Here is a 53,927-nt window from a genome sequence, read left to right on the forward strand (position 1 = left end):
GCGCCATGATCATGAACTTTTCGGCGAACCTCCTGGGACTGGGCAACGCGGCCACGCCTTTCGGCATCCGCGCCATGCAGGAACTCGACCGACTCAATCCCCATCCCGGAACGGCCACCAATGCCATGGTGCGCTTCCTCGCGATCAACACCTCGGGCCTGGCACTGCTGCCCACGGGGGTGATCGCCCTGCGCGCGGCCGCCGGCAGCAGCGATCCGGCCGCCATTCTGCCTACCACGCTCTTCGCCACCACCTGCGCCACCCTGGTAGCGGTGTTCCTCACGCCGCTGCTGGCGCGTTTCTTCCCTGCGCCGCGCATCGCCCCGGCAGCAATGCCTGAGCCTACCCAAGCAGACGAAGAGGCCGCACTCCCCCCCTTGCCGCGTTGGGCCGGATGGACGGCGGCGATTGCCTTCCTCGCCCTCATCGTCGCCAGCGTCCGCCATGGCCAGATCGTCTCGGCCTGGATCGTGCCCACCCTCATCGTCGGCTTTCTCGTCTATGGACTCGCGCGTGGCGTGGCGGTCTATGAAAGTTTCGTCGACGGCGCCAAAGACGGCTTCCAGGTGGCGCTGCGCATCATTCCCTATCTGGTCGCCATCCTCGCGGCCACGGCGCTCTTGCGCGCGAGCGGCGCCCTTCCTTTCTTCGTCTCGCTGCTCGCGCCGATCACCGGGCCGTTGGGGCTGCCCGCCGAAGTACTGCCCATGGCCCTCCTGCGGCCGCTATCGGGCTCCGGCGCCTTTGCGCTGCTCGCCGATCTGCTCAAAGACCCAAACGTCGGTCCCGACAGCTATGCCGGTTGGCTCGCCTCCACGCTGCAGGGCTCGACCGAGACCACCTTCTACGTGCTGGCGGTCTATTTCGGCGCCGTCGGCATCAAGAAAATGCGCCACGCCATCGCCGCGGGGCTAGCGGCAGATCTGGCCGGCGTGGCCGCGGCGGTCTTCATCTGCTCCTGGCTCTACCCGGGCGCTGCGTGAGCGTACGCGCCACGCTACAATAGCGGCATCTTCCGTCGCGGATCGTCACCATGCTCCACGTCCTCGTCATTCCCGTCACGCCGTTCGAACAAAACTGCTCGCTGCTGTGGTGCGACCGCACCGGTGAGGCCGCCGTCATCGATCCGGGCGGGGACCTCGAGCGTATCGAGGAGGCGATCCGCACCCGCAACTTGAACGTGCGTCAGATCCTGCTCACGCACGGCCACATCGACCACGCTGCCGGCGCCCCGGAGCTCGCCCGGCGCCTAGGCGGAATCCCCATCATCGGTCCTCAGGAAGAAGAACGCTTCTGGCTGCAGGCCCTGCCGGAGCAGGCCCGCACCTTCGGCTTTGGCAAAGCCGAGGCGTTCCTGCCCGATCAATGGCTCGAAGAAGGTGACACGGTATCCGTAGGAGAACACGCCTTGGAAGTCCTCCACGTCCCTGGCCACACGCCGGGGCACGTCGTCTACTTCGCACCCGACGAGCGGCTCGCCTTCGTCGGCGACGTGCTCTTCGCCGGCTCGATCGGGCGTACCGATTTTCCCCGCGGCAATCACCGTCAGCTCATCACCGGCATCCTCACCAAGCTGCTGCCCTTGGGCGACGACGTCCGCTTCGTGCCGGGGCATGGGCCGATGTCGACCTTCGGCGAAGAGCGCGCGCATAATCCCTTCCTCGTCTAGCGTTTCCTTGGCATCGCTCATTCGGCCCGGTAGCGACCCGGCGCCCGTGCCCATTCTTCGGTGAGTCCCCACGCGTCGGGATCCGGAGCGGCCGTCTCCAGACGATCTTGCTCCTGCGCCGGCAAATCCGGGAAAAAGTCGATGCCCGTAGCCTCTTCGATCGCTCGCACCGTGGTGAGATACGAGCGCAGATCGGCCTGCGGCGGCGTCTCCTGCGGCATGAGAAAAGCAAGCACCCGCTGCCTGCCCTCCTCGTCCTCGCCCCAGAAGATGCGAAAGAACGCCTTGGGCACCGCGATCCATTCCGGCGAGAACCGCGGCGGATGCTCGTCGAACACCGGCCCCACCACCACCCATAGCACGCGCGCGTTCGGCGCGAAACGATCCGCCTCCACCGCTTCGAGTCGCTGCCAGCTGCCGCGGTTGAGCGAGGGACGCTGGGGCGCGACGTTCGACAGCAAAAAAGTGGCGTGCTGCGCCTCGAGTCCATAGCGCGTCCCGATCAGGAAATTCGGCGCCATGTGGCCACGGTCGAACCCCGAATCACGATAGGACTCGTGGCGCACGCAGTGCCAACCCAGACGGCAACGCAAAGTGCGTGGATCCGGTTCGAATCGCGCCGGACGCCGCTGCAAGCGATGAGTCGGCGGCGGATCGGCACGATAGGCCACCCAGCGCGGCACCCCGTGCCACTCCGAATAGCCCACGACGAAGCCCGGATTGACGAGCTCGGTCGTGAGCAGCCGATCGACGGGTTCGCGCACGCGAGGCCAACCGCCGGGCGAATCCTGTGGCAGCGCACTGCGCCCGAGCCACAGCCAAAGGAAGAAAAGCAACGGCACGAGCAGCAGCACCGACGCCGGCACCCCCAGCCGGTATCCGGCCTTTCGCATTTCCCCGTCTCCTGTTTCGTTCGGACGGAGCGATTATAGAGGGCGTGGGACGATTGCCTTTCTCGCTCCCCTTTCTCTACAATGCAGCGTCTTTTTCGGGATGCCCCCCATGCTCGAACGCCTCTTCCAGCTCAAGGCCCACGGCACCGACGTGCGCACCGAAGTGCTCGCGGGGCTCACCACCTTCCTGACGATGGCCTATATCGTCTTCGTCAACCCCGAGATCCTCGGCTCGGCCGGAATGCCGCGCGAGGCCGTCTTCACCGCCACGTGCCTTGCAGCCGCCATCGGTTCGGCCATCATGGGGCTGTACGCCAACTATCCCATCGCACTCGCGCCGGGCATGGGGCTCAACGCCTACTTCGCCTTCGTCGTCGTCGGCACGCTTGGTTATTCCTGGCAGACGGCGCTCGGAGCCGTCTTCATCTCAGGTTGCCTTTTCCTTATCGTCTCCGCGCTGCGCATCCGTGAGTGGATCATCGACGCCATCCCTACGAGTCTCAAGTTTGCCATCTCGGCCGGCGTGGGGTTCTTCCTCGCCCTCATCGGCCTGAAGAATGCAGGGTTGGTCGCAGCGCACCCCGTCACCTTCGTCACCCTCAGCGACCTGCACCACCTGCCGGTGCTGCTCGCCGTGCTCGGATTCCTCACCATCCTGGCGCTGGAGGCGCGCCGCGTCACCGGCGCCGTGGTACTCGCCATCCTCGCAGTGACGCTCACTGCCGTGGCCCTGGGGCTCGTCCCCTTCAAAGGCATCGTCGCTCCCCCTCCTTCGCTCGCCCCCACCTTGCTCAAAATGGACCTCAAAGGGGCGATCGACGCGGGCATCCTCTCCATCGTGCTCACCTTCTTCCTCGTGGAACTCTTCGATGCCTCCGGCACTTTGATCGCGGTGGCCCAGCGCGCGAAACTGCTCGATGCCCGGGGCCGTCTGCCCCGACTGGGGCGAGCGCTCATGGCCGACTCCACCGCCATCGTGCTCGGCGCGGCGCTGGGGACGTCCTCGACCACCACCTACCTCGAATCGGCAGCGGGCGCGGCCGTGGGCGGTCGCACGGGGCTCACCGCCGTGGTGGTGGCGATCCTGTTCCTCGCCATGCTCGTGTTCTCACCGCTCGCGGCCATGGTACCGACCTACGCCACGGCGCCGGCGCTGCTCTACGTGGCCATCCTCATGGCGCGCGGGCTGGCGGAAGTGCAGTGGGACGACCTCACCGAAGCGGCACCGGCAGCGGTCACCGCCATCACCATCCCCTTCACCTTCTCGGTGGCCAACGGTCTGGCCTTCGGTTTCATCACCTACACCGCCCTCAAGCTCCTCACCGGGCGCGTGCGCGAGCTGCCGCTGGCCGTGGCCGTGATCGCCGGCGTGTTCCTGCTCAAGTTCACCCTGCTCTGAATCTCGCTGCCGCACGCGGCCGTGGCACGGCCGCCCGTCAGCATTACCCGGCACCCCGAATCCCCCTCCGAATCCGACCTTGACTTCCATCAAGGACGACGATGCGCTTACGCGCTATCCTGCGGGCTTTCCGAGTCGGATCCTCGCGCCCGATGATGAATCCTTCCTGCATGCGTCGCCCCGAACTCGTCTGCCCCGCCGGCAACCCGGCCATGCTCAAGGCCGCCGTCGAACAAGGAGCGGACGCCGTCTATCTCGGTTTCAAGGACGCGACGAACGCGCGCAACTTCAACGGCCTCAATTTCGACGAACGCAGCCTCGCGCAGGCGATCGAGCTGGCGCATGCACACGGCTGCCGCGTCTTCCTCGCCCTCAACACCTATCCCCAAGCCGAGGGTTGGACTCACTGGACGGCGGCGGTCGATAGGGCCGCATCGCTCGGCGTCGATGCCCTCATCCTCGCCGATCTCGGCCTCCTCGCCCATGCGCGCGAGCGCCATCCCGAGCTACGCCTGCACTTGTCGGTGCAAGGCTCGGCCACGAACTACGAGGCGCTCGCCTTCTACCACGAACGCTACGGCATCGAGCGCGCCGTGCTGCCGCGCGTGCTCTCGCTCGAACAAGTGGCGCAGGTGGTTCGGCACAGCCCCGTGGCGGTCGAAGTCTTCGGATTCGGTGGCCTGTGCGTGATGGTCGAGGGGCGCTGTGCCCTCTCGGCCTACGCCACCGGTCAGTCGCCCAACTGCCACGGCGCCTGCTCTCCGGCCAAGTTCGTGCGTTGGGACGAAACGCCGCAAGGGCTGGAGGCACGGCTCAACGGCTTTCTCATCGACCGTTACGCCCCCGATGAACCGGCCGGCTACCCCACCCTGTGCAAAGGCCGTTTTGCCGTAGGCGGACACACCTATTACGCCATCGAGGAGCCCACCAGCCTCAACACGCTCGAGCTGCTGCCGCGCCTCATCGAGATCGGCGTCGCCGCCATCAAGATCGAGGGACGCCAGCGCAGCGCCGCCTACGTGGCGCAGGTCACGCGTGTGTGGCGCGAAGCGATCGACGCCGCGTTCGCCGCTCCTCGGGATTTCTCCCCGCGCCCACAGTGGCTCACCGCGCTCGACCGCGTCAGCGAAGGCGCGAGCCACACCCTCGGTGCCTATTCCCGGCCGTGGAAATGACCCCCATGAACCCCCTTTCGTTCGAATTGGTGCTCGCGCCCATCCCTTACTTCTGGCCGCGCGAGCGCGTCCTCGCCTTCTACGAGGCGATCGCCGAGACGCCCGTGGATACCGTCGTCTTGGGTGAGACCGTCTGCGCCCGTCGCGCCGAATTGCGCCTGCCCGACTGGATCGCCCTCGGACGCGAACTCGCCGCCGCGGGCAAGCGGGTCGTTCTCGCCGGCTACGCCCTCATCGAATCCGAATCCCATCTCAAATGGGTACGCCGCCTGGTGGAGCAGGACGAATTCGCCGTCGAAGCCAACGAGATGGGCACGGTGCACCTGCTCGCAGCCGCCGGGCGGCGCGACTGGATCGCCGGTGCCTCACTCAACGTCTACAATCCGCACGCCCTCGCCCAGCTCTCCGAGGCCGGAGCGCGCCGCTGGCTGCCACCGCCGGAGCTCTCACGCGCAGCCCTCGCGCGGCTGCTCGAAGGCTTTTCCGCCCTGGAAAAAGGAACGATCGAGACCGAATTACCGGTATGGGGACCGCTTCCCCTGGCGCATTCGGCGCGCTGTTTCACCGCCCGTCACTACCAGCTGCAAAAAGACGCCTGTGAATTCCGCTGTCTGCAGCATCCGGCCGGACTGCCGCTCGCCACCCGCGACGGAGCCGACTTCCTCGTGCTCAACGGCGTGCAAGTGCTCTCCGCCCGTCCGTGGTCCTTGATGGACCGCCTCGAAGAAGCCACTTCGCTCGCGCAGGCCCTACGCCTCGTGCCCGCCCCCGAAGGCACGCCCGAGCGGATCGCCGCCCTCGACCGTGCCCGCCGTTTCGGTGAAATGCCCGCGCCCGAGCCGGAATCGTGCAACGGCTTCTGGTACGGCGAGAGCGGCTTCGTGTATCGCGAACCCTCTTCTTCTCCCTCTGCCCTCCGCGCCCAATGAAAGAATCCCGCTTCGCCTTTCCGCCCGTGCTCTCCCGGATCGTCTCCCGTTTGCCTCAAACCCCGCCGGCGGCCGTGCTCGCCTTCGCCCTCGATCGACTGCTCTTTCCCCGGCTACCGCTCGCGGACCTCGAAGCGCTCCTAGAGCAGCCGCTGCGCATCGAGGTGAGCGACCTCGGATTGCGGCTCGCCCTCACGCTCACCCGGCAAGGCTTCCGCCCATTGCCGCTACACGTCGCGCCGCGCCTGACGCTGCGTGCCGCCGCTCGCGATTTTCTCGCCCTGCTGCGGCGGGAAGAAGACGCCGACACCCTCTTCTTCCAGCGGCGCCTGGTACTGTCCGGCGATACCGAATTGGGGCTCCTCGTGAAAAACACGCTGGATGCGATCGAGCTCGAAATCCCTCTCCTGTCTCATCTGCACTCAAGGAGTGTTTCTGTTGCCAATCGACAACGTCCCTGAAGGGCAAACTTGATCCAAAGCAAACTTTGGCGCTTTTTCCCGGTAGCAAGGAGCGCAATGGACTAAATTTGCCTTACAAATTTTTCCTTCCGCCGGAGGCTCTCATGACCCGCAAGCTCCTCTTCACCGCGATCGTCGCCGCCTTCGCCGTTTCCGCAGTCCAGGCAGCCATGACCGAAACACCCGCCGAACTGCGCGAGAAAGCCAAGGCCATCATCCAGCCGATCGAACCCGCCAAGATCGAACATCAGGCCAAAGTCGATCTCGGCCGTCAGCTCTTCTTCGAACCGCGCCTGTCGATGTCCGGCATCATCTCCTGCAACACCTGTCACAATCTGTCGTTGGGCGGAACGGATAATCTCAAAACCGCCATCGGCCACAAATGGCAACCCGGGCCGGTCAATACCCCCACCGTGTTCAACGCTTCGCTCAACATCGCCCAGTTCTGGGACGGACGTGCCGCCAACTTACAGGAACAGGCCGCCGGTCCGATTCAAAACCCCATCGAGATGAGCATGCCGCACACGCTCGCCGTGGCCGTGCTGCAATCCATTCCCGGCTACGTCGATGAATTCAAAAAAGTCTATGGAACCGAGGCCATTACCCTGCAAGAAATTACCGATGCGATGGCCGAGTTCGAAAAGACCCTGGTCACCCCGAATTCGCGTTTCGACAAATGGCTCAAGGGCGACGACAAGGCGCTCACCGCGACCGAGCTCGAAGGATTCAAGCTCTTCTACGATAGCGGCTGCATCGCCTGCCACAACGGTCCCAACCTCGGTGGCAATTCGTTCCAGAAACTGGGGGTGGTGGAACCCTACAAATCCACTTCTCCCGCCGAAGGCCGCGCGGCGGTGACCAAGAAGGACGAAGACCGCTGGTACTTCAAAGTGCCCACCTTGAGAAACGTCGAACTCACCTATCCTTACTTCCACGACGGCGAAGCCGCCACTCTGGAAGACGCCGTCACACTGATGGGGCGCCTGCAACTCGGCCGCACGTTCACCGACGACGAACTGAAGAAGATCGTCGCCTTCCTGTATACGCTCACTGGCGAGCGGCCGCAAATGCCTTTGCCGCTGCTGCCGCCTTCCGGCCCGAATACGCCGCGCCCCGATCCCTTCAAGTGACTCGTCACGCGGCACCCCAAGGGTGCCGCGACACCGCCCGAAACACTCCTTCTCGTCCGGATGGGCTATCATGGGCTCACCGGACTCGATTTTTTCTTGCTGCGATGCGCCCCTCCTGCGCCACCATCGATCTCGACGCCCTACGCGCCAATTACCTTCTCGCCAAACGCCTGGCTGGCGGCCGGGCATTGGCCGTGGTCAAAGCCGACGCCTACGGTCACGGGGCGATTGCCTGCGCCAAGGCGCTCGAGCCCCTTGCCGATGGCTTTGCCGTCGCTTTCCTCGAAGAGGCGGTCACGCTGCGTACCGCCGGCATCACCCGGCCGATCGTACTCCTCGAAGGGGTGTTCGACCCGGCCGAGCTCGAGACTGCCGCCGAACTCGATTTATGGCCGGTCGTGCACCACGAGACACAACTGCGCATGCTCGAACTCGCGCCGCGCCGACCCCGCCGCATCTGGGTCAAGATCAACACGGGCATGAACCGCGTCGGCTTCGCCCCTCACGAAGCCCCGGCCGTGTGGCGGCGTCTGCAGGCGGTCCCCAATCTTGACCCCCCCGTATGGATGACGCATTTCGCCTGTGCCGACGATCCGACCTCGAGCATGACGCTCGAACAAATTCGGCGTTTCCACGGCGGCATAGCGACCCTGCCGGGCGAGACGAGCCTTGCCAACTCCGCAGCGCTGCTCGCCTGGCCGCAGGCACGCGGCGACTGGGCCCGCCCCGGGATTCTGCTCTACGGCGGCAACCCCCTCGTCGTCGGCGCCGATCCCGACATGGCCAATGCCCTGCGGCCGGTCATGACCCTCACGAGCAAAATCTTTGCCACCCGGTGGCTCGCCCCCGGCGAAACCTTGGGTTATGGAGCCACCTTCGTGGCCGAACGGCCGACCCGCGTCGGTTTGGTCGCCATCGGCTACGCCGATGGCTATCCGCGCCATGCGCCCACCGGTACGCCCGTGGCGGTAGGCGGTCGGCGCACGCGGCTCATCGGTCGCGTTTCGATGGACATGCTCACGGTCGACCTCTCGCCGCTGCCCGAAGACCTCGGCCAGGGCGCGATCGTGGAGCTATGGGGCGAGCACATTCCGGTCGATGAAGTGGCCCGCGCCGCCGGCACCATCTCCTACGAGCTGCTGTGCCACGTCAAGCGGGTCCACCGCATCCACCGCGGCACCGAATTCACACCTTGAAGTGCTCGGCCCGTTGGCGCAGGCTCGAGGCCGCTTCCTGCAGTGCCTTGGCCTGTGCCTCGCTGTCTTTGGCCGCCGCAGCCGAAGCCTCAGCGCCCTCGGCGATACGCTCCACCCGCTGCGCGATCGAATGGACGGCCTCGGTCTGCTGCTCCAGCGCCTGATCCACTTCCTGCACGGCCCGGCTGGTTTCGGCTGCCTCCTGCCGGATTTCATCGATCGCGCGCCGTGCCTGACGGGCATTTTCCACCCCCCGTTGAACTTCGGTCACCCCGGCATTCATGCCGGACACGGCTTCGCTCGTCGCATGCTGGATCTTGTCGATCATGTCGCCGATCTCGCGGGTCGCGCTGCCGGTGCGCTCGGCGAGCTTGCGCACCTCGTCGGCCACCACGGCGAACCCACGCCCCTGTTCCCCGGCGCGCGCTGCCTCGATGGCCGCGTTGAGTGCCAACAGATTCGTCTGATCCGCGATCTCGCGGATCGTGGCCACGATACTCGAAATCTGCTGCGAGAACCCGTCCAGAGTCCGAATCCGGTCGGCCGCCTCCTCCACGATTCTGGCGATCTGGTTCATCCCTTCGATCGCCGCGGCGATCGTCTCGGCCCCTTCGTCCGATTTCTCCATGGACGCCTGAGCGCGCTGCGCCGTCTCGCGCATGTGCTGCGCGAGCTGGTTCAAGGCCACACTGAACTCCTCCATCGCGGCGGCCACCGCATGGGTGTCTCCTGCCTGAGCGGCGACACGCTGCTGCACTTCCTCCGCCTGCCGTTCGATCGTCTTGGCCCGCGTGGCCACATCGCCCGCCTCGCGCTGCAAGGCGCCGATGAGACTGGCGAGTTCCGAACGCATATGGTTGATCGCCGCGGCCAGACGCCCCAGCTCGTCATTGCGCTCGTAGTGCAAGGTCTGGCTCAGATCCCCGGACGCCATGCGCTCGGTTACCATGACGAAGGTATCGAGCGGACGCAAGGCACGGCGCACCAGCCACACCATCACCAGGGCAAGCAAAACCGCTTCCCCAATGGACGCAAGTGAATTGCGCAGGATATTGCCAAAGAGATCCTCCGCGAGCTCGTCGACGTAGGCCGAAGAGACGACCAACCAATCCCACTCGGGAAAATAGGCATAGGCGGCGACTTTCTCCCGCGGCTTGTCTTTGCCCGGATCGATCCATTGATAGCGAATGATCCCGTTTTTCTTCTCCAACATTTCGCCAATGAAGTCAAACCCATTAGCATCACGCATTTGTCGTATATTCTTCCCCTCCAACGATGGGTGAAAACGAAGATACCCATCTTTGTCGAGCACGTAGACATAGCCTGTCTCGCCTATTTTGATACTGGCAACCGAATCACGAAACTTGGACAACAGGCTGCCCATGGGATAGCCGATGAACCAGGCTCCGACCACCTTGCCATCCTCAGACTTCATCGGCTCATAGATGGTCATGTAATCTTTGCCGAAAAGGACCGCTGGCCCGATGTACTCCTCCCCTGCAAGCAAGCGTTTGTAGGCCGGGTGATTACGATCGAGAGTGGTCAAGAAGGCCCGCGAACCGTCTTCCTTACGCAGGGAGGTCGAGATGCGCAGGAAATCGTCACCCACGCGCTCGAAAATCGTCGCCACCGAGCCCGTCTGCTCCGTCAGGAGATCGGCCTCGATGAAACGCTCGTTCATCTCCATTCCGCCCAACCGAAAGATGGGGACCTTCATCTTGGCCGGCCCCATTTCCGTCGTCTGCTTGGTATCGATGTCGACTCGAGTCCCATAAGGGAACAAACTCTTTAACATCTTGAGCTGAGAGCGTACCGACACGGTGACGGCCTCGTGCAGCATCTGCAGGCGCGAGAGCACGTCGCGTGTCTGGAAACTCATGGTCTCGTCGATGCGGCGCTGCAGTTTTTCCCATTCCAGGCCGCCGATCACGGCGGTACTCAGCGCGATGAAGCATACCGTGGCGATCGCCACCCCCATGGCGATACGACGTGTGAGACTCTGTTCACTCATGGTTCTTCCCTGTTCCCTGCTGAATAATGATTTATATCGGTGTTTCTCCAGCAAACTTTAGCAAGATTCACGAGCGTACTCCAATTTCTTGCGCAGTTACCCCTCATTCGATCAGCGCTGCGCTATCATGAAACCGATGCATCCTTGATGTGATTCCAGCCGCCGCTTCGAGGAACGACTCCATGAACACCGCCTCCACGCCCCTTGCCGAACCTTCGCAACTCGACATCCCGCCTGCCCCCGATGTCCTGACCGCCATCGCCCGCGAAGCCGAAGCGGAAAACCCGAACCTCGCCAAGCTCGCCAAGATGATCCAGCAGGATCCGGCGCTCGCTGCGGCCGTGCTGCGTGCGGCCAACGGCGTCATGCGCATGCGCAAGATCGAATCGGTGGCCCAGGCGCTGCAGGTGATCGGCCTCGAGCGCACGCACCAGATCGTGCTGCACGCCCTGCTGCACTCCACCTTTGGCTTGCCCAAAAATCTGCGGCCTTCCATCTGGGACGAACTGCGGGTCGCGGCCGAAGCCGCTGCAGATTTCGCCCGCCTGATGCGTACCGTGCCGCCCCCCATGGCCCACACGGCGGCACTCTTGCACGACACGGGGTTTTTCCTGCTCGCGCGCAACCATCCCGATTATCACGAGACGCTCTCGCTCGCCCGGGTCGATCCAGAAAAACCCTTTACTGAGCACGAATTCGAGCGCTACAAGACGCATCACGCCGTGGTCGGTTTTTTCCTCGCCCGGCGCTGGGGCCTGGCCGAACCGGTGGCCCTGGCGATCAACCATCACCACGACTATGTGAGCGTCTTCGAAGAGACGACGCTGCCGCCCCAGGTACCACACCTGGTGAGCCTCATCGCCATGGGCGACGTCGTGGCGGCCGAGACGGTCGGCATCGGACGCGACAAGGAATGGCACAAGGCACGCGGTCCGGTGGCCGAATTTTTCGGACTCACCGAAGACGAGCTCGACGACATGATCGAAGCGGAAATCGCCCAGCAGCGCGCGGCTACGAACGTGCGCTGAGCATGAGCCCCGTGAGGGTTCAATTTCCTGGGGCCAGCCCCGCCTTCTGCCGCTCCGCTTCGATCGCCGCGCGCAGCGTCTGGGTGAATTCCCCCTCGGCCGGCGCCTGCGCGAGCAGTCGTTCCCAGCGCTCCACCGCTTTGGCGTGGTCCCCGGCCGCGGCGGCCGCCGCCCCGCCCATCGCGAGCGCCTTGGGTTCGTTCGGAGCGAGCGAGAGCGCCCGCTCTATCAGAGCCGAAGAGTCAGCGTCGAACCCGCCGCGAGCGACGACCAGTAATTCGGCCCACTCGACGAGTACCGTGGGTTCCTGGGGAATCTTCGCCCCCAGCCGATCCCAGCCGGCAGCCACGAGCGCCGGATCTCCCAGCACGCGATAAGAACGGGCGAGCATCAGCCAGGATTGGGCGTCGCCCTCCCCGCTTTCCAGCCGCGCTTCGAGCCGTGCCACCATGGACTTGATCTGATCGAGTGAAACACCGGCAGCTCCCGCCGCCTGCGCCGCCGCGGCTTCGCGCGTGGCCGCGAGTACCGCCTCCTCGTTCGCCCAGCGAGGAGCCCCTACCAGCAGATAAACCGCCGCGGCGAGCACCGGCAGCCCCACGCCGACGAACACGGCCGTCATGGGCGAAGTTCCCTGACGCCGAACATGCCGCGCGCGCGCCTGCGCTTCAAGCAAGGCACGCGCTTCCAGCTCGCGCCGGGCTTGCTCATAGGCCGAATCGTCCAGTTCGCCCGCCGTGCGCGCCGCCTCCAGGGAAGCAAATTCTTCGCGCAGTACCACTAGGGCTGCTTGGGCCTGGGCTGCCTCGTCGGAGGCCATCCCCTGGCGCCGCACGAGCGGCCACACGACCCAAGCCGTAGCCACCAACGCCACGAGCGCCGCCATCCCCAGGAATCCCGTCACGACCGTTCCCCTTCATTCGTGCCGCGCAGCAAGGCTTCGGCGCGCGCCGCCTCGTCGGCCGAGAGCGTCGGCGTTCCTTCCCGCGCACGGCGGCGCAGCGCCCGCCACAGGGCGAGCACACCGGCGAGTACCAAAACGAACGGCCCCACCCACAACGCCACCGTACTCGCCTTCAAGGGTGGCTGATAGAGCACGAAGTCGCCATAGCGCGCCACCAGGTAGGCACGCACCTCCTCCTCGCTCTTGCCGGCGGCAAGCTGCTCGCGCACCTGGTTCATCAGGTCATGGGCAAGCTCGGCGTTGGACTCGGCGATCGACTGATTCTGGCACACGAGGCAGCGCAGCTCGTGCCCGAGCTTCAGGGCACGCGCCTCGATCGCCGGGTCGCCCACGGGTCGTGCCTGGGGCACTTCCCCGGTCGCTTGGGCAAAGCCGAAACGGCCCACGAACAAACAGAGCAAGACGGCAAGCGCAAAGCCCTGCCAGGCGCGTGTTCCCTTGGCAAAAAACCGGTTGCCACTCATGGCTTTCCTCCCCCGAGCGCCGCCCATCGGGGCTGCAATTCCTCACGCCACGCCCGCTCGTCGATGGGACCGATGTGCTTGTAGCGGATGATGCCCCCGGCGTCGATGAGGAAAGTCTCCGGCACACCATAGACGCCATAGTCGATCGCCACGCGCCCGTCGAGATCGAGCACGGCAAACCGATACGGATCGCCTCGCTGGGTGAGCCAGGTCCGTGCCCGCAGAAGCGCCGCTTCACGCTCTTCCTGCGGGGAGAGGCGCGAGGCGTCGAGCTCGGCATCGCCGCGAATCTCCTTGTAGTCCAAACCCACGATGGGCACGCCCGCCTCACGGGCGAGCCGCACCAGCATGGCGTGTTCCTCACGACAGGCAACGCACCACGTGGCCCAGACGTTGAGCAGCCACGGCTGGCCGCGCAGATCGGCCGGGCCTGCGAGCGTCTCGGGCGAGTCCACCCGCGGCAAGGCGAAGGCCGGGGCCGGTTTGCCGATGAGCGGCGAAGGCACCTCTCGCGGATCGAGGCGGAACGCGTAGGCGAAGAGCGCGACCAGGGCGACGAAAATGACGAACGGAATCAGGTATTTCAACTTCATCGCACCGCCTCCGCAGCCGGTTCGGGCAGCGCCTCCGGCAGGGGAACCGAAGCCATGCGCCGCGCGAGCCGCCGGTAGCGCCGATCGAGCGCTGCGGCGAGCCCGCCCACGGCGATCGCGATCGCCCCGAACCAGATCCAGGAAATGAAGGGTTTATAGAAGAGCAACACCACCCAGCCGCCATCGCCGGTGGGATCGCCCAGCGACACATAGACGTCGCGGAATACGCCCCAATCGATCGCCGATTCGGTCATCGGCATGGCCGAGCGGAAGTAGGCGCGTTTCTCCGGGGCGAGCACCGTGAGCATTCGCCCCTCGCGCCACACCTCGAGCTCGCCGCGCTGCGCCGTGTAGTTGGGCCCCGGCACCTCGCTCACACCGCGCAGCACGAAGCGGTAACCGGCAAGCTCCGCCGCCTCGCCCGGCATCATCTTCACGTCGAGCCGCTGCTCCAGCGCCCCCACGAGCGTCACGCCAAGAATGAACACCCCCACGCCCAGGTGCGACAACCACATCCCCCACCAAGAGCCGGGAATGCCGCGCAGCCGCGCAGCCAGTCCCACCGCACCCCCTTGGCGCAGACGGTCGACGAGCAGCCGCAGCGAGGCCAGAACGACCCAAGCCGTGAGGGCAATCCCCAGGAAGGCGCCGAACGTGACGTGATTCATTGCCCACACGCCCAGCGCTGCGATGAGCAGCGCCCCGATCAGCTCCGGCCACACCCGGCGCAGTACCCGGGCGAGCGCATCCCGCTTCCAGCGCAGGAACGGCGCCAAGGCCATCAGCACCACGGCCGGCACCATGAGCGGCACGAAGACGGTCTCGAAATACGGCGGACCCACCGAGATCTTGCCCGCGTGCAACGCGTCGATCACCATGGGATAGATCGTGCCCAGCAACACCGCCCCGGCAGCCGAAGCCATGAGCACGTTATTGACCAGCAGCGAACCCTCGCGCGAGACCGGCGCGAAGGCCCCGCCGCCGGAGAGCCGCGGCGCGCGCCAGGCGAAGAGCAGCAGCGACACCCCCACGGTGAGCGCGAGAAGCCCCAGGATGAACACGCCGCGCTTCGGATCGGACGCAAAGGCATGCACCGAGGTGATCACGCCCGAGCGCACGAGGAACGTTCCCAGCAGCGAAAGCGAGAACGCCCCGATCGCCAGCAGCACCGTCCAACTGCGAAACGCCCCCCGCTTCTCGGTGACGATGAGCGAATGCAGCAAGGCGGTCCCCAGGAGCCAAGGCATGAGCGAAGCGTTCTCCACCGGGTCCCAGAACCACCAGCCGCCCCAGCCCAACTCATAATAGGCCCAAGCCGAACCGACGAGGATGCCCAGCGTGAGGAACACCCAGGCGACCAGGGTCCAAGGCCGGGACCAGCGCGCCCAGGCCGCGTCCATCCGCCCCGAAAGCAATGCCGCGATCGCAAACGCAAACGCCACCGCCATGCCGACGTAGCCCATGTACAGGAGCGGCGGATGGATGATCATGCCCGGATCCTGCAGCATGGGGTTGAGGTCGCGCCCCTCGGCCGGCATCGGTACCAGTCGCTCGAAGGGATTGGAAGTGAGCACGAGGAAGGCGAGGAACCCCACGCTCACCGCACCCAGCACCCCGAGCACGCGCGCGCGAAAGGACTCGGTGAGCGAGCGCGAGAAAGCCGCCACCGCCGCCTGCCACAGGGAAAGCGACAGCGCCCACAAGAGCATCGATCCCTCGTGGTTGCCCCACACGCCGGTGAGGCGATAGAACCACGGCGTGCGCGTCGAGGAATTGGCCGCCACCAAGAGCACGGAAAAATCGATGCGCAGGAAGGATGCCGTCAGGCAAGCGTAAGCGAGCACGAGCGCGGCACATTGGGCGAGCGCCGCGCGCCGGGCCGCCGCCATCGCCCCGGCCGAACCGCGCGCCGCGCCTGCAAGGCCGAGCACCGCCTGCACCAGCGCCAGCGCCCAGGCGAGCGCCAGCGCGAACTGTCCCATCTCGGGGATCATCACGCACTCCTCAGGGTTTTAGGGTGGCCGCCGCGCGCTGCGCCTGATCCACGGCGTGCTGCGCTTCCACCGGCATGTAGTTCTCGTCGTGCTTGGCGAGCACTTCGCTCGCGACGAACACCCCGTCCGGCCCAAGTTTGCCCTGAGCCACCGCCCCCTTGCCCTCGCTGAAGAGATCGGGCAGCGCGCCGCGATAGACGACGGGAATGGTCTTGGCCGTGTCGGTGACGGCAAAACGTACCGTCACGCCGTCGGGCAGCCGCTCGAGCGAACCTGGCGCCACCAGCCCGCCGATGCGGAAGGTACGCCCGAAAGGCGCCTTGCCCTCGGCCACCTCGGAGGGCGTATGAAAAAACACCAGATTCTCGCGCATCGCCGAAAGCACCAGCGCCGTGGCCCCGCCAAGCAGGGCGAGCGCCGCGAGGATCAAGGCCAAACGCTTGCCGCGTGCCGTCATGCGTCTTCTCCCGTGTCTTCGAGCCGTGCCGCCCGCCAGCGCAGCAGACGGCGGATCACGGCCTTACGAGTGCGATGGAGGAAATAAAGTTCGAGGGCGATGAGGGCGAAACTCACGCCGTAGCTCCCCCAAACGTAAAAACCCCGTCCACCCATGTCCCAAAATGCCGACCACGATTCCCAGTGCATCCGCTCACTCCTTTTCCTTGACCGCCAGGCGATCGAGCTCGGCGGCCACCCAGTCGGTGTGCCGTTCGCGCTCGAGGATGAGCGTGCGCACGCGCCACAAGGCCACGGCGATCGAGTAGAACCAGGCAGCAAACGCCATCACCAGCATGGTCACCAGCATGACGGTGGCCATGGAAGGCGCACGCGTCAGGCTCACCGACGCGCCCTGGTGCAGCGTGTTCCACCATTTCACCGAAAAGTAGATGATGGGTACGTTGATCGAACCGACGATGGCGAGCAGGGCCCCGGCGCGATCGGCGCGTCGCGGATCCTCGATGGCCCGCGTGAGCGCCAGATAACCCAAGTAGAGGAACATGAGGAGCAGCTGCGAGGTGAGCCGCGCATCCCACACCCAGTACGTCCCCCAGGTGGGGCGCCCCCATAGCGCCCCCGTCCACAGGGCGATGAAACACCAGATCGCCCCCGTGGGCGCGAGCGCATGGGCCATCATGAAGGAGAGCCGCGTGTTGAGTACCCAGCCGACGATGCCCCAGAAAGCCATCACGAGATAGAGGAACATCGACATCCACGCCGCCGGCACGTGAAGGAAAATGACGCGATAGACCTCGCCTTGCTGCGCATCGGTGGGCGCGACGAAAAACGCCAGATACAGCCCCGCCACGGCAAGCACGGCGGCGAGCGCGGCGAACCACGGCGCAAGCCGCCCGGCGAGCGGATAGAACTGCTGCGGTGCGGCAAACCGCCACAGGCTGCGCGGGGATCGCTGCCGCGCCTCGATTCCCTGCTGCCAGCGCTGCCGTCTTCCTGGTGTCGCGTCCATCCCTCGATTCTTCCCTCTCATTGCACCGCCAAACGCAGCGCCGCCACGCACGCCCAGGGAGCGAGCGCTACCGCTGCAAATCCTCCTGCCCCCAGCAGGGCCAAGTGCGCGGCGTAGGATACCCCACCCAGGGCCGCTTCCACCGCGCCGGCGCCGAAGATCAACACCGGCACCGCCAGCGGCAGCACCAGTAGCGCCAGCAGCACCGCTCCGGAACGAACCCCCAGGGTGAGCGCCGCCCCGATCGCGCCGATGAGCGTGAGCGTGGGCGTACCCAGCAAGAGCGTTCCCGCCAGCAACGGCAGGACCTCCGGCTGCAGATCATAGAGCCCGGCGAGCAGCGGCGCGAAGAGCGCCACCGGCACGCCGGTGACGAGCCAATGGACGGCCACTTTCGCCAGCACCCACACCACCGCCGGCTCGGGAGAGAGCAGCAATTGCTCCAGCGTGCCGTCCCTCAGGTCGTGCTCGAAGAGCCGCGGTAGCGCCAGGAGCGAGGCGAGCAGCGCCGTTACCCAAACCACGCCCGGGGCGATCGAGCGCAGCTGGTTCGCCTCCGGCCCGATGCCAAAAGGAAAGAGGCACACCACGACGACGAAAAAGGAGAGCGCGAGCAGCACGTCGGTACGGCCGCGCCAGGCAAGCGCCAATTCACGCCGCAGCATGGCCGCGAATACCGCCCCCATCACGCCGCCTTGCGCCGCGGCGCAAACCGCCCCGGCTCCAGGATGTCGCAAGCACAGGAAAATTCCACATCCTGGTGCGTCGTGAGCACCACGGTGGCTCCATCGCGCACCCGCGCTTCGATGCGGCGCGCGAGCGCGGCCACCGCGGCGACGTCGAGCGCCGTGAAGGGTTCGTCCAAAATCCACACGGGTCGTTCCTGCGCCAGAATGAGGCGTGCAAGCGCCACCCGCCGCCGCTGCCCCGCCGAAAGCACCCGCACGGGCAGATCGCGTTGCCGCGCAAGGCCAAGCTCCGCGAGGGCAGCGTCGATCACCGCTGCGTCGTGCGGCAGCCCCTGCACCGCGGCGAGGCTGCGCAGGTTCTCTCGCGGGCTCAAGAGCTCATGCACCGCCGGCAGATGGCCGTGGAAAAATACCGCCCGGTGCCAGGCATCCGTTTGCGCCCTCAACGGCACTCCTTGCCAGCGCACTTCCCCCTCATCAGGCTGCGCCAAGCCGCAGAGCAGGCGCAACAAGCTCGTCTTGCCCACGCCGTTGGGACCGGCCACGCGCGTGAGCACGCCGGGGCGGAAGACGTGCGTCAGGTCGCGAAAGAGAATGCGGTCGCCTTTGATGCAGGTGAGCGCCGAAGCTTCGAGCATGGCATCGAGGGATGAGGGATCGAGGCCGTAAGTCTAGCAGAGCCGGCCGCGGAGCGGACTTCAGGCACCGCGGGAGGGCGTATTTTCCTTGCTCCGGCGGGGTTGAGCACTCCATGAAGGCGGGGCGGGCCGCACACCCAGCCGCGCACAATCGGCAACGAAGGCGTCGCTCGCCAGATATTCGTATTCCCATTCGCGCGGGGTCGTGAGCGTGTCGACGGCCAAAAGCGTCGCGTCGACCCGGCCCGGATGCACGTGCACCAAGGCTCTCGGCCCCAATGACAGAAGAAAACGGCCCATCTTCTCGCGAAAAGGCAGCGTTTCCTTGAAATCGTGCAGGCCGGAGAATCCCTGGTTGTGCGCGATGCCGTGCTCGAGCAGTGCTGCCTTGAGTCCACCCCCCAAGCGACGTAGGAAGAGCGCCTTGCGCACCCCAACACCCCGTATCCGGATGCGCCGCACGGTTTCGCGGCAATCGCGCACCCACAACGTACCCGGCGCGTAGCGGCGCAGGATTTCGGCGATGAGCGCCTCACGCACCGTCGGCAGGAGATGCACGTGCTGATGCCCATCGACGAAGGCGGGCGGCGCCCCCCAGACATCCTCGAAGGCATCGAACTGCGCCCGGATCTCCTCGGCCACGGCCGCCGCCGGCAGACGCCTCGTCAATGCCCTCAAAAGCAAGGAACGCAGCGACGGCAGACGTCCATCTTGCGCCAAGCCACGCGCCGGGCTCGCCGAACGCTGCTCGGTGAGCGTCAGGTGCAAGCCCACCTGGGCACCCGTTGCGCGTGCCAAAGCCGCCAAGCCCGACGCATCGCTTTGCCAGCAAGGCATGGTTACCATCGCCCCCGTGGCCGTCACCCGCCCCGATTCGATCAAATGCTCGATGGCACGATCCACGCCCGGTGCGATACCATAATCGTCGGCGCACAAAACGAAGGTCCGCCGCACCGACGCGGTCGTTTCCAGGGAAACCTCGGCCGGGGATGACACCCCTAGGGGGGGCGGCGTCAGCGCCAAAACGCCGGATTTTTCGAAATGGACGTCCATGCGATCCTTGCCTTACATCCCGTTACGATTCGCTGACGACAGGAGCCGACAACCGTGATTCCCGCCTCCGCACCGCCGACCCCGGTCGAATTGAGCGTGATTGTACCCGTATATAACGAAGCGGCATCGTTACCGGTTTTGTACGAACGGCTCAAGGCCGTACTCGATGCGCTCGCGCTCTCCTGGGAATTGATCCTCGTCGATGACGGCAGCCGCGATGAGAGCTTCGCGGTCATCGAGCGGCTCGGCAAAGCCGATGCCCGCGTCAAGGGCGTGCGTTTTGCGCGCAACTTCGGCAAGGAAGCCGCCATGGCCGCGGGGCTGCATCGCGTCGCCGGACGGGCCGCCGTCATCATGGATGCCGACCTGCAACATCCGCCCGAACTCATTCCCCAGATGCTCGAGCACTGGCGCGCCGGGGCGGCCATCGTCACGGCCGTGCGCACCGACCGCGACACCGACTCCCCCTTGCGCCGCTGGCTCTCGCTCGCCTTCTACCGTTTCTACCGGGGCATCTCCGAAATCGCCCTCACACCGGGCGGGGGCGACTTTCGCCTCTTCGATCGGCGCGTGGTGGCAGCCCTGAATCTCCTGCCCGAACGCAAGCGTTTCCTCAAGGGGCTGGCGAACTGGGTGGGGTTCGAGCAGGTCACCATTCCCTACCGGCCCGCCGAGCGCCACGCCGGCACCTCCCGCTGGTCGCTGCGCAAGCTCTGGCGCTACGCCATCGACGGCATGGTCTCCTTTACCACGGTCCCCTTGCACGTCTGGTCCTCGATCGGCGCGCTTCTGGCGCTCGCCTCCGTCGTCTACGGTCTGTGGCTGGTGGTACGCACGCTGCTTTTCGGGCGCGACGTGCCCGGATACGCTTCGCTGATGGTCGCCACACTCTTTCTCTCGGGAGTGCAGCTCGTCAGCCTGGGCGTGCTCGGCGAATACCTCGGCCGCGTCTTCGAGGAAGTCAAGCGCCGGCCGCTCTACCTCATCGGGCGCACCGTGAACCTGCCCGACGAACTCGCCGACCCCCCTTCCCCTCTGCGCTGAACCTTTCGTCCGCGCGCCTTTCTGATTGCCGATTCCGTGCCGAGTTCCTTGCCGATGCGCCTCCTCTTCCAGCGCCTGCTCACTCCGCGCAGCCTCGCCATGCTGCTGTGGCTCGTCTTCGCCTGGTACGTGTTCGACGGCTACGACCGCCACGCCCCCAGCAACGACGAATGGGTACAGCACATCTATGGCGAACTGCTCGTGGCGTATTACACGAGCGGGCTTGCCGACAAGACCTTTCTCGATTTCAGCAACCTCTATCTCTACGGCGGCCTCTTCGACCTGCCCGCAGCCTGGATCACCATGGCTTTCGGCATCGACTGGTGGCCGCTGCGGCACCTCCTCACCGCCGCTTTCGGCGCCCTGGCCTTCTTGGGCGCGGCGCGTTTCGGGCGCTTCCTCGGCGGTGCCTGGCTCGGCACGGCGGCGCTCGCCGCCACGATGGGCAGCGGCGTCTTCTCCGGCGCCATCTTCACCCACACCAAGGACGTCCCTTTTGCCGCGGCCATGCTGTGGTCGCTCTACTACACGAGCCGCATCGCCGACGGGCTTCCTGCGCCGCGTTGGCGCCACGTCCTGTTGTGGGGGCTCGCCACCGGAGCGGCGCTGGGGCTGCGCGTAGGCGGCGTGCTCGCCTTCGGCTTCCTCGGCGCGGCCATTCTCCTCTCCTGGTGGCCCCGCCGCCGGGCCCTGCCCCCCTGGCCACGGCTCTTCACGGCGATCCTCCTGCGCCTCGCGCCGGGCATCGCCCTCGCGCTTGCCCTCATGGCCTTCTTCTGGCCGTGGTCGGTGATGGGATGGGATCACGTCTGGCAGGCGCTCACCAAATTCTCGCACTTCGCCTTCGACCTCTATACCTGGGAAGACGGCGAGCGCGTGGAAAACGCCAAAGTCTCGCGTCTCTATTTACCCAAGTACCTCCTCGTGCGACTGCCGGAATTCGTTATCCTGGGAACCGTACTCGCGCTCGCCCACTGGCGGCGCATCAAGGAATCCCCCCGCCTGTGGCCGCTGCTGTTCGCGCTCGCCTTCGTCCTCGCCTACGTCGTGATCGGCAAGCCCCCCCTCTACAACGGTCTGCGCCACTTCCTCTTTCTCGTACCGTGGTTTGCGCTGCTCGCCTGCTGGGGCTGGCAAAGCACGCTCGCGGCACTCCACCGCCCCCTGACCGAAATCTCCCTTCGCCGCCGCCATGGAGCACTGCTGCTCAGCGCTTTGCTCGTACTCTCGGCCGCCGATGACTTCATCACCCTGGCGCGGCTGCATCCCTATCAACACCTCTACTACAACCATCTCGCCCGAGGCCTTGCCGGCGCCAAGCATCACTGGGAACTGGACTACTGGAGCGACGCCACCCGGGCTCTGCTCCCCGCGCTCGCCGACTGGGTCGCCAAGCAACCCGCCGACAAGGAATGGGCACTCGCCTACTGCGCGGAAGGATTCCAGATCGAACCTTGGCTACCCCCCAACGTGTACATCACCGAGGCCTGGGACGATGCGGAACTGCTGCTTGCCACCACGCACGATGACTGCGACCAGGCGGTACCCGGCAAGGAAATCGCCCGCATCGAGCGGCTGGGCACGCCGCTTGCCGTCCTCAAGATCATCGACCACGAGGCCACCGATCCATGAGGCGTCCGCTGGCCGAACTCGTGCGCATGTCGCGCTTCGCCCTGGTGAGCGTCTCCGGCACCCTCGTGCATTACACCGTGCTGGTGGCCTTGGTCGAAACGGACACGCTCGGCCCGCTCCCCGCCTCGGCGCTGGGTTTTCTTGCCGGAGCCGTGACGAACTACCTCGGCTCGCGCCGCTGGGTCTTCGCCAGCGACGCGCGCCACATCGTCGCCTTACCCAAGTTTCTCGCCGTAGCCGCCACCGGGTTTGCCGGCAACGTCGCCGGCATGGCACTCGCACTCGATTGGCTACAGCTACCCTACCTGCTTGCCCAGATCCTCGTCACAGGGATCCTCTTCTTCTGGCACTACGGCGCGAACAGCCTGTGGACCTTCGCCCGCCGCGGCTGAGGCCGGTGCGAGGCAGCCCCACGCTTGGCATCGACACCTTGCCGCCGCGGTGTTTTCATGCTATCGTTCCATGCTTTGAAGAATTCCCAGGAGAGCCCTCATGGCCCGCGTCTGTCAAGTGACCGGCAAGCGTCCGATGACGGGAAACAACGTCTCGCACGCCAACAACAAAACCAAACGCCGCTTCCTCCCCAACCTGCACTATCGCCGTTTCTGGAGCGAGGCCGAAGAGCGTTGGGTGAAGTTGCGCATCTCCAACGCGGCGCTGCGCACCATCGACAAGAAAGGCATCGATGCCGTGATCGCCGAGCTGCGCGCCCGCGGCGAGAAAATCTGAATCCCGGATAGGAGTGCATCATGGCCAAGGCCGCCCGCGAGAAGATCAAGCTCGAGTCCACCGCCGGAACCGGGCATTTCTACACCACCTCGAAGAACAAGCGCACCACGCCGGAAAAACTCGAGCTGATGAAGTACGACCCCAAAGCGCGCAAGCACGTGCTCTACAAAGAAACCAAGCTCAAGTAAGCTGCATCGCAAGGCATCGGAACGGGCCGCCCTCTCAGGGCGGCCTTTTTCTTTTGCCGCGAAGAAAAAAGAAAAAGCGCCTCTTGCAGGCGCCGTAATTCGTCTCCTCCCATGAGGCGGGCGGTCTCGAGGCCGCCCGTCCTTCTTCTCCTCTTAGCCCTTGAGCTGCTCCAGGATCGCCGGGTTTTCCAAGGTGGACGTATCCTGCGTGATCTCTTCGCCTTTGGCGAGCTGACGTAGCAGCCGGCGCATGATCTTGCCCGAGCGGGTCTTGGGCAGGTTTTCGCCGAAGCGGATCTCCTTGGGCTTGGCGATGGGGCCTATCTCCTTGGCCACCCAATCCTGCAGCTCCTTCACGAGGCGCTTGGCTTCTTCGCCTTGGGGCCGCGAACGTTTGAGCACGACGAAAGCCACGATCGCCTCGCCCGTGATGTCGTCGGGACGGCCGACCACGGCCGCTTCCGCCACCAGCTCGTGCGCCACGAGAGCCGATTCGATCTCCATCGTGCCCAGACGGTGGCCGGAGACGTTGAGCACGTCGTCGATGCGCCCGGTGATGGTGAAGTAGCCCGTCTCGGGATCGCGGATCGCCCCGTCGCCGGCCAGATAGAGTTTCCCTTTGAAATCTTCGGGGAAATAGGATTTCTTGAACCGCTCCGGATCGCCCCAGATCGTGCGAATCATCGACGGCCAGGGTTTCTTGATGACGAGGAACCCGCCATGCCCCCAAGGAAGCTCGGTACCCGTCTCGTCGACCACCGCCGCCATGATGCCGGGGAAAGGTAGCGTGCAGGAACCAGGCACGAGCGGCGTGGCGCCGGGCAGCGGGGTGATCATGTGCGCCCCGGTTTCGGTCTGCCACCAGGTATCGACGATGGGGCAACGCTCATGCCCCACTTCGCGGTAATACCACTCCCAGGCCGCCGGGTTGATCGGCTCGCCCACCGAGCCGAGGATGCGCAGGCTGGAGAGGTCGAAATTGCGCGGATGCACTTCGGGAGTGGCGTCGCTCGCCTTGATGAGGGCGCGGATCGCCGTGGGTGCGGTATAGAAAATGGTGACCTTGTGCGCCTCGATCATGCGCCAGAAACGGCTCGCGTCGGGGTAGGTCGGCACACCCTCGAACACCACCTGCGTCGCCCCCACCGCCAACGGTCCATAGGCGACGTAGCTGTGCCCGGTGATCCAGCCGATGTCGGCCGTACACCAGAAAACGTCATTCGGCTTGATGTCGAAGGTCCACTTCATCGTCAGCGCGACCTGCGTGAGATAGCCGCCGGTCGAGTGCTGCACGCCTTTGGGTTTGCCCGTGGAACCCGAAGTATAGAGGAGGAAGAGCGGATGTTCGGCTTCGACCCACTCGGGCTCGCACACTTCGCTCTGGCCGGCGATGACCTCGCTCCACCACAGGTCGCGCTCCGGATGCCATTCGATGTCCATGCCGGTGCGCTTGTTGACGATTACGTGGCGCACCGATTCGCACCCGCCCATGGCAAACGCCTCTTCGACGATGGCCTTCAACGGCAAGACCTTGCCACCGCGGAACTGACCGTCGGACGTGACCACCACCGTGGCGCCGGTGTCCTGGATGCGGTCGCGCAGCGCCAGAGCGGAAAAGCCGCCGAAGACCACCGAGTGCGTCGCCCCGATGCGCGCGCACGCCTGCATGGCCACCACGCCTTCGATACCCATGGGCAGATAGATGAGGACCCGATCGCCCTTCTTCACGCCGAGCGACTTGAGCGCGTTGGCGAACTGGCTCACCCGTGCGAGCAGCTCGCGATAAGTGACTTTGGTGACCTTGCCGTCGTCGGCCTCGAAGATGATGGCCACCTTGTCGCCCAATCCAGCGGCCACGTGCCGATCGAGGCAGTTGTAGGAGGCGTTGAGCACCCCGTCGGCGAACCAGCGGTAGAACGGAGCGTTGGACTCGTCGAGCACCTGGGTGAAGGGCTTCTTCCAGTCGAGGAGCGTGCGAGCATGGTTCGCCCAATAGCCCTCGTAATCCTTTTCCGCCTCGGCCACGAGCCGTTTGTAGTGATCCATTCCCGAGACGGCGGCATGTTTGACGAGTTCTTCCGGCGGATAGTACATTTTCTGAGCCATGGGTCGTCCTCCCTCTTCGATGGTTTGTGCGAACGGACCGCGCTCACCCCGGTCCCCCGTGTCCGTTCATTGAAACTGCTCTATCTTACATCAGACTTACTGGGGCAAGCGGGCAAAGGTCATTCCGTCGGCGCCCACCCTGTTTTAGAATAGGGCACTCTGCGAGGGAGCCTGTGATGACCACTATCCGCGAAGAAGACCTGATCGAATCGATCGCCGACGCATTCCAATACATCAGCTACTACCACCCCGTCGATTACATCAAGGCGCTCGCCGAGGCGTACGAGCGCGAGCAAAGCCCTGCGGCCAAAGACGCCATCGCCCAGATCCTCACCAATTCCCGCATGGCCGCCGAGGGTCACCGCCCGATCTGTCAGGACACGGGCATCGCTACGGTCTTCCTCGAAATCGGCCAGGACGTGCGTTTCGACACGCGCCGCAGCCTGCAGGAACTCATCGACGAAGGGGTACGCCGCGCCTACACCAATCCGGACAATCCCTTGCGCGCCTCGGTGCTGCGCGACCCGGCCGGCAAGCGACAGAACACGCGCGACAACACCCCGGCCGTGGTCCACATCGAGCTCGTACCGGGTGATAAAGTAGAAGTGATCTGCGCGGCCAAGGGCGGCGGCTCGGAGAACAAGGCCAAGCTTGCCATGCTCAACCCCTCGGATTCCCTCGTCGACTGGGTACTCAAAACCGTGCCCACCATGGGAGCGGGCTGGTGCCCTCCCGGCATCCTCGGCATCGGCATCGGCGGTACGCCGGAAAAAGCCATGCTGCTCGCCAAGAAATCCCTCATGGCCCCCGTCGACATCCACGAGTTGCAAGCACGCGCCGAGCGCGGCGACGAGCTCACCACCGCCGAGCGGCTGCGGCTCGAACTCTACGACAAGGTCAATGCGCTTGGTATCGGTGCGCAGGGGCTGGGTGGGCTCACCACGGTGGTCGACGTCAAGGTGCTCGACTACCCCACCCATGCCGCAAGCCTGCCGGTGGCCATGATTCCCAACTGCGCCGCCACCCGCCACGTGCACTTCACGCTCGACGGCAGCGGCCCGGCCCGGCTCGACCCCCCGCGGCTGGAAGATTGGCCCCGGATCACCTGGACGCCCGACACCAAGAAAGCCAAGCGCGTGGATCTCGACACCCTCACGCGCGAGGAAGTCGCCTCATGGAAGGCCGGCGACATCCTGCTCTTGAACGGCAAGCTCCTCACCGGGCGTGACGCCGCGCACAAGCGCATCGCCGACATGATCGCCCGCGGCGAGCCGCTTCCCGTCGATTTCACCAACCGGGTCATCTATTACGTCGGCCCGGTCGATCCGGTGCGCGACGAAGTCGTCGGCCCCGCCGGCCCCACCACCGCCACGCGCATGGACAAATTCACCCGCCTCATGCTCGAGAAGACGGGCCTCATCGCCATGGTCGGCAAGGCCGAGCGCGGCCCCGAGGCCGTGGCGGCGATCCGCGACAACCGCGCCGCCTACCTCATGGCCGTGGGCGGCGCCGCCTATCTGGTCGCCAAGGCGATCAAGGCGGCGCGCGTCGTCGCCTTCGAGGATCTGGGCATGGAGGCGATCTACGAATTCGAGGTGCGCGACATGCCGGTGACGGTGGCCGTCGATAGCCAAGGCAACAACGTGCATGAAACCGGCCCGCGCGAGTGGCGCATCAAGATCGGCAAGATTCCCGTCACCGCCTGAAACCTTTTCCCTCGGACGGGGAACGGTATAATCCTTCCGTCCGCTGCGGAATGATTCCCGGAGCGGACGCCGCAGTGCCGGCATAGCTCAGCTGGTAGAGCACCCGCCTTGTAAGCGGAAGGTCGTCCGTTCGAATCGGACTGCCGGCATTCTCCCCGCTCCCGATCTCGCGCCCATCCCAAGGAAGGCTCCATGCGTTTCGTCCGCCGGTTGTGCGGCCTCTTGATCTTCTGCCTCGTCGGTGCGCTCGTCCCCGCCTTTGCCGCCGAGACCAGCGACGACCCGATCCAGTCGGGCCTTGCCCTGATTCAAGATGCGCTGCAGCGCAATGCGCTACCGCCCGACACCTCCGCCGCGCTCAAGCAATTGCTCGACCGCATCCAGGAAGCGCAAAGCCGCCGACAGCAAGCCGAGATTCGCGCCGCGCTCGCCGAAAAGCTCATCGAGCAGACGCAGCGCGAACTGCAGCAGCTCGCCGCCAGCCGCCCCAGCGAGTTTGCCGATCTGCGGGTCAGCGACAGCCTGGCACCGAGCGAGCGCGCCGAGCGCCTGCGCCGCATCCTCGAGGAAGAACGGACGCGACGCCAGACGCAGGAAGCTTTGCGCGCCCAGCTCTCAGACCTCGAACAACCCAAGGAGCGCGGCGATGCTGCTGTCGCCCCCCCTCCGCCCGCCCCCCTGCCTACCCTTCCCAGGAACGATCCCCTGGTACAGCAAGCCCTCACACTCGCCACCTTGGTCACAAGCCAGGCTCAAGAAGCCGAACGGCGCGCCGCCTTGCTCGAGAGCCGTCTTGCCGCGAGCACGCGGGTGCTGCTGTCGCGCCGCATCGAGCGGCTCGACGTCGAACTGGCCCGCCTGCGGCAGCTGCGCGAAGCGGTGGAAAAGAGCACGACGGCCGAAGTCAGCCAGGAAACGAGCCAGGTCAATGCCGAAGCAATCGACCGGAGACTTGCCCGGGTGGAGGCGACCAACCGGGAATGGGAAGCGCGCTTGCAGACCCTGCGCCATCGCCTGCAGAGCGTGCGCGAACGCCAATCGCAGCTGCAGCGTGAAACGCAGGAGCGGTGGGAAACGCTCGAATCCCTGAAAAAGCGCATCGCCCAGCAGGGCCTGAGTCCAGCCGTGGGCAACCTCCTCCTCGAATACCGCAGCCGCCTCCCTTCCCCGTCCGAATTGAGCCAGGAGCTCAACAAGGTCCGCGGCATGCTCGAAGAAGTCCAACTGCTCGAGCTCGAGCTACGCCAGGCCAAGCGCCTCATTGCCGATCCCCGCGAGCGGGCGTGCCAGGTCCTGGGGCAGTCCGACCCGGCCGGAGCCGACGGCAACCTGGAAAATGCCATCGTCGAAGCCCTGGCCGTGCGCTCCCTCACGCTGGAGACGATCGACGCCCTGCGCCCGGCCCTGCTCGCGGCGCTCAGCGACCTGGAATCGGTGCTCCTGCGCGATCTGGACGTCGTCGAAGAGTTCTCCTCCTTCATCGACCAGCACCTCATGTGGGTGGCCACCACCCGCACGCTGTGGCGCGACCCCATGCCCGAGCTCCTCGCCGTCGGCACGGGCACGCTCACCCTTTTCCAGAGCTTTGCCGATCCTGGCTCATGGCGCCTCGCCCTCACCCAGTCCCCGCCGATGACATGGTTGGCCGCCGTGCTGGGCGTCTGCCTGCTCCTCGCACGCCCCCGGCTGGCCCGGCTCATCGGTCGCCACCTCGCCGCCGGCGAGCGCGATCCGCACCACGCCGGCTTGCTCGATACCTTGCTGCTGCTTTTCCTGGAAGCCATCCAAGCCCTTCCCTTCCCGCTCATCGCCTACGGCTGCGGCACGATGATTCTCGCCGGGGATGCGTTCGCCGAAAATTTCCGCGCCATCGGCACCGCCTTGGTGCGCATCGCGCCTTTCGGCTGGAACGTCGCCTTCTGGCAGCGCGTCTTCGCGCCGGGCACGGGGATTGCCGCCACCCGGTTTCATTGGCCGCCCTCCATCCTCAAGCGCCTGAGGCACACGCTGCGGGGGTTCGCCTGGGGCGTGCTGCCCTTGGGCTTTCTCGCCGTCTATCTCAACGAGGCCCAGCTGGATGCCCCCTTTACCGACCTGGGGCGCACGCCTTTCGTCGTCTCCATGTTGCTGCTGGCCTTGCTCCTGTGGCGCATCTTCCGGCCGCGGAGAGGGCTCCTCGCCATCGCCCAGCAGCCGACCTGGCTGCGCCTGACGGCGGCCATCGGCGGCCCCGGCCTGCCCCTGGTGAGCGCGCTGCTCGCCGGAGCCGGCTATTTCTACGCGGCGGTGGCCCTCGTCGGCCGGTTCATGTCCACCCTGTGGGTGCTGCTCGCCTTCGCCCTGCTGCAGCATGCCGCACGCGATTTCTTCCTGCACCGCTTCGACCGGCAGCGCGAAAGCCTCGAAGAAGGAAACACAGGCGAGGATGCGCGCATCGATTCTTCCGAACGCCAGACGCTGACCCTGCTCAACCTCGCGCTCATCCTTGGACTCGCCTTCGTGCTCTTCGAGCTTTGGTCGTCGCTGCTGCCCGCCACCCGCATCCTCGACGAATGGGCGCTGTGGCGCTACACGGAGACGCTGGGCAACGAGACGGTAACGCTGCAAGTCACCTTCGCCGACCTCCTCATCGCCATGATCGGCTTTGCGGTGATGTGGGTGGCGGCGCGCAACCTTCCCGGTCTGCTCGAATTGGCGCTGCAGCGCACCTCGCGGTTGGATGCGGGCAGCAAGTATGCCTTGGTGACGCTGCTGCGCTACGCCATCTTCACCATCGGCTCGGTGCTCATCCTGGGCGAACTCGGTATGCCGTGGTCGAAACTGCAGTGGCTGCTGGCCGCCCTGAGCGTGGGGTTGGGTTTCGGCCTGCAGGAGATCGTGGCCAACTTCGTCTCCGGCCTCATCATCCTCTTCGAGCGACCGGTGCGCGTGGGCGACCAGGTCACCATCGGCAACGAGACCGGCACCGTGCGGCGGCTTACCATCCGCGCCACGGTGATCGAGGATTTCGACCGGCGCGAGATCCTCGTACCGAACAAGAAACTCATCACCGACCAGGTGACCAACTGGACGCTGAGCAACTCGCTGTCGCGCATCTTCGTCACTATCGGCGTGGCCTACGGCACCGACCCCGAGCACGTCGAAGCGCTATTGCTCGAAGCCGTCAAGGCCACGCCGGGCGTGCTCTCCGATCCGGCGCCCAGCGTGGTCTTCGCCCGTTTCGGCGAGAGTTCGCTGGATTTCGAGGTGCGGGCCATCGTGGCCGACGTCAATCAACGCCTGAGCATCCTCGGCCGCTTGAACCATGAAATCGACCGGATCTTCAAAGCGAACGGCATCGAGATCCCCTTCCCGCAGCGCGACCTGCACATCCGCGACATCGCCTGGCCGGCCGCGGCGGCTGTCCCTGCCGCGCAGGGTGCGCCTCAGCCGCCCGCGGCTTGAGCCAGACGCCGACGCACCGTCTCATAGAGGCACACGCCGGCAGCCACCGACACGTTCAGGCTCTCGACGGCGCCGAGCATGGGGATATGTACGAGCTCGTCGCACAGCTCGCGCGTGAGCCGCCGCAGTCCCTCCCCCTCGGCGCCGAGCACCCAGGCTACGGATCCAGCAAGGTCGCACTCGTAGAGCGACTTCTGCGCCTCGCCCGCCGCGCCCACTACCCACACGCCCGCCTCCTTGAGCGTGCGTAGCGCCCGCGCGAGGTTGGTCACCGTCACGTAGGGGACGGTATCCGCCGCGCCGCTCGCGACCTTGACCGCTGCGGCACTCAAACCCGCGGCGCGGTCCTTGGGCGCGATCACCGCATCCACGCCGGCCCCATCGGCCACGCGCAGGCAGGCCCCCAGGTTGTGCGGATCCTGCACCCCGTCGAGCACGAGGAAGAGCGCCGGCCGGTTCGCATCGAGCGCATCGAGCACTTCTTCGAGCGAATGCGTCCGCGCCGCCGCGGCGACGAAGGCGACCACCCCCTGATGCCGCCCTGAGCCGGCGATCGCGTCGAGCCGGGCGGAGTCTGCAGGCACGACGCGCACGCCGGCCAACTGCGCGCGTTCGAGCAGCGAGCGCATGCGCGCATCCTGCCGCTGCCGATCGACGTAGAGCTCGGCGACGTCCTCGGGACGATGGCGCAGCAGCGCCGTGACCGCATGAAACCCCGGCACGGTGCGCCGTTGTCTGGTTTCTTCCTTCATCGCTTGCCCTTGGCGCGGCGCGTGCGCTCGGTCTTGCCCTCGCGCCGGGTCGGTGCCGGGCTGAGGTTCTCCAGGAGATGGAAATCGATCTTGCGCGTGGCCAGATCGACCCGCACCACCTGCACCTTCACCCGATCGGCCAGGCGGTGGCGCACGCCGCTACGCTCACCCACCAGGGCGTGCGCGCGCTCGTCGAAGTGGAAATAATCGTCGCCCAGATCCGAGATGTGCACCAGCCCTTCCACGAAGAGCTCGTCGAGCGTGACGAAGAGGCCGAAGGGCACCACCGCCGTGACCACGCCGGTGTAGACCTCGCCCACCTTGTCCTGCATGAAGTAGCACTTGAGCCAGCCGATGACTTCGCGCGTGGCCTCGTCGGCGCGCCGCTCCGTCATCGAGCAGTGCTCGCCGATCGCCTTCCAGTCGCCGGGCTCGTAGCGCGTACCGGCGAGCACCGCCTTGATGCAGCGGTGCACCAGCAGGTCGGGATAGCGGCGGATGGGGGAGGTGAAATGCGCGTACGCCTCGTAGGCGAGCCCGAAGTGGCCGCGATTTTCTGGCGTATACACGGCCTGCTTGAGCGAGCGCAGCATCACCATCTGCAGCAGGGGCGCATCGGGGCGCTGCTGGATCTGCTCCAGCACCTTGGCGTAGTCCTTCGGGGAGGGCTCGTCGCCGCCGGGCAGCTCGATGCCGAACCCGGCGAGGAACTCGCGCAGCGCCGCGACTTTCTCCGGCGCCGGTGGCTCATGCACGCGGTAGAGCGTGGGATGTTCGTGTTCGGCAAGGAACTCGGAGGCGCAGACGTTGGCTGCCAGCATGCATTCTTCGATGAGGCGGTGCGCGTCGGTGCGCACCTCGGGCACGATGCGCGCGATCTTGCCGTTCTCGTCGAACTCAATGCGCGTCTCCACCGTCTCGAAGTCGATCGCCCCACGCTGGCGCCGCGCTTTCAAAAGCGCCCGGAAAACGGCGTCGAGATGCTGCAGGTGCGGCAGGAGCTCGGCAAGCTTCGTCCGGGCCTCTTCCTTGCCCTCATAGAGGGCGGCGGCGACCTCGGTGTAGGTGAGGCGGGCGTGGGAATTCATCACTGCCGGGTAGAAACGGTAGCGCTGCACCTTGCCCGAGGCGCTCACGATCATGTCGCAGGCCATGCACAGCCGATCTTCGTGCGGCACGAGCGAGCACAGGCCGTTGCTCAGCTTCTCCGGCAGCATGGGAATGACCCGGCGCGGAAAATAGACCGAGTTGCCGCGATTGAAGCCCTCGGCATCGAGCGCCGAGCCGGGGTGCACATAGTGGGACACGTCGGCGATCGCCACGATCAGCCGGAACCCTTTGCCCTGCGGTTCGCAATAGACGGCGTCGTCGAAATCCTTGGCCGTCTCGCCGTCGATGGTCACGAGAGGCAATTCGCGCAGGTCCACCCGCCCGGAGACGTCCTTACGGCGCACCGTATCGGGCAAGCGGCGCGTCTCCTCGCGCACTTCGCGCGGCCATTCGAACGGCAAGTCGAACTTGCGCAACGCAATCTCGATCTCCATGCCGGGATCGTCGTAATCGCCCAATATCTCGACGATCCGCCCGATCGGCTGGGCGTACTTCGTGGGCTGCTCGATGAGCTCGACCACCACCACCTGCCCCGGTTTGGCCTTTTTACCCCCCGGCGCGACGAGGATGTCCTGGGCGATACGCTTGTCCTCGGGCACCACCAGAGTGACGCCGTGCTCGACGAGTACGCGTCCGACCACTTTCTGGTTGGCGCGTTCGAGCACCTCCACGATCTTGCCTTCGGGCCGGCCGCGGCGGTCGGTGCCGGCGATGCGCACGATCACCCGGTCGCCGTGCAGTACCTGGCGCATTTCCTTGGGCCCGAGGAAGATGTCCTCGCCGCCGTCGTCGCGGATCACGAAACCGAAGCCGTCGGGATGGCCCTGCACGCGGCCGCGGATGAGGTCGGCCTTCTCCGGCAGGAGATAGGCGCCGCGGCGGTTGCGCAGGATCTGGCCATCGCGCTCCATCGCGCGCAGCCGCCGTTCGAAGAGCTCATACTCGTGCGGGGCGATGTCGAGCGCCTCCACGAGTTCGCTCCAAGGCATGGGACGGCCAGCCTCGGCAAGCACCTGGAGGACGTATTCCCGACTGGGCAAAGGATGCCCGTACTTGGTCGCCTCGCGGGCAAAGAAAGGATCCTGGCGGCGGCGCTCGCTCACCTCGATCGCCGGCACGGTTGCAGATTCGGCACGAGCCGGAGGCGCCGACGCCGGTGCTTCGGTCGAAGAGGCAGACAGCAAGGCCGGAGTTCGCCGGCGGCGGGGGGAGGAAGGAGCGGGATCAGCGGAAGGAGTCCGCGGCTTGTTCTTTGAAGTTTTGCTCATCGAGAATCAGAAGTCCTTGCATATTCATCATGCGGCACCCGCCCACGCCGAAATGGCGTTGACAACGCGCGCCGCGTGCTTATAATAACGCATCTCGTCGCCCAGATGGCGGAATTGGTAGACGCGCTGGTTTCAGGTACCAGTGCCGCAAGGCGTGGAGGTTCGAGTCCTCTTCTGGGCACCATCAAAAAAGCACCGCATCGTGGTGCTTTTTTCATTTCCCTACTCCCATTCCGCCCTCCTTCAATGACGGTCTGCCATGATGCCCTGCCCGTCGGCGTCCTATACTGATCGAGCACTTCATCCACTCGATCAAAGGAGCCGTCGATGACCGAAAAAATCGATCTTTTCACCCCCATCGTCGTGGGACCCTATACCCTGCCCAACCGCATCGCCATGGCGCCGATGACGCGCAACCGCGCCAGCGCCGACGGCGTGCCCACCGACATGATGGTTCGCTACTATGCCCAACGCGCCAGCGCCGGCCTCATCATCAGCGAAGGGGTGATCATCTCCCAGGAGGGATTCGCTTATCCCAACACGCCCGGCATCTTCACGCCGGCCCAAATCCAGGGGTGGAAAGCCGTCACTGACGGGGTGCACGCTCGTGGCGGGCGCATCTTCGCTCAATTGTGGCACTGCGGCCGGGTGGCCCATCCCGAGGTCAACGGCGGCTTGCAGCCCATCGGTCCTTCCGCGATCGCCGCCCGTGGCGAGACCTATACGCCCAGCGGCAGCAAACCCTTCGTCACCCCGCGCGCCATGAGCCTGCAAGAAATCGAGGAAACCATCGAACGTTACGCCCAGGCGGCGCGAAACGCCAAGGCGGCCGGTTTCGACGGCGTGGAGATCCACGGCGCCAACGGGTACCTCATCGACCAGTTCCTGCGTGACGGCAGCAACCGCCGCACTGACGCCTACGGCGGCTCCATCGCCAACCGCGCCCGTTTCCTCATGGAAGTGACCGAGGCCGTGCTCGGCGTATGGGATCGCGGCTGCGTGGGGGTGCGCCTCTCGCCACTGCAACCGTTCAACGACATGCGCGATTCCAACCCCGAAGCGACGTTTTCCTATGTCGTCAAGGCGTTGGGCGAATTCAAGCTCGGCTATCTGCATATCACCGAAATGGGTAAGGAGGCGCCGGGGGTAGCCGGCCCCGCCTTCGACTTGAAATTGCTGCGCCCCCTGTGGCCGACCGTCTATATGACGAACGGCGGATATACGTTCGAGACGGCCAACGCGGCGATCGCACGCGGCGAGGCCGACATGATCTCGTTCGGGCAACTCTTCATCGCCAATCCCGATCTGGTCGAACGTTTCCGCCGCAGCGCTCCGCTCAACACACCCGATCCTTCCACCTTTTATACGGGGGGCGAGAAAGGCTACCTGGACTATCCCGTGCTCTATCCCTGAAATACGGAAAAAGCCGCCTTCGGGCGGCTTTTTCACGCGGGCAAACACCCAGTGTCTTACCGCTTGAGCCCTTCGGCTTCGATTGCTGCCTGTACCGCCGGACGTTGGGCCATTTTGTCGGCGAAACGGGCAAGTGCCGGAAACGCCGCGAGATCGATCTTCGCGAAGGCCGTCCAGCGCGAGCACACGTAGAGATAGACGTCGGCGACCGAGAATTCTTCCCCCAGCAGCCACGGCCTCTGGGCAAGCTGTCCGTCCACCCAATGCAGACGCTTGAGCAAGTTCTCCTTCACGACGGTCTTCCACTCGTCGGGACAATTGGGACGGAACAACGGGCCGAATCCTTTATGAATCTCGGTAGCAATGAAATTGAGCCACTCGATAAGCCGCACCAAGCCCATGCCATCTTTGGGTCCGATGGGCGTGCGCGCCAGATTCTGCACGATGTAGATGAGAATCGCCGGCCCTTCGGTGAGGAGAGTCCCATCATCGAGCTGCAGCGCCGGAACGTAACCCTTGGGATTGATCGCCAGATAATCACCGCCATCTGCAAGTTTCTTCGTGGTCAGATCCACCCGCACCAGCTCGGGCACGACGCCGGCCTCACGCAAGGCGATGTGGGGTGACAGTGAACAGGCGCCGGGCGAGAAATACAGTTTCATCGGTTTCCTCCTTTTTCGTGGTTCGCATGATCGAAAGCCCCTCACGGGGCTTTCTCACTGTAGCACGTCCGAAGAAAAACGGTTTCAGGCACCGAAAGGATGACGGCGCAGGATGGTCTCGTCGCGTTCGGGGCCGGTCGAGATCACGTCGATCGGGATCTCGCAGAATTCCTCGATGCGGTGCAGATAAGCACGGGCCTCGTAGGGGAGGTCTTCCCAACGGCGCGCCCCGAAGGTGCTCTCGCGCCAGCCGGGCAGCGTTTCGTAGACGGGAACGCAACGGGCGACCTCATCGGCTCCCATCGGCAGCAATTCGCGCCGTTCGCCGTCGAGTTCATAACCGATGCACAGTTTCAGCTCCCCGAGGCCATCGAGCACGTCGAGCTTGGTGATACACAGGCCCGAGACGCCGTTGATGATGATGGAGCGCTTGAGCGCGGCCAGATCCAGCCAGCCGCAGCGCCGCTTGCGGCCGGTGACGGTGCCGAATTCACGTCCCTTGATCGACATCTGCCAGCCTGGGGTGCCCTCGGTGTCGATGTCCAGTTCCGTGGGGAAAGGCCCCCCGCCCACCCGGGTGCAATACGCCTTGGTGATGCCGAGCACGTAGTGCAGCCGCCCCGGCCCCAAGCCGGCACCGGCGGCGGCTTGGCCGGCGACGCAGTTGCTGGAGGTGACGAAAGGATACGTGCCGTGGTCGATGTCGAGCAGCGTCCCCTGCGCCCCTTCGAAGAGCAGATTGCCGCCCGCCTTGTTGATCTCGTAGAGTCGGGCGGAGACGTCGGTGATCAGCGGCAAAACTTCTTTCGCATCGGCGAGCGCCTGCTCGTAGATCGGCTCGAACTCGAGCGGCTCGGCGTGGAAAGCCTGCGTGAGCACGAAGTTGTACCAGGCGAGGTTGCTCTCGAGCTTGGTACGGAATTGCTCGGGACGGAAGAGATCGTAGAGTCGGATCGCGCGACGGGCTACCTTGTCCTCGTAGGCCGGGCCGATACCCTTGCCCGTGGTGCCGATCTTGTCGCCGGCGCTACGCGCCGCCTCGCGCGCCCGGTCGAGCGCGACGTGATAGGGCAGGATCAAGGGGCAGCCGGGGCTCACACGCAAGCGCGAGCGCACTTCGATGCCACCAGTCTCCAACGCCCGAATCTCGGAGAGGAGGTGGTGCACGTCGAGCACTACCCCATTGCCGATGAAACAGGCCACCCCATCGCGCACGATCCCCGAGGGAACGAGGTTGAGCTTGTACTCACGCTCGCCCACCACCAAGGTATGCCCGGCGTTGTGTCCACCCTGAAAGCGCACCACGCCCTGAGCGTTGTCGGTGAGCCAGTCGACGATCTTGCCCTTGCCTTCGTCGCCCCACTGCGTCCCGACGACGACCACGTTCTTAGCCATCAGCCCTTCCTTTTACGATCACAACGGTTCCACGACCCAATGCCCGGCACGCTGCACGAGACGCCGGTCGCAGCCGGCCTCACGCCATTCTTCGAGCGGATGTCCCGGCAATTCCCGCACCACTGACTGCCCTGCCTCACGCAACTGGGCCACCACCGCCTCCAGCGCCTCATCGCCCACCGCGGGCGCGAGGATGGCGCCCGGCAAGGGAGCGAGTGGCAGACGGGCGATGAGCTCACGCAAATCGATCGAAAATCCCGTCGCCGGCCGAGCCCGCCCGAAGGCCGCGCCGAGCCCGTCGTAACGCCCGCCCAAAGCGAGTGCCGAGGGGTGGTCGGCACCGTAGGCGGCGAACATCACGCCGGAGTGATAGTAATAGCCGCGCAGATCGGCCAAATCGAACCCTAGCGGCAAGTCGGCGAGCGCCGCAGCGAGCGCTTCGAGCTCTTCGAGCGCCCGCACCACTGCCGGCAGCGGCGCGAGCCGCTCCCTGGCCGCGGCGAGCACTTCGACACCCCCATAGAGCCCAGGCAGGGCACGCAGGGAAGCGGCACGCTCGGCATCGAGCGTATCCTCCATCTCGGCAAGTGCTTCCTCGAGCCCGGCGGAATCTTTTGCCTGCAGCAATTCGAAGAGGGCTTCGGCGCGCTCGGGCGCAACCCCTTCGGTGAGCGCCCGGAAAAGCCCCATGTGGCCAACGTCGATGCGCACCGCCGGCAGGCGCGCCCGTTCGAGCGCCGTGGCCAACAAACGGATGATCTCGATGTCGGCTTCCACGCCGGCATGGCCGTAGAGCTCGGCGCCGAGTTGCAATGGCTCGCGCGTGGCGGTGAGCGAGGCCGGCAGCGTGTGCAGCACCGGACCACAGTAGCACAGACGCGTGACGCCGCGCCGATTGAGCAGATGCGCATCGATGCGCGCCACCTGGGGTGTGATGTCGGCGCGCACGCCCAACGTCCGACCGCTCAGCTGGTCGGTGAGCTCGAAGGTGCGCAGCCGCAAATCTTCCCCTCCCCCCACGATGAGCGAAGAGAGGAATTCGATGAGCGGCGGAGCGACGAGCTGGTAACCATGCAGACGGAAGAGATCGAGCAGCTCGCGGCGCAAGCGCTCGAGGTGTTCCGCCGCCGGCGGCAGTTCATCACGCAGATAGTCGGGCAAGACCCAACGCATGGATGGCCTCACAGAATGTCGTTCACGATGGCGAGCCCCAGCACGACGGCTGCGCCGCCGAACCAGCGCAGACGCTCCGGCGGCAGCTCAGCCAAGCGCCGCAGAGTCTGCTGCCAGGCGTGCGGCGCAAGGAAAGGCATCAGTCCTTCGAACACCAGCATCAAGCCGAGCGCTTTCCAGAAGACTTCGGACATGTCGCTTCGCCGGGGACTGCTCAGCGACCGCCGGCCGACTGGGGCGCCTTGAAGTACTTGAAGAAGGCCGAACCCGGATCGACGACGAGCACGTCGTCGCGTCGGGAAAAGCTTTCGCGGTAGGCTTCCAGACTGCGGTAGTAGCTGAAGAAATCGGGGTCGCGCCCGTAGGCTTCGTTGAAAATGCGCGTTGCTTCGGCATCCCCTTCGCCCTTGATACGCTGCGACTCGCGATAAGCCTCGGCGATGATCAGCTCGCTTTGCCGGTCGGCATCGGCGCGGATGCGCTCGGCGATCGCCGCGCCCTCGGAGCGCAGGTTGTTGGCCACGCGCTTGCGTTCGGCCTCCATGCGCCGGTAGACCGACTCGGACACCTCTGCCGGCAGATCGACGCGTTTCAGGCGCAGATCGACGATCTCGACACCGAACGTGCGCGCGTCACGGTCGGTCTTGGTGCGCACGATCTCCATGACCTTGTCGCGCTCGCCGGAGACGACATCGTGCACCGTACGCTGCCCGAATTCCTCGCGCAGCGTGGCATTGACCGTCTGCAGCAGCCGCGTGCGGGCGCGCGTCTCGTCCCCGCCCATGGTGATGTAATACTGCTGCGGGTCGACGATACGCCACTTGATGAAGTGATCCACCAGCACGTTTTTCTTCTCGGAGGTGATGAAACGCTCCGGTTCGGGCGTGTCGATGGTCAGGAGCCGCCGGTCGAACTGGCGCACGTTCTGCACCAGCGGCAGTTTCACGTGCAGGCCCGGTTCGGTGACGACGGCCTTGACCTCACCGAATTGAAGCACCATGGCATAGCGGCGCTGATCGACGGTAAAAAGTGACATCGAGGCGACCGCGGCCACCAGTAACAATATTCCGACTATCGTAGCGATCCTTGCCTGCATCATCGGCTCCCCCGCTCACGATCGCGCAGTTCGTCGCGCGGAGCATCCCGCTGCTCCTTGCGCCCGCCCGATTCGGCCGCGGCCTCGGCGCTGCCGTCGCCGGTGCTGGGACCTTGGCGGGTAGTCGTCGGCGCCACCGCAGAGCCGGAGCGGGATAGCAAGCGATCAAGCGGCAACAGCATGAGGTTGTTGTGCGCCGGCGCGTCGACCAGCACCTTGCTCGTGTTGGTGAAGATCTGCTGCATCGTTTCGAGATAGAGACGTTCGCGCGTGATTGCCGGGGCTTGGCGGTATTGTTGTTGGATCTGGGTGAAGCGCGCGGCATCGCCCGTGGCCTGGGCCACGACCTTGCCTTTGTAGGCGTTGGCTTCTTCCAGCAGGCGTGCGGCGGTACCGCGAGCCCGCGGGATCACCGCATTGGCGTAGGCTTCCCCCTCGTTGCGCAGGCGCTCGCGATCTTGCCCGGCCTTGACCGCGTCGTCGAACGCCGCCTGCACCTGCTCGGGCGGTTGGGCGTTTTGCAGGGTGACGCGCACCACCTGCACCCCGGTACGATAGCGGTCGAGCATGGACTGCATCAACTCCTGCGTGCGTACGGCAATGTCCTCGCGCCCTTCGTAGAGGACGTAGTCCATCTTGGATTTGCCGACGATCTCGCGCATGGCGCTCTCGGCGGCCTGCTTGACGCTCTCGTCGGGCGCACGGTCGCGGAAGAGATAGTCTTCGGGAGATTTGAGCACGTATTGCACCGCGAACTGGATCGAAACGATGTTTTCGTCGTCGGTGAGCATGAGGGATTCACGCAGCACCTTGTTGCGGTCGGTGCCACGGTAGCCGACCTCGACGGTGCGCACGCCGGTGAGATCGACGATCTCATGGCGCTCGATGGGGTAAGGCAGGCGCCAGCGCAGGCCCGGCTCGCTCGTCTCGACGTAGCGGCCGAAGCGCAAGACCACGGCGCGCTCGTTGGCATCGACTTTGTAGAAACCGGAGAGCAGCCACAGCGCGAGGGCAATGGTCACGAGCAAGACGGCACTCTTACCGACTCGCCTGGGATCGAGCGGCTCGTTGCTCCCTGAACCGCCCGCTCTACCCCCACGACCACCGAAGAGCACCGAAAGTCGCTCGTTGAACTTGCGCCATACTTCCTCGAGGTCGGGCGGGCCTTCGCCCTGGGGCGGACGCCCGGGGCGTGTCTCCCGTCGTCGCACCTCTTCGTCGGATTCGTCGTCGCGATCGCCCCAGCGGGGATCATTCAGTGACATGGAGTTCCTCGTCTCGTGATTCAGCGGCAGCTGTCGGCAACAGCGCACGCAAACGGGAAGCGAGCGCCATGCGCAAGGCGTCCATCCCGGCACCGGTGCGCGCGCTGACGCAGACCCGGCGAATGCTACCACACTCGTCGCTCAGCTCGGCCGGGACCTCGGCGAGCAGGTCGATCTTGTTGAGTACTTCCAGTCTCGGTACATCTTGGGCCCCGATCTCGGCAAGTACTGACTCCACCGTGCTACGCTGCGCCTCGCGGTCCTCGCTCGCCCCATCGACCACATGCAGCAGCAGATCGGCCTCGGCCACCTCTTCGAGCGTGGCGTGAAAGGCCGCCACCAGGTCGTGTGGCAGGTCACGGATGAAACCGACGGTGTCCGAGAGCACGACTTCGCCCACTTCCGGCAGCCAGATACGGCGCGAGGTGGTATCGAGCGTGGCGAAGAGCTGGTCGGCGGCATAGGTGCCGGCTTTGGTGAGTGCATTGAAGAGCGTCGATTTGCCCGCGTTGGTGTAGCCCACGAGCGAAACCTGTGGCACGCCACGACGGTTGCGCGCTCGCCGGCGCGTGGTGCGCTGACGTTCCAGCCGCTCGAGTCGGCTTTTCAGTTGCTTGACGCGAATGCCCAGGAGCCGGCGGTCGGTCTCCAACTGGGTCTCACCCGGGCCGCGCAGACCGATACCTCCGCGTTGGCGCTCGAGGTGAGTCCAGCCGCGCACGAGGCGCGTGGAAAGGTATTCGAGCTGGGCGAGCTCGACCTGGAGCTTGCCTTCGTGACTGCGGGCGCGCTGCGCGAAAATGTCGAGGATGAGGGCATTGCGATCGATCACCCGACACTGCAACTCGCGTTCGAGGTTGCGCTGCTGTGCCGGCGAGAGCGTATGATCGAAGACGACTAGGTCGCCCTGCCCCTGAACGATGGCGCTGCGCACTTCTTCGAGTTTGCCGCGACCGACGAAGAACGCCGGATCGGGCCGGGGACGGCGGCCGCGCACCACGCCGACCACGTCGGCCCCGGCGCTTTCCACCAGAAGTTGCAATTCGGAGAGGCGCTCGGCGAGCGCCCCCTGACCGAGATCGAGCTGGACGAGCACGGCTTGCTCGCCGCGTTGCGGACGTTCGAACAATGGGGGATTCCTTCAGAAAAGCAACGTCGGTGAGACGTCCGAAACGTACCGGCGTTCCCCAAGATCCGTCATTGTTCCGGCTGCTCGTCCTCGTGGACTTCGCGCAGCGTCACCGGGCGCGAAGGCACGACGGTGGAAATGGCGTGTTTATACACCATCTGTGTGACGGTGTTCTTGAGCAGGACGACATATTGGTCGAAAGACTCGATGTGTCCTTGCAGCTTGATGCCGTTGACGAGGTAGATCGCCACCGGAACGTGCTCGCGGCGCAGCAGGTTGAGGAAGGGGTCTTGCAGTTGCAAGGCTTTGTTGCTCATGTCGTGGCCTTTCGTGTTGTGGATTTGATCGAGGAAAAAAAAGCGGTGCGGAACCGCGGACAACGATAGCACAGTCGCGCCGGCTTTGCGCAGCAGCCGTTCAATCGCTGCGTTTCACGTAGGGGTTTTCCGAAGTGCGCCATTCGAGCTTGAGCGGCGTGCCGCGCAAACGGAAGGCTTCGAGGAAACCATGCTCGAGATAGCGCCGGTAGGATTTGGGCAGATGCTCGAGCGCGTTGCCGTGGATGACGATCACCGGGGGGTTGCTCCCCCCCTGATGTGCATAGCGCGGCTTGGGACGAAAAAGCCCGTGGCGAGGCGGCGCCTGACGTTTCACCAGCTCCTGCAGCACCCGGGTGAGCTGCGGTGTGGGCAGCTTGGCAAACGCGGCGGCGTAGGCTTCGTCCACGGCCTTGAGGAGCGGCTCCAGCCCTCGTCCTTGCACCGCCGAGAGAAAAACGGTGCGCGCGAACGAGAGAAATCCCAATTTGCTGGCAAGCTGCGTCTTCACCAGACTACGGTGGTAGTCGTCGACGGCATCCCATTTATTCACCGCAATCACGAGCGCGCGACCAGTCTCGAGGATGAATCCCCCCAAGTGCGCGTCCTGATCGGCGATCCCCTGCGTCGCGTCGAGCACGAGCACGGCAACGTTGGCCTGCTCCACCGCCTGCATGGTCTTGATCACCGAAAACTTCTCCACCGCTTCGGTGACTCGCCCCTTGCGGCGCACGCCGGCCGTGTCGACGAGCACGTAGCGGCGCGAGCCCCGCACGAACGGCACTTCGATCGCATCCCGCGTCGTCCCGGGCAGATCGTAGGCGATGAGCCGTTCCTCGCCCAGGAGGGCGTTGATGAGGGTCGACTTGCCCACATTGGGGCGGCCGACCACCGCCACACGCGGCACGTCCTCGTCCTGGGGCGGTGCGACTTCTTCGTCCTCGGGGAAATCGGCCAGCACTTCGGCGATCATCTGGCGCACGCCCTCGCCGTGCGCCGCCGAGATGGCCATGGGATCGCCCAGCCCCAGGGCGTGGAATTCGACCGTGGCGATCTCCCCTCGCATCCCCTCGGTTTTATTGACCACCAGTCGCACGGGGCGACCGAGCCGCCTCAGGTAGTCGGCGATATCCCGATCGTGCGCGGTGAGACCGGCGCGCCCATCGACGAGGAAGAGGAGGACGTCGGCCTCGCGAATCGCCTGCTCGGCCTGGCGCGCCATCTCGCGCGTGATCCCTTCCTTGCTCGTCGGATCGAATCCGGCGGTATCGACGACCAGATAAGGCCGCGGACCGAGCCTGCCCTGGCCATAGCGCCGGTCGCGCGTCAGCCCCGGCACGTCGGCCACGAGCGCGTCGCGGCTCTGCGTGAGCCGGTTGAACAGGGTGGACTTGCCGACGTTGGGCCGCCCGACGAGCACGACGGTGGGCAGTACCGCCATCAATGCACCTCCACGATGGCCACCGTCCCGTCGGTATTCTGCACCACCGCCCGGTTGGGGCCGATGGCGCGCGGCTCGACGAGGATGGGTCCGGAGCCGACGCGCACCCGGCCGCGGATGCGGCCGTCGTTGCGATCAAGCGCATGGACATAGCCTTCGCGATCGCCCACGAGCACCCAGTCTCCGAGAATGAGGGGGCGCGTCAGCAGGCGCCAAGAGAAACCACCCGTACGCCACTGTTCTTTGCCGGAGTAGGCATCGAGCGCAACCACGTCGTCGTTGTCGGCGGTGACCACGACGTAGCGATAGTCACGGTCGATTCCCGTGCGGCTGGAAAGATCCTTGGCCCAGATCGTCTCGGCGGTTCGCCCGTCGAAGCAGGCCACGCGCCCCTGATAGGCAGCGGCGCACACCTCCTGACGGGCTACCAGCGGCGGCCCGACCACATCGGTGAGCCGTTCGATCTCGGTCGCCCCCTTGGGCGAAGCCACCGTCAGCTCGAAGAGCGGCGCGCCGCTGCGCGGGTCGAGCACGGCGATGGTCCCCCCGGGATAACCTGCGACGATGGCATTGCCGGCGCTCACCAGCGGGGCCGACTGACGCAGGGACAAAGGCGGCAGGTTGCGCTGATAGACCCAGCGCTCCTTGCCATCGCGCGCATCGAGCGCGATGAGGCGATAATCGGCCGTACGCACCACGACGAGGCCGCTCGCCACCAAAGGCGGCGTGATCACGTCGGCCTTGAGCGGATGGCGCCAGCGCACCGCGCCATCGTCGACGGCAAACGCCACGGCATCCCCTTTGCGCGTGACGACCACGGCGAGGCGCTCGTCCGAACCCACCCCGGCGATGATGCCCTCTTCGAGCTTCGCCTCCCAGCGCACGCCGCCATTCCAGCGCAGGACGCGCCCGTCGCCGCCCGCAACGATCGCCTCGTTGTCGAGAACGGCGGGGGTGAGGAAGAGTCCCTCGCTGGATCCGACTTTGGTCTGCGCGGTGATCGTCACCTCCACGGGACTGACGAGCGGCGGCAGAGGCGCGACCTGAGGCCCCTTGCGCGAGAAGGGGTTGAGGGAAGAACATCCGGCGACAAGCGTCGCGACGGCCAAAAGCGCCAGCAGGCGCGCAGCGACACGGGGGGAACGATCTTTCATGCTCAGCCCCCCAACCCGTCGCGCTTGAGTTCGACGAGTTCGCGCCAAGCGGGATCCGCCCCTTGGTCGAGGGCACGCTGATAGGCCGCCCGCGCCTCCTCGATCCGTCCGAGCGCCGCGAGCGCATCACCCCGCGCCTCCTCATAGCGCGCCGCGAGTTCCGGCACCGGTGCGGCCGCGAGCCGCTCGAACGCTTCCTGAGCCGAACCCGAATCGAGCAACACCGCCGCCTCGCGCAGCCGCGCCAGATCGCGCAGGTAGGGTTCGGAACCCTGGTCAGCCACGTGCCGCAGCTCTTCCCGGGCTGCCGCACGATCCCCCTTCTGCCACAGTTCATGGCCGAGTTTCAAGCCGGAGAGATCGGCAAGCGTGGGGTTGGCACGCGATTCCCGCAGACGCTGCGCCGCGGCACGCGCCTGCGGCAGTTCGCCGCGCGACAGCGCTTCTTCCAGTTCCGCCTCGATGCGCGCTGCCTCCTGCGCCTGGTGCTGGCGCCACCAGCGCCATCCGTTCCAGCCCAAGGAGACGAGCGCCGCCACGAGGATGACAATCGTCACCCAGCGGCCATACATCTGCCACCAGGTCTTGAGTTCGTCGATCTGTTCCTGTTCCTGCAAGTCAAGCGCCATCGCCTTCCTCCTGGCCGTAGAGCCATTGCATCACCGCGTCTTCGCAGGCTTCGATCGCTACCCGCTGCTGCGGCGCCTCCTGGCGCAAGGGCTTGAGCCCCACCGTACCGCTGTCGACCTCGTCCTCACCCAGGATCAAGGCCAGCGCCGCGCCACTCGCGTCCGCTTTCTTCATCTGGCTCTTGAAGCTGCCACCGCCGCAGTGCAATACCACGTCGAGCCCCAAATCGCGCAGACGCTCGGCGAGTTGGAATGCCACGGCCTCGGCGCGCTCGCCCTGATGCACGACATAGACGTCAGGCACCTTGGGCACGACGTTGCCGCCGCTCATCTGCCACAGCAACAGCAAGCGCTCCACGCCGATGGCAAAGCCGGCCGCAGGCGCGGGCTTGCCACCGAGCTGCTCGATGAGGCCGTCGTAGCGGCCACCTGCGCAGATCGTCGCCTGCGCCCCGAGCCGCGGGGTCACCCATTCGAAGACGGTGCGGTTGTAGTAATCCAGCCCCCGCACCAGCCGCGGGTTGATGCGGTACGGCACGCCCGCGGCCTCGATGAGGGAGAGCACCCGCTCGAAGTGCGCCCTCGACTCCTCGCCAAGGAAATCCAACAGACGCGGTGCCCCCTCGATGAGTTCCTGCATCGCCGGATTCTTCGAATCCAGGATACGCAGCGGATTGCGCTCGAGGCGCCGTTTACCGTCCTCGTCGAGTTCGTCGTAGCGTGCCCGGAAGTACTCGACCAAGGCCCGACGGTGCGCGGCGCGCTCCTCGCTCGAGCCCAGGGAATTGATCTCGAGCCGCACGTCCTGCAATCCCAGCTCGTCCCACAGGCGCGCGCCCATGAGGATGAGCTCGGCGTCGATGTCGGGACCGGCAAAGCCGAGCGCTTCGATGCCGACCTGGTGGAACTGCCGGTAACGCCCTTTCTGCGGCCGCTCGTGGCGGAACATCGGGCCCAGGTAATAGAGCCGCTGCGGCCCTTGAAAGAGGAGGTTGTGCTCGATCACCGCGCGAACGCAGCCCGCCGTCCCCTCGGGACGCAACGTCAGGTGCTCGCCGTTCAGCACGTCCTCGAAGGAATACATCTCCTTCTCGACGATGTCGGTCACCTCGCCGATGGCACGCTTGAAGAGCGCCGTCGGCTCGACGATGGGCGTGCGAATGGGGCGATAACCATAGGCGCGCGCCCAGGTGCGCACCCGCTCCTCGAATTCTTCCCACCAATCGGATTCGGGCGGCAGGATGTCGTTCATCCCACGCACCGCCTGCAATTTCGTTGCGCTCATGCTTCCTCGTCGTGTTGCGGGACCTTCGGTGGAAAACGCCGCGCCACATAGGCTTCGATCATGGCGTGGAACTGCGCGGCGAGGTCCGGACCACGCAGCGTGGCCACCTTCTGCCCGTCGACGAAAACGGGGGCGGCCGGCGCCTCGCCCGTGCCCGGCAGAGAGATGCCGATGTGGGCATGCTTGGATTCACCCGGGCCATTGACGACGCAGCCCATCACGGCCAGCGTCAGCTGCTCCACCCCGTCATAACGCTCGCGCCATTCGGGCATGCGCGCGCGCACGTAGGACTGAGTCGATTCGGCCAACTCCTGAAAAAAAGAGGAAGTCGTACGCCCGCATCCGGGGCAGGCCGTCACCATCGGCGTGAACGCCCGCAGCCCCATGGTCTGCAGGACCTGCTGCGCCACCACCACTTCCTCGGTACGCTCACCCCCCGGCGCAGGCGTGAGGGAGACGCGGATGGTGTCGCCGATCCCTTCTTGCAGCAACACCGCCAACGCCGCAGTAGAGGCGACGATGCCCTTGCTGCCCATGCCCGCCTCGGTAAGGCCCAGGTGCAGCGGATAATCACAGCGCTGCGCGAGCAAGCGATAGACGGCGATGAGATCCTGCACGCTCGAGACCTTGGCCGAGAGCACGATGCGATCGCCAGGAAGACCGTAGCGCTCGGCGAGCGCCGCCGATTCGAGGGCAGACGTCACGAGCGCCTCGCGCATCACCGCCCCTGCCGACCAAGGCCGCGCGCGCCGGGCATTCTCGTCCATGAGACGCGCGAGCACGGCCGGGTCGAGGCTGCCCCAATTCACCCCGATGCGCACGGGCTTGTCGTAACGGCAGGCGAGTTCGACGATCTCGGCGAAACGCCGGTCGCGTTTCTCTCCCTGTCCGACGTTGCCCGGGTTGATGCGCCATTTGTCCAGCGTCTCGGCGCAGGCCGGATACTCGCGCAGCAGCTGGTGACCGTTGTAATGGAAGTCGCCCACCAGCGGCACCGTGCAACCGGCGCGCAACAGGCGCGCGCGGATCTCGGGCACCGCGCGCGCGGCCGCCTCGTCATTGACCGTGAGCCGCACCAGCTCGGAACCGGCCCGGGCGAGCGCCAACACCTGACGCACCGTCGATTCGACCTCGGTCGTCGCGGTATTGGTCATGGACTGCACGACGATGGGCGCGCTCGAGCCGATCGTCACGTTCCCCACCCGCACCTGTCGCGTCGGACGACGTGGTGCAGGTCCACTACGAGGTTCGTCGTCCTCCGGCAGCCGAGTCTCCTGCTTCGTCATGTCCTTCCCCGTTCTCATTGCAGACGCAACTTGGCCACACCGTTCTTGGCGGCGTGTTTCACGTCCACGGGATGTCCCTGGAACTCGATCTCGACCACCGGGGCGTTGCCCACCACCACGTTCAAGGGCGGCTCGCTGGACACTTCCGCTCGCTCCCCAGCCGAGAGGACGCGAGAAAGAAGCACCGTGCCTTTGGCGTCCCGCACTTCGACCCATGAGCGTCCCGAAGCGGACAAGCGCAAGGTCGGTACGGCAGGTTCCGCTTTTTCCTCTTCTGCTGCGGGCGTAGGCGCGGCCGAAGGGGCAACGGGAGCCGGCGCAGGAACTACGGCACCGCCCGTTTCTCCGTTACTGCCGACAGAAGTCCCCCGTTCGTCCGTTCCTTCCGACTCCAATGCCGCCTTTTCGCCTTTTTCAGCCACGCCGGCTTCGGGCTCACCTGGCGGAAGCAATACCGCCGCATTTTCCTGATCCACGGGGGGGGGCATGCGAAACCAGTCGAAATATGCCGAAACAATCAACACGACGATGAGAATGGGCAACACATAGCGCCATATCAGCCGCCAAGGCCGGAAACGGCGCACCTTGATCACCCCTTGGGCATTGGAAGCCGGCGTGAGCACCACTTCCCTGTCACGGGCCTGCTCGCCGAGCATCTCGAGCAAGGGCTCGGGATCCAGACCAAGGGCACGGGCATAATTGCGCACGAAGCCGCGTACAAACACTGGTCCCGGCAGATCCTCGAATCGCCCTTCCTCGAGCGCTTCGAGCTGCCGCGGCAACAGTTTCAACTGTTGCGCCATCTCGGCGACCGTACGCCCTTGCTGCATCCTCGCGTGCGCCAGCTGCACGCCGACCGCGCGAGGCTCTTCCGCGTGCTGCTGTGTCACTGCTCCCACGCTCCTTGCCGCAACTTTTCAGCCTCGGGACTATCGGGGAAATCCGTCCTCAGCCTCTTGGCATACTGCTCGAAAGCCACCGTATCGCCGCGCTTGCGCTCGACATTGAGCGCCATCCACAGCACGGCAGGATCGGGGTCGATCTCACGCATCAGTCGCTGCAGATAGTCGGAAGCCTTGTCCCACTCCTCCCAACGCTGGGCCAGTCGGGCCGCCTGATAGAGGACGAGGGTGTTGCGGGGCTCGAGCCGGATCGCCTCCTGGATGCTACGACGGGCGGCATCCCGGTTCCCGGTCATGTCCTGGCACCAAGCCAGGTTGGCATAGGCACGCGCCTTGCCGCCGTAGTAGGGATTGGTCACGACCTGCTCGATGTACGGCAGGCCGCTCGCCGGGTTAGGGCCTGTACACAAAAACCAGCCGTAGGCATAATTGAAATCGGGGTCTCGCGGTGCCGCCGCCAAGGCGCGTTTCAAGCCACTCTCGGCCTGGACCCGATCACCGATGGTCATGTGCGTCACACCCCAGGCGTAATGCAGAGGGGGATAATCGGGGGCCTCGGCGGCAGCGGCACGCAATTCATCCAAAGCCACATCGACGCGGCCGATCTCGACGTAGGCGAGCGCGAGATCGATGTGCGCCTTGGCCCGTACTTCTTCCGGACGCTCAGGCTTGCGCTCCAACAGCGGCCGAACGTAGCTCGAATCCATGGCATCAGTATCGGAACGCACGGCTTGGTTCACACATCCCGACAAGGCGAGCACAAGCAGCAGCCAACTCGATCGCATCCTTCGCTTCATACCATTTCTCCTTGGTCGATCCCCATCGTTTGCCGGGAACGGCGCGTGCGGTCACGCACCTGACCGGCGAGCTGACCACAAGCGGCAGCCACGTCGTCACCGCGCGTCTTGCGCGTCGTCGTCACCAGCCCCGCCTCCATGAGAATCGAGGCGAAACGCCGGATTCGATCCTCATCGGGGCGCGCAAACGGCGCCCCAGGAAAGGGATTGAACGGGATCAAGTTGAACTTGCAGGGCACGTCACGCACCAAGGTTACCAACTCACGCGCATGCTCCGGTGCGTCATTGACCCCTTCGAGCAAGACATATTCAAACGTGATGAAATCACGCGGCGCACGCTCGAGATAGCGCTGGCAAGCCGCCAGCAACTCGCGCAAAGGATACTTGCGGTTGATCGGCACGAGCCGATCGCGCAAGGCATCGTTGGGCGCATGCAGCGACACCGCTAGCGCCACGGGACAATGCTCGCGCAGGCGGTCGATGGCCGGCACGATTCCGGAAGTCGATACCGTGACCCGCCGTCGCGACAAACCATAACCATGATCATCGAGCATCACGCGCAGAGCGTGCACTACTGCCTCGAAATTGGCCAGCGGTTCGCCCATGCCCATGAGCACGACGTTGGTCACCACCCGACCGTTGTCCGGCCCTTCGGTCGTATCCCAATCGCCCTCGGCCTTGGCTGCACCCAGCAGCCTGTTGGCGAGCCACAGCTGCCCCAGGATCTCGGCGGTGCTGAGGTTGCGGTTGAATCCCTGCTTGCCCGTGGAGCAGAAGGCACACTCGAGCGCGCAACCGGCCTGAGTAGAAATACATAGCGTGCCACGCGAGCGTTCGGGAATGAACACCGTCTCCACGGCGTTACCACCACCCACGTCGAGTAACCACTTGCGCGTGCCGTCACGCGAAACGCTGTCACGCAGCACGCGCGGCGCAGCGATGATCGCCTGCTCCGCGAGCTTGGCGCGCAGACTCTTCGCCACGTCGCTCATCGCTGCGAAGTCATCGCAGCCCTCGCGATGAATCCAGCGAAAGATTTGACGTGCACGGAAAGGACGCTCACCGAGGGACTGGATCCAGTCGGTGAGCTGGGGCAGATCGAAATCGAGCAGATTGGTCGGGGTCATCGTCGAACCGTCGGCAAGGAGGCACCGACGGGGTGGACCAATCAGCGTGAATAAATGTTCATTTCGGGGAAGAAGAAAGCGATCTCCACCCTGGCCGTTTCGGGCGCATCGGAACCGTGCACCGCGTTGGCGTCGATCGAATCGGCGAAATCGGCGCGGATCGTCCCCGGCGCGGCCTTCTTCGGATCGGTCGCTCCCATCAGCTCGCGATTCCTGGCGATCGCGTTTTCGCCTTCGAGCACCTGCACCATCACCGGGCCGGAAGTCATGAAGGCGACGAGGTCTTTGTAGAAGGGGCGCTCCTTGTGCACCGCATAGAAAGCGCCGGCCTCTTTTTCTGACAACCACACCATCTTCGCAGCGACGATCTTGAGACCAGCCTCCTCGAAGCGTTGATAGATCTTGCCGATCACATTCTTGGCGACAGCATCGGGTTTGATGATGGACAGCGTACGCTCTACGGCCATGGATCACTCCTCGAGAAATAAAAAGCGAGATTCTATCAAACCGACGGCGGGCGGACGTCATGACGACGCCACGCCCGCCGCACACGGGAATCGTTTCAGTTGGACGAAGCGGTCGTTGCCTTGGCCGTCTTCTGCGGCGCAGGCTTGGACGGTTTCACGCCAGGTTTTTTCTTCGCCTTGGCTGCGGCCACTTTCACCGGCGCATCGAGCACCGAAGGATCGACCCCTTGGGCATAGACGCAATCGGCCGCCATCGGGCGCTCGGTTTTGGTATTTAGCAGCACACTCTTCCACGGCAGGTCGACCCACAACAGGCCATTTTGCCGATCCTCGTAGCGCGGCAGCCCCGAGAAGGAAACGTCTCGAGCCAAGGTGTAGCGCTTGCCTTCCCAACGCACCACGACCTTGTCGTTATCCTGGCGCACCCGTTCCACACCGAGCTGCTTGGTTCCTTCCTCACACCGATAGACGCCACTGGGCAGCTCGAGATCGAGCTGGGGCAACGCCTCTTCCTCGGCCCATGCGGCCGCACACGACACTCCCATCGCCGTCGCCAGCACCCAACGCATCATTGCTTTACGCATCTTTGCATCCTCACCACGAGGTCACCAAAAAATCCCTGAAAAAACATTATACACCTGCCACGGAACCTGCAAGAGCGGCTAGACTCCCATTTTTTTCGGGCCGCCATGCACTTCGGCATCTTCTGCTCCGTCATCGACAACTATGGCGACGCCGGTGTCACCTGGCGCCTCGCTCGCCAACTTCGAGACGACTTCGGCCAAGACGTCACTCTCTGGATCGACGATCCTTACACCCTCGCCGCCTTCGCGCCGGAAGTCCATCCTGAAAAAGAAGTCCAGCAATGCGGCAAACTCACGCTGCGTCGCTGGCATCGCCCACGGCCGACCGCGAGTGACCACGAATCACTCGAACGAATCGACGTCGCACTCGAAGCCTTCGGTTGTGGTCTGGGCGAACCCTGGCTCGAGACGCTCGCCGGCCGACGCCCCCCTCCCTGCTGGATCCACCTGGAGCACCTCACCCCCGAACCGTGGGCGGAAGGGATCCATGGTCTCCCCTCCCCCCACCCTCGATTACCACTCACCGCTTGGTTCTTCGTTCCCGGTTTCACTCCCCGTACCGGAGGACTATTGCGCGAACGGCTACTTCTCGAAACACGAGATCGGTTCCAGCGCGATCCGGAAGCGATCGGCCGCTTTCTCGCCCGGCTCGGCCACGCCGAATCCATCGACTCCCGTCGCATCACCCTTTTTTGCTATGCCGATGCCGAACTCGGTGCCTTCCTGGACTGGCTCGCCCACGAGCCTCTGACGACGACGATCTTCGTTCCCCCGGGACAACCGCGCCAAGCACTCGCCCGCACGGGTCTCGAACTCGACGCCAAGATTCTTACGCCTCCCGGTGCCCCCCAGGTACGCTTCGTCCCTTTGCCCATGCTGCCGCAGGACGATTTCGACCGCTTACTGTGGAGCAGCAATTTCAATTGGGTAAGAGGCGAAGATTCTTTCGTTCGCGCCCAATGGAGCGCCCGCCCTTTCCTCTGGCATCCCTATCGCCAGGAACGAAATGCCCATCTGCTCAAGCTCGACGCGTTTCTCGACCACTACCTCGCCGATGCGCCCGAGACGCTCGACGATGCGATCAGCCGCCTGTTTCGGCGCAGCAATCGAGGCGAGGAAACCCCGCAAGATTGGGATGGTCTATGGCAACGATGCGATCTCTGGCAAGCCCATTGCTACCGCTGGTCCCAGCGTCTTGCCTTACAAGAAGACCTCTGCACCCGGCTGCTCGACTTCGTCGCCAGAAACGCGATAAAATGATCGTTTATTTTCAACGGAACTACGGGAACCACACCCATGATGAAGCAAGCTCAGGAACTGCGCGCCGGAAACGTCGTCCTCATCAAGGACGAACCTTTCGTCGTCCAGAAGGCGGAATACAACAAATCCGGCCGTAATGCGGCCGTCGTGAAGATGAAGCTGAAGAATCTCTTCACGGGCAACGCCACCGAAGCCGTGTACAAGGCCGACGAGAAATTCGACACGGTGATCCTCGAACGCAAGGAGTGCACATACAGCTACTTCGCCGATCCGATGTACGTGTTCATGGACGAGGAATTCAACCAATACGAGGTGGAAAAGGACAACATGGAAAACGTCCTTCCTTACCTCGAAGACGGCATGAGCTGCGAAGTGGTGCTCTACCAGGGCAAGGCGATCGCGGTCGAGCTGCCTCCTTCCGTGGTGCGCGAAGTGGAATACACCGAGCCGGCCGTGCGCGGTGATACCTCCGGCAAGGTGATGAAGCCCGCCCGCATCAAGCCGACCGGCCACGAGCTCATGGTCCCGGCATTCGTCGGGATCGGGGACAAGATCGAAATCGACACGGCTACTGGCGAATACAAGCGCCGGGTGTGATGTTTCGGTAAACGCATGCATGAAGCCCGCTTGAAGCGGGCTTTTTTGTTAGTGCAGTTTATTAGCGCAATCGTCGACGCAAAAACCCCCGCCGTGTGCTTGTGGCGGGGGTTTTGGTAGGGGGTTCGTCTGACGCTGACCGACTTTCCCGGACGTTGGGGTCCAGTATCATGGGCGCGGCGCCGTTTCACGGTCCTGTTCGGGATGGGAAGGCGTGG

52 protein-coding genes and 2 tRNA genes (1 of these 54 running past the window's edge) are annotated in these 53,927 nt (G+C 65.1%); 21 read left to right on the forward strand and 33 right to left on the reverse strand.

What is annotated here, in order from left to right:
• Together H607_RS0105255 and H607_RS0105260 are read left to right on the forward strand one after the other, a co-directional pair.
• On the forward strand, window positions 1-983 hold the 3' portion of the coding sequence (locus tag H607_RS0105255) for a nucleoside recognition domain-containing protein (RefSeq protein ID WP_028874565.1). 283 nt of this gene lie to the left of the window's left edge; only the last 983 of its 1,266 coding nucleotides appear in the window; the start codon falls outside the window, past its left edge; it ends in the stop codon at window positions 981-983.
• Window positions 984-1,033: 50 nt separating this feature from the next.
• Window positions 1,034-1,669 (forward strand): MBL fold metallo-hydrolase, encoded by a 636-nt coding sequence (locus H607_RS0105260; protein WP_028874566.1) that lies wholly within the window; start codon window positions 1,034-1,036, stop codon window positions 1,667-1,669.
• 17 nt (window positions 1,670-1,686) lie between these two features.
• Here the strand turns inward: H607_RS0105260 and H607_RS11845 are convergent, their stop codons facing one another.
• A complete protein-coding gene (locus tag H607_RS11845; RefSeq protein ID WP_051240680.1) occupies window positions 1,687-2,562 on the reverse strand; it encodes a DNA/RNA non-specific endonuclease in 876 nt (291 codons plus the stop codon).
• Between the two features lie 109 nt (window positions 2,563-2,671).
• On the opposite strand from H607_RS11845, the gene H607_RS0105270 reads away from it, so the two are divergent.
• From H607_RS0105270 to alr, 6 genes are all read left to right on the forward strand, one after another.
• Window positions 2,672-3,961: an NCS2 family permease gene (locus tag H607_RS0105270; protein ID WP_028874567.1), complete on the forward strand. Its 1,290-nt coding sequence runs from the start codon at window positions 2,672-2,674 to the stop codon at window positions 3,959-3,961.
• A gap of 152 nt (window positions 3,962-4,113) precedes the next feature.
• Window positions 4,114-5,136 carry a ubiquinone anaerobic biosynthesis protein UbiU gene (gene ubiU / locus H607_RS0105275; protein WP_037989620.1) on the forward strand — a complete coding sequence of 341 codons (1,023 nt, stop codon included), beginning with the start codon at window positions 4,114-4,116 and terminating at the stop codon, window positions 5,134-5,136.
• A 5-nt stretch (window positions 5,137-5,141) separates the two neighbouring features.
• Window positions 5,142-6,065, forward strand: coding sequence for a U32 family peptidase (locus H607_RS11855; RefSeq protein WP_037989623.1), 924 nt, complete (start codon window positions 5,142-5,144; stop codon window positions 6,063-6,065).
• Window positions 6,062-6,526, forward strand: a complete 465-nt coding sequence (ubiT, locus tag H607_RS0105285; RefSeq protein WP_028874569.1) for a ubiquinone anaerobic biosynthesis accessory factor UbiT — start codon at window positions 6,062-6,064, stop codon at window positions 6,524-6,526. The genes H607_RS11855 and ubiT overlap by 4 nt, the downstream gene beginning before the upstream one ends.
• Window positions 6,527-6,696: 170 nt before the next feature.
• Entirely contained in the window at window positions 6,697-7,656 is a 960-nt protein-coding gene (locus tag H607_RS0105290; protein ID WP_051240700.1) for a cytochrome c peroxidase, read from the forward strand.
• A 104-nt stretch (window positions 7,657-7,760) separates the two neighbouring features.
• On the forward strand, window positions 7,761-8,852 hold the full coding sequence (gene alr / locus H607_RS0105295; RefSeq protein WP_028874571.1) for an alanine racemase: 1,092 nt from the start codon (window positions 7,761-7,763) through the stop codon (window positions 8,850-8,852).
• Here the strand turns inward: alr and H607_RS0105300 are convergent.
• Window positions 8,842-10,863 (reverse strand): methyl-accepting chemotaxis protein, encoded by a 2,022-nt coding sequence (locus H607_RS0105300; protein WP_028874572.1) that lies wholly within the window; start codon window positions 10,861-10,863, stop codon window positions 8,842-8,844. The two genes, alr and H607_RS0105300, sit on opposite strands and share 11 nt — an antisense overlap.
• A 182-nt stretch (window positions 10,864-11,045) precedes the next feature.
• Between H607_RS0105300 and H607_RS12865 the strand changes: the two genes are divergently transcribed.
• Window positions 11,046-11,891 (forward strand): HDOD domain-containing protein, encoded by an 846-nt coding sequence (locus H607_RS12865; protein ID WP_051240681.1) that lies wholly within the window; start codon window positions 11,046-11,048, stop codon window positions 11,889-11,891.
• A 19-nt stretch (window positions 11,892-11,910) separates the two neighbouring features.
• Here H607_RS12865 and ccmI read toward each other — a convergent pair whose 3' ends face one another.
• The 10 genes from ccmI to H607_RS11875 are packed head-to-tail and all read right to left on the reverse strand — an operon-like array spanning window position 11,911 to window position 19,751.
• On the reverse strand, window positions 11,911-12,795 hold the full coding sequence (gene ccmI / locus H607_RS11865) for a c-type cytochrome biogenesis protein CcmI (protein WP_157381271.1): 885 nt from the start codon (window positions 12,793-12,795) through the stop codon (window positions 11,911-11,913).
• On the reverse strand, window positions 12,792-13,319 hold the full coding sequence (locus H607_RS0105315; RefSeq protein ID WP_083961949.1) for a cytochrome c-type biogenesis protein: 528 nt from the start codon (window positions 13,317-13,319) through the stop codon (window positions 12,792-12,794). The genes ccmI and H607_RS0105315 overlap by 4 nt, the downstream gene beginning before the upstream one ends.
• Complete coding sequence (locus H607_RS0105320; protein WP_028874574.1) at window positions 13,316-13,912, reverse strand: DsbE family thiol:disulfide interchange protein; 597 nt, start codon at window positions 13,910-13,912, stop codon at window positions 13,316-13,318. Before H607_RS0105320 ends, H607_RS0105315 begins: the two co-directional genes overlap by 4 nt.
• Complete coding sequence (locus H607_RS11870) at window positions 13,909-15,906, reverse strand: heme lyase CcmF/NrfE family subunit (protein ID WP_051240683.1); 1,998 nt, start codon at window positions 15,904-15,906, stop codon at window positions 13,909-13,911. The genes H607_RS0105320 and H607_RS11870 overlap by 4 nt, the downstream gene beginning before the upstream one ends.
• A 10-nt stretch (window positions 15,907-15,916) precedes the next feature.
• Window positions 15,917-16,363 carry a cytochrome c maturation protein CcmE gene (gene ccmE, locus H607_RS0105330; RefSeq protein WP_028874575.1) on the reverse strand — a complete coding sequence of 149 codons (447 nt, stop codon included), beginning with the start codon at window positions 16,361-16,363 and terminating at the stop codon, window positions 15,917-15,919.
• Entirely contained in the window at window positions 16,360-16,551 is a 192-nt protein-coding gene (gene ccmD, locus H607_RS0105335) for a heme exporter protein CcmD (RefSeq protein WP_028874576.1), read from the reverse strand. The genes ccmE and ccmD overlap by 4 nt, the downstream gene beginning before the upstream one ends.
• A gap of 4 nt (window positions 16,552-16,555) precedes the next feature.
• Window positions 16,556-17,329 carry a heme ABC transporter permease CcmC gene (gene ccmC, locus H607_RS0105340; RefSeq protein WP_028874577.1) on the reverse strand — a complete coding sequence of 258 codons (774 nt, stop codon included), beginning with the start codon at window positions 17,327-17,329 and terminating at the stop codon, window positions 16,556-16,558.
• Window positions 17,330-17,388: 59 nt separating this feature from the next.
• On the reverse strand, window positions 17,389-18,057 hold the full coding sequence (gene ccmB / locus H607_RS0105345) for a heme exporter protein CcmB (protein WP_028874578.1): 669 nt from the start codon (window positions 18,055-18,057) through the stop codon (window positions 17,389-17,391).
• Window positions 18,057-18,698: a cytochrome c biogenesis heme-transporting ATPase CcmA gene (gene ccmA / locus H607_RS0105350; RefSeq protein WP_028874579.1), complete on the reverse strand. Its 642-nt coding sequence runs from the start codon at window positions 18,696-18,698 to the stop codon at window positions 18,057-18,059. Before ccmA ends, ccmB begins: the two co-directional genes overlap by 1 nt.
• Before the next feature lie 60 nt (window positions 18,699-18,758).
• Window positions 18,759-19,751 carry a ChbG/HpnK family deacetylase gene (locus H607_RS11875; protein ID WP_083961950.1) on the reverse strand — a complete coding sequence of 331 codons (993 nt, stop codon included), beginning with the start codon at window positions 19,749-19,751 and terminating at the stop codon, window positions 18,759-18,761.
• A gap of 96 nt (window positions 19,752-19,847) precedes the next feature.
• Here H607_RS11875 and H607_RS11880 point away from each other — a divergent pair, with 96 nt between their 5' ends.
• From H607_RS11880 to rpmG, 5 genes are all read left to right on the forward strand, one after another.
• Window positions 19,848-20,795 (forward strand): glycosyltransferase family 2 protein, encoded by a 948-nt coding sequence (locus tag H607_RS11880; protein WP_211218485.1) that lies wholly within the window; start codon window positions 19,848-19,850, stop codon window positions 20,793-20,795.
• A 54-nt stretch (window positions 20,796-20,849) separates the two neighbouring features.
• Window positions 20,850-22,427 (forward strand): ArnT family glycosyltransferase, encoded by a 1,578-nt coding sequence (locus H607_RS11885; RefSeq protein WP_051240684.1) that lies wholly within the window; start codon window positions 20,850-20,852, stop codon window positions 22,425-22,427.
• Window positions 22,424-22,819, forward strand: a complete 396-nt coding sequence (locus H607_RS0105370; protein WP_072247998.1) for a GtrA family protein — start codon at window positions 22,424-22,426, stop codon at window positions 22,817-22,819. The genes H607_RS11885 and H607_RS0105370 overlap by 4 nt, the downstream gene beginning before the upstream one ends.
• Window positions 22,820-22,919: 100 nt before the next feature.
• Window positions 22,920-23,156: a 50S ribosomal protein L28 gene (gene rpmB / locus H607_RS0105375; RefSeq protein WP_028874581.1), complete on the forward strand. Its 237-nt coding sequence runs from the start codon at window positions 22,920-22,922 to the stop codon at window positions 23,154-23,156.
• A gap of 20 nt (window positions 23,157-23,176) precedes the next feature.
• On the forward strand, window positions 23,177-23,344 hold the full coding sequence (rpmG, locus tag H607_RS0105380) for a 50S ribosomal protein L33 (protein WP_028874582.1): 168 nt from the start codon (window positions 23,177-23,179) through the stop codon (window positions 23,342-23,344).
• 153 nt (window positions 23,345-23,497) lie between these two features.
• Here the strand turns inward: rpmG and acs are convergent, their stop codons facing one another.
• Window positions 23,498-25,450, reverse strand: a complete 1,953-nt coding sequence (gene acs / locus H607_RS0105385) for an acetate--CoA ligase (protein ID WP_028874583.1) — start codon at window positions 25,448-25,450, stop codon at window positions 23,498-23,500.
• 176 nt (window positions 25,451-25,626) lie between these two features.
• Here acs and H607_RS0105390 point away from each other — a divergent pair, with 176 nt between their 5' ends.
• The 3 genes from H607_RS0105390 (at window position 25,627) to H607_RS0105400 (ending at window position 30,600) form a co-directional block, all read left to right on the forward strand.
• The gene (locus tag H607_RS0105390; protein ID WP_028874584.1) at window positions 25,627-27,156 is read left to right on the forward strand and encodes a fumarate hydratase; all 1,530 of its coding nucleotides are present in this window, start codon (window positions 25,627-25,629) and stop codon (window positions 27,154-27,156) included.
• A 76-nt stretch (window positions 27,157-27,232) separates the two neighbouring features.
• Window positions 27,233-27,305: transfer RNA gene (locus H607_RS0105395), tRNA-Thr, on the forward strand.
• A 43-nt stretch (window positions 27,306-27,348) separates the two neighbouring features.
• On the forward strand, window positions 27,349-30,600 hold the full coding sequence (locus tag H607_RS0105400) for a mechanosensitive ion channel domain-containing protein (RefSeq protein ID WP_028874585.1): 3,252 nt from the start codon (window positions 27,349-27,351) through the stop codon (window positions 30,598-30,600).
• Here the strand turns inward: H607_RS0105400 and rlmB are convergent.
• Together rlmB and rnr are read right to left on the reverse strand one after the other, a co-directional pair.
• Window positions 30,582-31,352, reverse strand: a complete 771-nt coding sequence (gene rlmB / locus H607_RS0105405; RefSeq protein ID WP_028874586.1) for a 23S rRNA (guanosine(2251)-2'-O)-methyltransferase RlmB — start codon at window positions 31,350-31,352, stop codon at window positions 30,582-30,584. The genes H607_RS0105400 and rlmB overlap by 19 nt on opposite strands.
• Complete coding sequence (rnr, locus tag H607_RS11890) at window positions 31,349-33,571, reverse strand: ribonuclease R (protein WP_342666643.1); 2,223 nt, start codon at window positions 33,569-33,571, stop codon at window positions 31,349-31,351. Before rnr ends, rlmB begins: the two co-directional genes overlap by 4 nt.
• 258 nt (window positions 33,572-33,829) lie before the next feature.
• Between rnr and H607_RS0105420 the strand changes: the two genes are divergently transcribed.
• Both H607_RS0105420 and H607_RS0105425 read left to right on the forward strand, forming a co-directional pair.
• Window positions 33,830-33,914 (forward strand) — tRNA-Leu (locus H607_RS0105420).
• A 143-nt stretch (window positions 33,915-34,057) separates the two neighbouring features.
• Window positions 34,058-35,143 carry an alkene reductase gene (locus H607_RS0105425; protein ID WP_028874587.1) on the forward strand — a complete coding sequence of 362 codons (1,086 nt, stop codon included), beginning with the start codon at window positions 34,058-34,060 and terminating at the stop codon, window positions 35,141-35,143.
• A 56-nt stretch (window positions 35,144-35,199) separates the two neighbouring features.
• Here the strand turns inward: H607_RS0105425 and gstA are convergent, their stop codons facing one another.
• From gstA to H607_RS12870, 18 genes are all read right to left on the reverse strand, one after another.
• Complete coding sequence (gstA, locus tag H607_RS0105430) at window positions 35,200-35,805, reverse strand: glutathione transferase GstA (protein WP_028874588.1); 606 nt, start codon at window positions 35,803-35,805, stop codon at window positions 35,200-35,202.
• Window positions 35,806-35,889: 84 nt separating this feature from the next.
• Window positions 35,890-37,200 carry an adenylosuccinate synthase gene (locus H607_RS0105435; protein WP_028874589.1) on the reverse strand — a complete coding sequence of 437 codons (1,311 nt, stop codon included), beginning with the start codon at window positions 37,198-37,200 and terminating at the stop codon, window positions 35,890-35,892.
• Window positions 37,201-37,218: 18 nt separating this feature from the next.
• On the reverse strand, window positions 37,219-38,373 hold the full coding sequence (locus tag H607_RS0105440) for an ATP phosphoribosyltransferase regulatory subunit (protein WP_028874590.1): 1,155 nt from the start codon (window positions 38,371-38,373) through the stop codon (window positions 37,219-37,221).
• 8 nt (window positions 38,374-38,381) lie between these two features.
• The gene (locus H607_RS0105445; protein ID WP_028874591.1) at window positions 38,382-38,567 is read right to left on the reverse strand and encodes a DUF2065 domain-containing protein; all 186 of its coding nucleotides are present in this window, start codon (window positions 38,565-38,567) and stop codon (window positions 38,382-38,384) included.
• 20 nt (window positions 38,568-38,587) lie between these two features.
• A complete protein-coding gene (gene hflC / locus H607_RS0105450) occupies window positions 38,588-39,469 on the reverse strand; it encodes a protease modulator HflC (protein WP_028874592.1) in 882 nt (293 codons plus the stop codon).
• Complete coding sequence (hflK, locus tag H607_RS0105455) at window positions 39,469-40,734, reverse strand: FtsH protease activity modulator HflK (RefSeq protein WP_028874593.1); 1,266 nt, start codon at window positions 40,732-40,734, stop codon at window positions 39,469-39,471. Before hflK ends, hflC begins: the two co-directional genes overlap by 1 nt.
• Complete coding sequence (gene hflX / locus H607_RS11895) at window positions 40,721-41,863, reverse strand: GTPase HflX (protein WP_051240685.1); 1,143 nt, start codon at window positions 41,861-41,863, stop codon at window positions 40,721-40,723. Before hflX ends, hflK begins: the two co-directional genes overlap by 14 nt.
• A gap of 68 nt (window positions 41,864-41,931) precedes the next feature.
• The gene (hfq, locus tag H607_RS0105465; protein ID WP_028874594.1) at window positions 41,932-42,180 is read right to left on the reverse strand and encodes an RNA chaperone Hfq; all 249 of its coding nucleotides are present in this window, start codon (window positions 42,178-42,180) and stop codon (window positions 41,932-41,934) included.
• Between the two features lie 100 nt (window positions 42,181-42,280).
• A complete protein-coding gene (gene der, locus H607_RS0105470) occupies window positions 42,281-43,621 on the reverse strand; it encodes a ribosome biogenesis GTPase Der (RefSeq protein WP_037989625.1) in 1,341 nt (446 codons plus the stop codon).
• Window positions 43,621-44,775, reverse strand: coding sequence for an outer membrane protein assembly factor BamB (gene bamB / locus H607_RS0105475; protein WP_028874596.1), 1,155 nt, complete (start codon window positions 44,773-44,775; stop codon window positions 43,621-43,623). The genes der and bamB overlap by 1 nt, the downstream gene beginning before the upstream one ends.
• 2 nt (window positions 44,776-44,777) lie before the next feature.
• Window positions 44,778-45,404 carry a YfgM family protein gene (locus H607_RS0105480; RefSeq protein WP_028874597.1) on the reverse strand — a complete coding sequence of 209 codons (627 nt, stop codon included), beginning with the start codon at window positions 45,402-45,404 and terminating at the stop codon, window positions 44,778-44,780.
• Window positions 45,394-46,689 carry a histidine--tRNA ligase gene (gene hisS / locus H607_RS0105485; protein ID WP_028874598.1) on the reverse strand — a complete coding sequence of 432 codons (1,296 nt, stop codon included), beginning with the start codon at window positions 46,687-46,689 and terminating at the stop codon, window positions 45,394-45,396. Before hisS ends, H607_RS0105480 begins: the two co-directional genes overlap by 11 nt.
• A complete protein-coding gene (gene ispG, locus H607_RS0105490; RefSeq protein ID WP_051240686.1) occupies window positions 46,686-47,975 on the reverse strand; it encodes a flavodoxin-dependent (E)-4-hydroxy-3-methylbut-2-enyl-diphosphate synthase in 1,290 nt (429 codons plus the stop codon). Before ispG ends, hisS begins: the two co-directional genes overlap by 4 nt.
• Window positions 47,976-47,989: 14 nt before the next feature.
• Complete coding sequence (locus tag H607_RS13520) at window positions 47,990-48,865, reverse strand: helix-turn-helix domain-containing protein (protein ID WP_051240687.1); 876 nt, start codon at window positions 48,863-48,865, stop codon at window positions 47,990-47,992.
• Entirely contained in the window at window positions 48,862-49,674 is an 813-nt protein-coding gene (locus tag H607_RS11900; protein WP_157381272.1) for a tetratricopeptide repeat protein, read from the reverse strand. The genes H607_RS13520 and H607_RS11900 overlap by 4 nt, the downstream gene beginning before the upstream one ends.
• Window positions 49,671-50,801: a dual-specificity RNA methyltransferase RlmN gene (gene rlmN / locus H607_RS0105505; protein ID WP_028874601.1), complete on the reverse strand. Its 1,131-nt coding sequence runs from the start codon at window positions 50,799-50,801 to the stop codon at window positions 49,671-49,673. The genes H607_RS11900 and rlmN overlap by 4 nt, the downstream gene beginning before the upstream one ends.
• Before the next feature lie 41 nt (window positions 50,802-50,842).
• Window positions 50,843-51,268 (reverse strand): nucleoside-diphosphate kinase, encoded by a 426-nt coding sequence (gene ndk, locus H607_RS0105510; RefSeq protein ID WP_028874602.1) that lies wholly within the window; start codon window positions 51,266-51,268, stop codon window positions 50,843-50,845.
• A gap of 95 nt (window positions 51,269-51,363) precedes the next feature.
• Window positions 51,364-51,852, reverse strand: a complete 489-nt coding sequence (locus tag H607_RS12870; protein WP_083961952.1) for an MliC family protein — start codon at window positions 51,850-51,852, stop codon at window positions 51,364-51,366.
• Between the two features lie 105 nt (window positions 51,853-51,957).
• On the opposite strand from H607_RS12870, the gene earP reads away from it, so the two are divergent.
• Both earP and efp read left to right on the forward strand, forming a co-directional pair.
• Entirely contained in the window at window positions 51,958-53,112 is a 1,155-nt protein-coding gene (gene earP / locus H607_RS0105520; protein WP_028874603.1) for an elongation factor P maturation arginine rhamnosyltransferase EarP, read from the forward strand.
• 39 nt (window positions 53,113-53,151) lie between these two features.
• Window positions 53,152-53,709: an elongation factor P gene (gene efp, locus H607_RS0105525; RefSeq protein WP_028874604.1), complete on the forward strand. Its 558-nt coding sequence runs from the start codon at window positions 53,152-53,154 to the stop codon at window positions 53,707-53,709.
• The last annotated feature ends 218 nt before the right edge of the window (window positions 53,710-53,927 follow it).

The sequence above is a fragment of the Tepidiphilus margaritifer DSM 15129 genome (genome assembly GCF_000425565.1).
Taxonomy (GTDB): domain Bacteria; phylum Pseudomonadota; class Gammaproteobacteria; order Burkholderiales; family Rhodocyclaceae; genus Tepidiphilus; species Tepidiphilus margaritifer.

Coding starts and splice junctions, on each gene's coding strand:
- H607_RS0105260 (WP_028874566.1), top strand. CDS start 1,034: ATGCTCCACGTCCTCGTCATTCCCGTCACGCCGTTCGAACAAAACTGC.
- H607_RS11845 (WP_051240680.1), bottom strand. CDS start 2,562: ATGCGAAAGGCCGGATACCGGCTGGGGGTGCCGGCGTCGGTGCTGCTG.
- H607_RS0105270 (WP_028874567.1), top strand. CDS start 2,672: ATGCTCGAACGCCTCTTCCAGCTCAAGGCCCACGGCACCGACGTGCGC.
- ubiU (WP_037989620.1), top strand. CDS start 4,114: ATGATGAATCCTTCCTGCATGCGTCGCCCCGAACTCGTCTGCCCCGCC.
- H607_RS11855 (WP_037989623.1), top strand. CDS start 5,142: ATGAACCCCCTTTCGTTCGAATTGGTGCTCGCGCCCATCCCTTACTTC.
- ubiT (WP_028874569.1), top strand. CDS start 6,062: ATGAAAGAATCCCGCTTCGCCTTTCCGCCCGTGCTCTCCCGGATCGTC.
- H607_RS0105290 (WP_051240700.1), top strand. CDS start 6,697: ATGACCGAAACACCCGCCGAACTGCGCGAGAAAGCCAAGGCCATCATC.
- alr (WP_028874571.1), top strand. CDS start 7,761: ATGCGCCCCTCCTGCGCCACCATCGATCTCGACGCCCTACGCGCCAAT.
- H607_RS0105300 (WP_028874572.1), bottom strand. CDS start 10,863: ATGAGTGAACAGAGTCTCACACGTCGTATCGCCATGGGGGTGGCGATC.
- H607_RS12865 (WP_051240681.1), top strand. CDS start 11,046: ATGAACACCGCCTCCACGCCCCTTGCCGAACCTTCGCAACTCGACATC.
- H607_RS0105315 (WP_083961949.1), bottom strand. CDS start 13,319: ATGAGTGGCAACCGGTTTTTTGCCAAGGGAACACGCGCCTGGCAGGGC.
- H607_RS0105320 (WP_028874574.1), bottom strand. CDS start 13,912: ATGAAGTTGAAATACCTGATTCCGTTCGTCATTTTCGTCGCCCTGGTC.
- H607_RS11870 (WP_051240683.1), bottom strand. CDS start 15,906: ATGATCCCCGAGATGGGACAGTTCGCGCTGGCGCTCGCCTGGGCGCTG.
- ccmE (WP_028874575.1), bottom strand. CDS start 16,363: ATGACGGCACGCGGCAAGCGTTTGGCCTTGATCCTCGCGGCGCTCGCC.
- ccmD (WP_028874576.1), bottom strand. CDS start 16,551: ATGCACTGGGAATCGTGGTCGGCATTTTGGGACATGGGTGGACGGGGT.
- ccmB (WP_028874578.1), bottom strand. CDS start 18,057: ATGGGGGCGGTATTCGCGGCCATGCTGCGGCGTGAATTGGCGCTTGCC.
- ccmA (WP_028874579.1), bottom strand. CDS start 18,698: ATGCTCGAAGCTTCGGCGCTCACCTGCATCAAAGGCGACCGCATTCTC.
- H607_RS11875 (WP_083961950.1), bottom strand. CDS start 19,751: ATGGACGTCCATTTCGAAAAATCCGGCGTTTTGGCGCTGACGCCGCCC.
- H607_RS11885 (WP_051240684.1), top strand. CDS start 20,850: ATGCGCCTCCTCTTCCAGCGCCTGCTCACTCCGCGCAGCCTCGCCATG.
- H607_RS0105370 (WP_072247998.1), top strand. CDS start 22,424: ATGAGGCGTCCGCTGGCCGAACTCGTGCGCATGTCGCGCTTCGCCCTG.
- rpmB (WP_028874581.1), top strand. CDS start 22,920: ATGGCCCGCGTCTGTCAAGTGACCGGCAAGCGTCCGATGACGGGAAAC.
- rpmG (WP_028874582.1), top strand. CDS start 23,177: ATGGCCAAGGCCGCCCGCGAGAAGATCAAGCTCGAGTCCACCGCCGGA.
- acs (WP_028874583.1), bottom strand. CDS start 25,450: ATGGCTCAGAAAATGTACTATCCGCCGGAAGAACTCGTCAAACATGCC.
- H607_RS0105390 (WP_028874584.1), top strand. CDS start 25,627: ATGACCACTATCCGCGAAGAAGACCTGATCGAATCGATCGCCGACGCA.
- H607_RS0105400 (WP_028874585.1), top strand. CDS start 27,349: ATGCGTTTCGTCCGCCGGTTGTGCGGCCTCTTGATCTTCTGCCTCGTC.
- rlmB (WP_028874586.1), bottom strand. CDS start 31,352: ATGAAGGAAGAAACCAGACAACGGCGCACCGTGCCGGGGTTTCATGCG.
- H607_RS0105425 (WP_028874587.1), top strand. CDS start 34,058: ATGACCGAAAAAATCGATCTTTTCACCCCCATCGTCGTGGGACCCTAT.
- gstA (WP_028874588.1), bottom strand. CDS start 35,805: ATGAAACTGTATTTCTCGCCCGGCGCCTGTTCACTGTCACCCCACATC.
- H607_RS0105435 (WP_028874589.1), bottom strand. CDS start 37,200: ATGGCTAAGAACGTGGTCGTCGTCGGGACGCAGTGGGGCGACGAAGGC.
- H607_RS0105440 (WP_028874590.1), bottom strand. CDS start 38,373: ATGCGTTGGGTCTTGCCCGACTATCTGCGTGATGAACTGCCGCCGGCG.
- H607_RS0105445 (WP_028874591.1), bottom strand. CDS start 38,567: ATGTCCGAAGTCTTCTGGAAAGCGCTCGGCTTGATGCTGGTGTTCGAA.
- hflC (WP_028874592.1), bottom strand. CDS start 39,469: ATGCAGGCAAGGATCGCTACGATAGTCGGAATATTGTTACTGGTGGCC.
- hflK (WP_028874593.1), bottom strand. CDS start 40,734: ATGTCACTGAATGATCCCCGCTGGGGCGATCGCGACGACGAATCCGAC.
- hfq (WP_028874594.1), bottom strand. CDS start 42,180: ATGAGCAACAAAGCCTTGCAACTGCAAGACCCCTTCCTCAACCTGCTG.
- der (WP_037989625.1), bottom strand. CDS start 43,621: ATGGCGGTACTGCCCACCGTCGTGCTCGTCGGGCGGCCCAACGTCGGC.
- bamB (WP_028874596.1), bottom strand. CDS start 44,775: ATGAAAGATCGTTCCCCCCGTGTCGCTGCGCGCCTGCTGGCGCTTTTG.
- H607_RS0105480 (WP_028874597.1), bottom strand. CDS start 45,404: ATGGCGCTTGACTTGCAGGAACAGGAACAGATCGACGAACTCAAGACC.
- hisS (WP_028874598.1), bottom strand. CDS start 46,689: ATGAGCGCAACGAAATTGCAGGCGGTGCGTGGGATGAACGACATCCTG.
- ispG (WP_051240686.1), bottom strand. CDS start 47,975: ATGACGAAGCAGGAGACTCGGCTGCCGGAGGACGACGAACCTCGTAGT.
- H607_RS11900 (WP_157381272.1), bottom strand. CDS start 49,674: ATGAAGCGAAGGATGCGATCGAGTTGGCTGCTGCTTGTGCTCGCCTTG.
- rlmN (WP_028874601.1), bottom strand. CDS start 50,801: ATGACCCCGACCAATCTGCTCGATTTCGATCTGCCCCAGCTCACCGAC.
- ndk (WP_028874602.1), bottom strand. CDS start 51,268: ATGGCCGTAGAGCGTACGCTGTCCATCATCAAACCCGATGCTGTCGCC.
- H607_RS12870 (WP_083961952.1), bottom strand. CDS start 51,852: ATGCGTAAAGCAATGATGCGTTGGGTGCTGGCGACGGCGATGGGAGTG.
- earP (WP_028874603.1), top strand. CDS start 51,958: ATGCACTTCGGCATCTTCTGCTCCGTCATCGACAACTATGGCGACGCC.
- efp (WP_028874604.1), top strand. CDS start 53,152: ATGAAGCAAGCTCAGGAACTGCGCGCCGGAAACGTCGTCCTCATCAAG.